A 57671-nucleotide genomic window follows, 5' to 3' on the forward strand; every position below is an offset into this window, starting at 1 on the left:
GCGCGATCTCTGGGCACGGGGTTGCGCGCGTCCTGGATCGGTTGGCACACAGTCGCGGCCTGCCGCAGGTGATCCGCACCGACAACGGCAAGGAGTTTTGCGGTAAGGCAATGGTCGCCTGGGCGCATGCCCGTGGCGTGCAGTTGCGGCTGATCCAACCAGGCAAACCGAACCAGAACGCCTACGTCGAATCCTTCAACGGCCGGCTACGCGATGAATGCCTCAACGAGCACTGGTTCCCGACGTTGCTGCACGCGCGCACCGAGATCGAACGCTGGCGACGCGAATACAACGAGGACCGACCCAAGAAAGCAATTGGCGGCATGACGCCGGCTGCGTATGCCCAACATCTGGCAAACACCGATATCATTAACCCGGGACTCTAAACCAAGCCGCTACTCAGGGCGGGGGGATGTCGGGGGGCCCATGCTGCCGAAGTCTCTACTTCACCGTGGCTCAGTTTTCAGGGGGTGGGTCAAAGCTCCAGCCCGTTTTGATACGCCAGCGAGTCATCAATTTATATTCGAGATGAATGCTGTTCGATTTAATGTCGGCTGTTCTCTCCAAGGCAAGGAATTTCGCGGTTGGAGCGAGTTCTGCAGATAGAAGGCAGACTATTTCCACACCGCATCATGTGGATATTTGGCTATGCGCATTCAACAGCATGCAAACAGCTCTGCCCGCTCGTTTGATTCGTCTACTCCCGACGCCCTTGCTTCAGCGAAGGATCTGCCAGCTGCCGGTGGCTGGCCCATGGGTTTGGAATCGTTAAAGCGAAAGGCTTCCCAACGAAAGCCCGTCTCCGGTCACGCTTCAAAACACAAAGCTGGCGAAAATGCCATGGCCGAAATTCAGGAAGCAGAGGCGGTCTATGATGCATTCGTGGTCGCCAAGTATCTTGCCGATCCACTGCATGGCACTGTAGACAATACGGCGGAACTGATCGCGGAAATGCCCAACTCGGGTGAACCGGAACATTCCCCGGAAGCCGACCAACCCGCGCATTCACACGAACACACGCCGATCGATCACACGCCAGTGTCGGCAGAGCATCAGACTCAGCATGGTATCGGCGCGGATCACTCTCTGGATCCGCATCCGATCGAGCCTGCAGCGCACGAGAGCCTCCTGCACACCCTGGCTGAGGAGGGGGCGCCGGAAGGCGTTGCCGATCTGGCAATGAGCTTGAGCATCAGTGGCGCCATGCTGCCGCTCTCTGGCCTTGCGATCTACGCCGCCTACAAAGAAACCCGCGAAGTGACCGAACAACGCGGCGCCCTGCGGCAACGCAAACGTCAACTGCAGTCGGAGAGGGCGTTGCTGCAAACTGCGCTGGAGAGCGGCCCATTTACTGCAGTTGCAGGCGCTCAGATCGATGCCTTGAGCGAGGCGATCGATACAGTCGCTTACCAACAACAGCGCAACGCACGTGATGGCGCCATCGCGGTGACCTCGATGGCGTCCGCAAGTGTGATCTTTACCAAGGCCACGACAGAGCTCGGCATCCAGGGCGGGTTGGCACTCGGCGCCAATAACGCAAATGCTGCTGGCTTGATCGGCCACAGCACCGCCGCCGCAGGCGTCGCGTCGGCGGCCGGTATTGCCGGCACATTTGTGTTGGCTCCGCTGGCAAGCGTCGCTGCCACCGCGCTTGGCGGTACGTTTCTGCACCAGTCACGCAAGGAGAAAACGCGCGTGGTTGCCGATGTGGCGCGTGTCGAAGACTTCATGCAACGCCTGGAACCGGGCGAGCTCAGCCCTGGCGCACAACGCTACCAGCACTTCTTGAGCACCAAGCTGACCCAGCGCAGCGGATTCGCCGGCAGCTTCAACAACTGGAACAAGGGCTTTGTCGTTGGCGGCGTCACCTACACGGCCAGCACTTTGACCAAAACCGGAGTCAGTGCTGCTGTTGTGCTGGGTGCAGCCACCGTGACCGGGCCGGTGGGCGCCGGTTTGGTGGTCGGTGCCGGTCTGCTGGGTGCGGTCACGATGGGTGTTGGTGGCCACCAGTTTTTGCTGGCGCATGGCAAGCAAAAACGGTATCGCAACTACGAGACTGCGGAGATGCCCAGCGTGGACCGGGCATTGCTTGCCATGGCCGACCTGCTGCCCACGCCCGAGGCGGGCGTCGCTGCCTCACCGGGGGAAGTGGATCCGCATGGCACACCACGCGTCAGTGACGGTGCCTCGGGAAAAGCGTCGGACACCGTCGTGACGACGGGCACTGGTGACCAGCTGGAGTCTGACCATGTCATGCCCGGCTCAACCGAACACACGGTGGCTGCCCAGTCGGTAGCGGCAAAACAGGCATCGCCTGCAGCCGACGACGCGTCAGCCGCGACGGAGGCGACTGCTGCCGTTGCGCAGCATGGATTCGAACTGCGCAGCGCCCTGTACGCCTGTATCGACGGTCAGGAAAAAGCACGGGACGCGCTCTTGCAGAGCTGCGCCAACGACATGAAGAAACGCTATCGGGCAGCGCCTCGCTCTACCGATCAGCGCCCAGCAACTGGTCAGGCGGCTCAACCGTCCTCGCTTGCGAAGCGAGCCAGGGCAGCGCTTTTTGCAGGGGCGACCTACGGGCGAGCAGTGCTCACCGGCAAACCCCGCGTCGCTGGCGAAAAAGCCGCGCGAAGCTATGCAAAACATACCGATACATTGACCGAAACAGCGTTGAACCAGTGGCTGCAAACGCCAGGCTCGGTCAAGTCGCAGGTTGCGTACATGCAAAGTTGCCTGGAGTTACAAAAGAAATATCTAGACTCGAAACTGCGCTTGCGGGTGGAGCTGCCGGCGGAGGATGCTGCCAGTGGTGCAATCCCAGACACAGAGGCCACAGCCACGACGGCTGCGCAGGCGCACGCACGCTTGACCACGCAACTGCATCAAGCGCGTGAGCGCGACGAGTTCCAACTGCGATCTATCAGCTTGATGTTGGAAGAACTGGGCATGGCAAACGAGGAGCTGGAAAGTTCAGACATGAGAAAAATCCAGCGCGCAGAAAACAGGATGCAGGGGCTGCAACAGCGCCTGATCGGTGCGTTGACCGCAAACGCGATCACGCCGCAGCCAGGAAGTGCGGGCTTTGCGCATTTCTGCATGAAGCAGGCCCGGCGGCACACTAGCGATGTGCGCGGCACGTTGCTGGCCACCGAAATGCAGGCCGCGCGCATCCGCGAAGGCGCTGCGGCTGCGGCAATGCCGTCATTCAGCCCGTGAGCGATCAGCAGCCGTGGCATCTTTTACCAGTGGGACGCACCTGCCGCCACGGCCTGGAGTGGCTGACAAAACGTGGCGAGCAGCCTTCAGCGTGTGCGGACGGCGCGCTCATAACCGCAGCGCACGAGTGGTACGTACCGATTCCGAGCGAACGCCGCGCCCGTCTGACGATGAGCGCGGTGGTTTCTTGGCCGCTGTTACTCCTTCGGCGTGATCCACACCTGCTGCTGCAGGCCGCGCACGCCGGGCTTGGCGGTGCTGTCCAGGTCGAACACCACCACGGCGTTGTCGCCCTTGCGCTGGAACGGGGCCGGGAAAAACAACGCCCGCTGCGGGCCGATGGCCCAGTGGCGGCCCAGGTTGACGCCGTTGGCCCAGGCCACGCCCTTGCCGAAGGCGCGCATGTCCAGATAGGTGTCGGTCGGTGTGCCGATGCGCAGCGTGCCGCGATGGAAGGCCGGGCCCGCGACGGGGGTGCGGGTCCAGCCGCGGATGCTGTCGGGCGAGCGCATCGGCAGCGGGAAGGCCTGCCAGCCGGTGAGCTGCTGGTTGTCCAGCAGCACCGGGTCGACCAGCCCGGCGCGGCCGTCGGCCATGCGCGGGCCGTAGTTGATGCGGCCGCTGTTTTCGACCAGCACATCCAGCGTGTGCTGGCCGGCCGGAATATCCACATCGGTGGAGACCTGCTGCAGCCGGCGCTCGACACTGCCGGCCGGCTTCTGATCGACATACACCCGCGCCACATCTCGCACTTCGCCCAGGTACAGCGGCCCCTTGCGCGGGCCGGTGACGGTGGTGCGGTAGAGGATGTAGCCGTAGTCCTGGCCGAAGTGTTCCATCGGCTGCGGCGTGTCGATGGCGATCGGGGCGGGCAGGTTGTCCCACAGCGAGGCGGATTCGCGCAGTTGGGTGTCTGGCAGCGCCGTGATCGCGATCGGCTTGGGCAGCGCGGGCGGTTGCACGCCGGTGACGCGGGCGATGGCGTCGCGCATCAGCGCGAACTTGGGGGTGGGGCGGCCGGCTTCGTCCAGGACGGCGTCGTAGTCGTAGCTGGTGGTCTGCGGGGCGTAATGGTCGCTGGGATTGCCCTGGAAGTTGGCACCATTCATGAAGCCGAAACTGGTGCCGCCGATGAACATGTAGAGGTTGGCCGAATGCCCCTGGCGCAGGATCCACTCCAGCTCTTCGGCCTGTTGTTTTGCATCGGTGCTGGCGTGCGGCTTGCCCCAGTGGTCGAACCAGCCGGCCCAGTATTCGCCGACCATGCGCGGTTGGTCGGGGCGGAACTTGATCAGTTTGTCGAACGCGCTTTTGGCCTCGCCGGGGGCGAAGTTCACCACCGCCAGGGTGTCCGGCAAGGTGCCGTTGGCGAGCATGTCGGCGCCGTCGGAGGTGAACAGCAAGGCGTCGTCGAAGCCGGCCTTGACGTACATGGCGCGGTTGTCGGCCATGTAGGCGTGGTCGTCGTCGTAGGAGCCGTATTCGTTCTCGACCTGCACGGCGATGATCGGCCCGCCGTTGTGATTGAGCAGCGGACGCACCTGGTGGGACACGGCATCCAGATAGGCCTGGCTGGCGGCGAGAAAGCGCGGGTCGCGGCTGCGCACGCGGATGTTGTCCTTGCCGAACAACCAGGCGGGGTAGCCGCCGGCTTCCCACTCGGCGCAGGTGTAGGGGCCGGGCCGCAGGATCACGTTGAGGCCTTGCGCGGCGGCCTCGCGTACGAACGCGGCCACGTCGTTGTTGCCGGTGAAGTCGAACCGGCCCTGCTGCGGCTCGACCAGGTTCCAGAACACGTAGGTCTCCACCGTGTTCAAGCCCAGTGCGCGCGCCTTCTGCAGGCGGTCTTTCCAGTAGTCACGCGGGATGCGCTGGAAATGGATGGCGCCGGAGAGCAGTTGATACGGCTTGCCGTCGCGCACGAACTGCGTGCCCTGGGTGCCGAAGCTGGGCCAGGTGTGGGTGTCGGCGGCACTGGCGGCGACGGGAAGTGCCAGCGCGAGGGCCAGGACGAGGGGGCTGAGGGTGCTGCGCAACATGGGCGATTCTCGGCGGTAACGAGTGACGAGTAAGGACAAACATCAAGCAAACGAAGGTGGCAGATCCTCCTTGTTCGCGCCGAACGCCGGATTCGGTTTGGCGCCCATGGTGAATTCCAGCGTGCCGCCAGCGGCCAGGTCGGCATGCCGCATCCAGCTGCGGTTGGTCGGTTTGCCGTTCCAGCTCAGCGCCTGCACATACACGTTCTGCGCGCTGCTGTTGTTGGCGACAATGCGCAGCGTGCGGCCGTTGCCGACATCGAGTTCTGCGCGCTTGAACAGCGGGCTGCCGAGGACGTAGTTGCCGCTGACCGGGTCCACCGCATACAGCCCGAGCGCGCTGAGCACGAACCAGGCACTCATCTGCCCGCAATCCTCGTTGCCGGACAGGCCGTTGCGCGCATCGTGGTACTGCTCGCGCAGCAGCCGGCGCACCATCGCCTGGGTCTTGTACGGCTGTCCGGCGTAAGCAAACAGATAGGCCACATGATGGCTGGGCTCGTTGCCGTGCGCGTACTGGCCGACCAGGCCGTCGATATCCGGTGGCGCATCGGCGGGCAGTTCGGAGCTGGTGGAAAACAGCTCGTCGAGCTTGGCGACGAAGCCGTCGCGGCCGCCGCACAGGTCCATGTAGCCGTACAGGTCATGCTGGTTGAGGAAGCTGGCCTGCCAGGCGTTGGATTCGGTGAAGTCGCGCCATTTGCTGATATGGCCCATGCCGCGCGGGTCGAACGGCGTGGCCCAGCTACCGTCTTCCAGACGCGCCTGCACGAAGCCGCTGTCGCGATTAAACACGTTGCGGTAATTGCGCGAGCGCTCGCGCAGTGCGCGTGCATCGTCGGTGGCACCGGCGGCCTGCGCCAGATGTGCGCAGGCCCAGTCGTCGTAAGCGTATTCCAGCGTGCGGCTGACCGCTTCGTCGACCTTGTCGGCCGGGATGTAGCCGAGCTTGCGGTAGTACGCCAGGCCATGGGTGGTGTCGTCCATGGCGCGCTTGCGGTAGGCCGGCCAGGCGGCGGTGTAGTCGATGCCGGTGAAGCCCTTGGCATGCGCTTCGGCCAGCACCACCGCCGAGTGGTAGCCGATCATGCAGCCGGTTTCCACGCCTTGCAGCGGCCAGATGCCCACGCCGTCCGGGCATTCGTTGGCGCCGCGCACCAGGCATTGCAGCAGGTCCGGTACGCGCTCGGGCTGCACCAGGGTGAGCAGCGGATGCGCGGCACGGTAGGTGTCCCACAGCGAGTAGGTGCTGTAGTTGTGATAGCCCTTGGGGGCGGTGTGGATCTGCAGGTCCATGCCGCGGTAGCGGCCATCCACATCGCTGAAAAGGGTGGGCGCGAGCAGGCTGTGATACAGGCCGGTGTAGAAGATGCGGCGTTGCGCGTCGTCATCGCTGTCGATGCGTACGCGTGCCAGTTCCTTTTCCCAGGCGGCCACGGCTTGCGCATGCACGCGGGCGAAGTCGAAGTCCGGCAGTTCCGCATCCAGGTTGGCCAGCGCATTGTCGGCGCTGACGGCGGAGATGCCGACCTTGACCAGCAGCGGTGCGTCTGAGGCATCTGGGTAGTGCAGGGCGGCCTTGAGGTGCACGCCGTCCACGCTGCGCGTGCCTGCGGCCAGCGGCTGGTCTTCGTTGTACAGCTGCACCTGCTTGAACGGCCGCGACAGCCGCATCGCGAAATAGATGTAGCGCCCCTGCGCCCATTGGTAGACGCGCCGGCCACCGGTGAGGGTGCGGTCGTCGACCACGCGCAGTTGCGCGTCGGTGATGCGGGTGGGGATGCCGGGTTTGTCCTGCATGCCGTGGCACAGGTCCAGCAGCACATGCGCCGGCTTGCCCTTGGGAAAGTGGTAGCGGTGCAGGCCGGCGCGCGCGGTGGCAGTGAGTTCGGCATGTACGCCGCTGTCCTTGAGCCGCACGCGGTAGTAACCGGGCGAGGCGGCTTCGTCGGCATGGTCGTAGCGCGAGCGGTAACCGCTGTCCGGTGCGTCGAGTGCGCCGGGCACCAGCTTCACTTCGCCGGTGGCGGGCACCAGCAGAAAATCCAGCATGTCGCCGATGCCGGTGCCGGACAGGTGCGTGTGCGAAAAGCCCATGATCGAGCCGTCGGACTCGTGATAACCGGAGCACGAATCCCACACCGCGTTGTAGGTGTCCGGGCTCAGCTGCACCATGCCGAACGGCAGGGTCGCACCGGGGAAGGTGTGGCCATGGCCGCCGGTGCCGATGAACACATCGACGTGGCGGGTGAGCTCGGCGCGGGTGCGCGCATCGGCCGGCAGTGCGTAGTTGCCGGCGCGTGCGCGTGCAAGCCCGGAGAGGCCTGCGCTGCCGAACAGTGCCGCTGCGATGGCGCCTTGGAGAAAACCGCGTCGTGTTGCCATGGTGATGTGCTCTTGGATGTCACGAAGTGGGGCGGGCCGTACCCTCATCCGCCCTTCGGGCACCTTCTCCCGGCGGGAGAAGGGAAGATCAAGCGCTCTGCAGGTCCGCGTTGGAAGGGCGGGCCCTTCGCAAACTCAGGCGCTGCGCAGCAGCTGGGGTTTGCGTTGGTGCAGGTCGATGATCAGTTCGCCGAACAAGGTGTTGGCCCAGGCGAACCAGTCGCGGGTGAAGCTGCTCGGGTTGTCCTTGTCGAAGGCCTCGTGCATGAAGCCGGTGCCGGCATGGGTGGTCTTGAGCCACTGCAGGCATTGGCGCAGCTGCGCGTCGTCGTCGCTGACCAGCGCGTACTGGATGATCGACATCGGCCAGATCGTGCCCATGCCGCTGTGCGGGCTGCCGACGCCTTCGGCCGCGCTGCCGCGCGAGAAATACGGGTTGCGTTCGCTCCAGGCCAGCTGGCGCGTGCGCAGGAATACCGGGTCGGCGCGGTCGCAGCAGCCCAGGTAGGCCAGGCTGAGCAGGCCCGGGGCGTTGGCGTCGTCGATGAACAACTGGTTGCCGTAACCGTCCACTTCGAATGCCCAGTAGGCCTGTCCATCGGCGTCGCGCTGCTGGCCAAACTTGCGTGTCGCCGCTTCCACTTCGTCGGCCAGCGCTGTGCAGTCGGCGGCGAACGCGGCATCGCGATGCAGGGCCGTGCTCATCGTCGCCAGCTGGCGCAGCGAGGCCACCGCGAACAGGTTGGCCGGCACGAACAACGGATACACGCAGGCATCGTCGGAGGGGCGGAACATCGAGTGGATCATGCCGTTGGGCCGGGTCGGCTGGCCGTAGCCTTCCAGCACCAGGGTCTCGGTCGCCAGCGGCGAGGGGCGCTGGAACACGTAGGGGCCGCGGTTGTCCTTGCGCTGCTGCTCGCGGAAGGTCCTGACCACCACCTGCATCGCCGCGCGCCAGTCGTCGTCGAACGGGGCGGCATCGCCGGTGGCGCGCCAGTATTCGTGCGCGATGCGGATCGGGTAGCACAGCGAATCGATCTCCCACTTGCGCTCGCCCACGCCGGGCTTCATCTCGGTGATGTCGTTGAGCGACCACTTCAGGCGCTGGGTCTGGCCATCGGGCAGGAAGGCGTTGGCGTACGGGTCCAGCCGGATGCAGGCGGCCTGGCGCTGGATCAGGCCATGGAACATGTGCCGCAAGGCAGGGTCGCGCCTGGCCAGCGGCACATACGGGTGCACCTGGGCGGAGGAGTCGCGCAGCCACATCGCGTGGATGTCGCCGGTGATGACGAAGGTGTCCGGCTTGCCGTTGCGGGTGCCGGTTTCCACCGTGGTGTCCAGCGTGTTGGGGTAGCAGTTCTCGAACAGCCAGGCCAGCTCGGGATCGGCGATGCGCGACTTGATCTGCACGATCTGCTGCTCGACCGCCTTGCTGACGAAGCGGCGCTGCGCCTTGGCCGGGCGCTTGCTGACGAAGTTGCCGGCAGCCGTGGAGGTGCCGGCAACGGGGGCGGCGAAGGCGGGCAGTGCGCCGGCGAGCAGGCCGGCGCCCGCGCTGGCGCCCAGCAACTGAAGGATGTCGCGGCGGGTGTGCATGACCTGGAGCTCCCTGGGATTTTCAGCAAGCGGTCGACGCAGCGGACATCCTTGCAGCGGCGGCAGCACGTGCCGGGCCGATGATGAGACCTATGCATGACCAATTCCCGATGACCATACAACGTGTGCGCCGAATGTGCATAGTGCGCCCGCACAATTCGGCGCCGTACGCGTGGCCTGCGGCCATGGCGGCAGTGGCTGGTCCGCGTCCTCCGCGGTCGCGCAGCACCGGCTTTCAACCGGCCGCATGCCCGCGCCAGTGCGCCGGTCCCGCGCAGTGGCCATCGTCGTGTGCATGCCCGAACAGTTCGTCCAGCATGCGCCGCGACGGGCTCCACTCGCCGATCGCCGGGTGGATCAGCATCGCCTTGCAGGCGTCCAGGTGGCTGCCGCTGAGCGCGGCCTCGATTGCGGCGTGTTCGTAGGCCTTGAATGAGCGCACCAGCCCTTGCACCGCGGCCGGCAGCGGCGCGGCCTGGATCGGCACGATGCGGTCGCGATCGATGTCGGAGGCGATTTCCACGATGTCGTCGTCGGCCAGCTCGGCCAGCGCGCCCTGGTTGCGCACGTTGACCACGTGCCGGCTGGGGCGTGCGCCGGTCAGCGCGCTCATCACGTCCACCGCGATGCGGTGATAGCCGGTGCTGGCGCGGAACGGGTCCGGCTGCGGCGCCAGGTCAGGCGCGAAGGCCGAGCCGGCCTCGGCCTCCAGCTTCATGTACGAGCCGGAGCGCTGCGCCAGATAGGCGGCATAGGTCTGCACCGCGCCGGTGGTGTCGCCGGCCTCCAGGCGGCTGCGCAGGTCGCCGATCAGGCTGCGGTTGAGCCGTTCGATCTCGCCACCGCGGCTGGCGCCGCTGGCGCGCTGGTTGTCCAGGGCGCGGCGGCGTTCGTAGAAGAAGTACAAGTACTCGGTGGGGATCAGCCGCAGCGCACGCAGCATGTCGAAGTCGAACAACGGCGCCAGGTACAGCTGCCGCAGGATGGCGTCGTCGGCGAGCACGCGGTCGATGATGTCCACGCCACGCAGCCGCACTGCGCGGATCCAGCCCAAGTGGTTGAGGCCGACGTAGTCGCATTCCACCTCTTCGGCCGGCTCGCCGAGCGCGCGCGCGATGTTGTGGAACAGCTCTACCGGCGTGTCGCAGATGCCGACCACGCGCGCGCGGGTGTGCGCGCTGATGGCCTGGGTGATCAGCCCGGCCGGGTTGGTGAAGCTGACCAGCCAGGCGTTCGGGCTCAGGCGCTCGATTAGGCGCGCCTGTTCGATCGCCACCGGCACCGTGCGCAAGGCCTTGGCCACGCCGCCGGGGCCGGTGGTTTCCTGGCCGGAATAGCCGTGGCGGATAATGGTCTGCTCGTCGGAGGCACGCTGGGCGATGCCACCGACGCGGATGCTGTTGAGCACGAAGTGCGCGCCCTCGATCGCCGCTTCCGGCGAAGGCGCGGCATGCACCTGCAGCGCGCCGCCGGACTCGGCGACGATGGCGCGGCCCATCGCCACCATCAGCGCCAGGCGCTCCTGGTCGGGGTCGTACAGCACGATCTCGCGCGCGCCCAGCGCTTCGGCGGCCTCGTTGACGCCGTACACCACCAACGGCGTGCGTACGCCGCCGCCGCCGATCAGGGTCAGCTTGCGATTGTCGACAGAACTGCTCATGGAACGTCCTCGTGTGTGGGGGGAGATAAAAGAAAAAGGCCGTCGAGCGCGCCGAGCGCGCTGCAACAGGCAGCGCCGGCGTGGCAGCCGTGCTGTGCGCTTTCGTCCAGCGGCAGGCCGCGCAGCTGGGCGGCCAGAAAGCCGGCATCGAAGGCATCGCCGGCACCGGTGGTGTCGCGCACCGGCACGATGGGCGCAGCGATCGGGCGTGCGCCGTTGTTGTCGATCACCATGGCGCCCGCAGCGCCGCGCTTGATCACCGCCTGCCGCAGGCCAAGTGCGCGTGTCCACGCCAGGCAGGCATTGGCGCCGCCGCCGCAGCCCATCAGCGCGGCTTCTTTCTGGTTGGGCAGGAACCAGGTCACCGCGCGGCAGGTGGCGTGGTTGGCCGGGTCGGTGAGCCAGGCCGGACTGAAGCCCACATCCAGCGAGGTTGTGCAGCCGGCGCGCGCCAGCAGCGGCAACACGACGGCGGCCAGCGCGGCTGGCAACGGCATTGCGAAATGCACATGCCGGGCCGCGCACATCGCGGCCATGGATTGCTCGCGCAGCAGCAGCGTGCCCAACTCGGCATTGGCGCCGACATAGGTGAAGAACGAGCGGTCTTCCTGCAGCGACACGCTGGTGGTCACGCCGGTGCCGGCTTCCGAATCGACCAGCCCGTCGGCCGAGACACCGAACTCGCCCAGACGCTGGGCGAACACCGCGCGGTCCTGCGCACCGATCGCACCGAGTACGCGCACGTTGCAGCCCAGGCGCGCCAGCGCGCAGGCGGTGATGACGGTGCCGCCGCCCAGCTCACGCGTGTAATGGCGCGCCAGCGCTTCTTCGCCCGGTGCCGGCCAGCGTGCGAAGCCGCTGAAGATGTGGTCCAGATAGACCTCGCCGACCACCACGAGTTGCGCGGTGTTCACTGCTGGAACGGCCATGCGCGCTGCCTCCGTGCCTGGATCAGATACAAGGCGCTGCCCACGCACAGCGCCACCACGGCAGCGAGCAGGCGGCGTCCCGGGCTGGTCGCCAGCAGATACAGCCAGCCGAACACGCTGATCAGCAACGGCCATGGATACAGCGGCATCGCAAAGGCACGCCGACGTCGCCTGCGTCGCAACAGCACCACCGCCAGGCATTGCGCCAGAAACTGGAACAGGATCTGGATGATCATCAAGGTGGCGATCAGGTCGTCCAGCGACAGCAGACAGGCCAGCGCCGAGGTCGCACCGACGAACAGCAGCGACACGGTCGGAAAGCCGCCGCGCGGATGCAGCCGCGCAAACATGCCGAAGAACTGCCCGGCCGCCGCGGCCGCATACGGCACCCGCGAATAGCCCAACTGCACAACCAGGGCCGAGCCCCAGCTGGCCAGCACGATCAGCGCCACCGCCACGGTGCTGCCGATGGGCCCGTAGATGGCCTGCATGAAGTCGGCCATCACCGCCTTGGAGTGCGCCGCCTGCTGCCAGGGCAGCACACCGAGCAAGGTGATGTTGAGGCCCAGGTAGAGCAGCGCCACCACCGGGATCGAGATCAGCACCGCGCGCGGAATCGTGCGGCGCGGCTTGCGGATTTCACCGCCCAGCATGCACACGTTGTTGTAGCCGCCGTAGTCGTAGACCGCGATCAAGGCCACTGCACCAAAGCCCAGCCAGAATCCGTGCGGCGATGCCGGGCGTGCGTGCAAGAACGCCGAGGCGATACCAACGTCGAAATGCAGCACGCCACTGACGATGATCCACACGCAGGCGCCGATCACCACCGCACTGACCAGCAGCGACAGCAGCTGCACCGAGCGCGCCTTGCGATACAGCAGCAGCGTGTTGAACGCGCACAGCGCCATCGCGACCGCAGTGAGCTGGGTATGGCTCAGCCCCGGCAGCAGGAACGCCAGGTACTGCACGCAACCGACCGCCGCCGAGCCCACCGACAACGGCGCGGTCAGCAGCGTCTGCCACAGATACAGAAAACCGAACAGCCGCCCCCAGCGTTCGCGGCCGTAGGCCTCGCGCAGATAGTGATACGGCCCACCCGAGCGCGGAATCGCCGCGCCCAATTCGGCCCACACCAACCCGTCGCATAGACACAACAGCGCGCCTGCGACCCAACCGGCCAGCACCGCCGGCCCGGCCAGTGCCGACAGCGCCAGCGGGATGGTGATGAACGGCCCGATGCCGATCATGTTGAGCAGGTTGGCCGACAGCGCGCTCCAGAAACCGAGCGTGCGCGGCGGTGCCGAGGCCTGTGGATTCGCCGGCACGACGCTGGGTGCGGTCAGCATGCGCTGGGCTCCGCCTGCGCGACTGCCGCTGTGGCGCGCGCGATGCGTGCGGAGGTCAGCCCGTCTGCGCAGTGAATCGCGGCCGGCTGCAGCTGATGCAGATCCAGCACCAGCACTGCGTTGTCGCCTTTCTTCAACCACGCGCCAGGGCAGAACAGGCACTGCTGCGGGCCGATGTCCCAGTAACGCCCGAGCAGACGGCCGTTGACCCACAGATAGCCTTTGCGCCACTGACTCATGTCGATGTAGACGTCGCCGACGGTTTCCAGCGCGATGGCGGCCGCGAAGTACAGGCCGGGCCGTGTGGGTGGGCCTTGCAGCGGGCGCAGCGTCGGCGCCTTGTCGTCATCCAGCGGCAAGCCGTAGACCTGCCAATCGCGCAGCTCCCTGCCATCCAGCAGCACCGGGCCGAGCAAGCCTTTTGCATCGCCCAAGGCCGGGCCGAAGTTGATGTGGCCGAAGCTGTCGACCAGGACGTCCAATCTGCGCTCATCGGATGTGGCCTGCGGGAGCGGAAGCTGCGGTGCGCTGTTCAGGTGCGCGTGCTGCATGCGCGAGACATGCCCGATCTCCTCGCCGCCCAGTTGCACCACCGCGTAGTCGTGCACCTTGCCAAGCTCCAGCTGCGTGCCGGCTGCAATACGGCGCCGGTACACCACCAGCCCCAGGTTCTGCTTGAGCAGGCGTTGGTTGTCGGTGGGCCGCTCGGTGTGCACCGGCGTGGGGCTCAGGGTGTCCCAGAGCGCGGCGACCGGGTGCGCTGTGACCGATGCAAAGCGTGCGCGCGGCGGTGCCTGCGGGATTGCCGGCAGCGCGGTGCTGCTGTGCCGGGCGATGATCCGGCGCAGCGCCATGTACGCGGGCGTGGCGCGGCCGCCTTCGTCGATCGGGGCGCCGTAGTCGTAGCTGGTCAGTGCAGGCTGGAACTGCGAGCCGTCGTCCTCGGCATTGGCACCGGCGCTCAGGCCGAAGTTGCTGCCGCCATGCACCACGTAGAGATTGAACGAGTAGCCGGCGGCCATCAGTTGCTGCAGGGTCGGTGCGTAATCGCGCTTTGCGAAGTCGTCTTCGCCCCAATGCGTCAGCCAACCCGGATAGCCTTCGGCCACCCATACCGGCGCGCTGCCTGCGATCTGCCTTGCTTCCTGCAGTTCAGCCAGATCGGCCCCATCCAGTCCCAGCGCGGCGCCTGGCAGATAGGCCTTGCGCCGGCGCAGATCCTTCATGCCCTCGGCCAATGAAAACGGACCATCGATGCCGTGCGCGCGCCACAGCGCAGCCAATGCCTGCAGGTAGCCCACGTCGCTGCCCTGCATGCTGTATTCGTTCTCGATCTGCAGCATCAGCACCGGTCCGCCGGCACTGGCCATCAACGGGGCGATGCGCGGTGCCACTGCGGCGACATAGCGCTGCACCGCCGCCATGTAGCGTGCGTCGCCGGCATCGCGCAAATGCATGCCCGGCTCGCGCAGCAGATACGGCGGCAGCCCGCCCAGCGTCCACTCGGCGCAGACGTACGGGCCGGGGCGCAGATACACCCATAGCCCTTCCTGTTGGCAGAGGCGGATGAAGGCAACGAAATCGCGTTCGCCGGTGTCGAAATCGAACTGCCCCGGTTCGCGTTCGTAGGCGTTCCACATTAGGTATAGCGCGATGGTGTTCAAGCCCAGCGCCTTGGCCATGCGGATGCGCTGCAGCCAGTCCGCACGGGCGATGCGCAGCGGATGCATCTCGCCGCTGCGGAGTTGCCACGGCTGCTGATCCAGCACGAACTGGCCGCGCTCGAAGCCGAACGCATGCGGCCGCCCATCCGGCAGCGGCGCATGCAGCGACGACAGCAGCGCCGGCGCGGCCGCCAGACCGAACGGTGCGAGCAGGCCAAACGTACACAGGCTTCTGCGTTTCATCGCTGCTCCGGAAGTGGAAGGAATCGCTGCGCCGCGCAGTGAGTGCGCCACGCGCCGCTAGAACGCGTACTTGACGGTGAACAAGGCGGTGCTGCCGGCATCGACGATGTCGGAGATCGCCAGGTTGTTGCGGCCCACATGTGCCCAGTAGCTGTATTCCTTGGTCAGGTTGGAGATCGACAGGTCCATGCTCACGCCGTTGTCGAAGCGGTAGCCGGTGTGCAGATCCACGCGGCGGGTCGGGCGTGCCCACAGGTCGTTCCACGGCGCGCCTTCGTGCAGGAAGTCGTAGCCCAGCAGGTAAGAACTGCTGAAGTGGTAGCTCAGGTTCAACGAGAACCCGTTGTGCTCGTAGAACAACTCCAGGTTGGCCATCGCCGACGGCGCCGATTGCATGTGTTCGTTGTCGAAGCCAGCCAAGCCCAGGTCGGCGCGCGCATGCTGGCGGGTGGCGTTGGCACTGATGCCCAGGCCGTCGAACGGGGCGGGCAGGTCCTGGAACTTCTGCCGCGCGCTGAGTTCCACGCCGTAGATCTTGCCGTCGCCGCCGTTGGTGGGCATGTGGTACAGCACCGTGCCGCTGCCGGTGGTGTTGCCATTGGCCTGGGCCGAGCCGGCATCGTAGATGTAGTTGCGCAGCTGCTTGTAGAAGCCGGCCAGCGAGAAGAAGCCGCCGCGCTCGGTGGACCACTCTCCGGACAGGTCCAGGTTGGTGGATTCGATCGGCTTCAGGTCGGGATTGCCCTGGGTGATGGTGGTGACGCCATTGGAGATGTCGATCTGGCTGCCGCCACCCAGCTGTACGAAGGCCGGCCGCGTATAGCTGGTCCACAGCGAGGCGCGATAGGCGGTGCGCAGGTCCGGCCGCCAGGTCAGGAACACGCTGGGTAGCGGCTCGTTGTAGGAGGTGTGGTTGTGGTCGAAGTAGCCGACGATTTCGTTGCCGTCCGCATCCACCGGGCTCACCCAGAAGGTGTTGTCGATCCCGGTGTGCTCGAAGCGCACGCCCGGCACGATATCCAGGTTGCCGACAGTGAAGGTGGCAGTGGCATAGGCGGCGCTGACCGCCTCGGTGCCGCGCATGGTGTTGCAGTTATAGTTGTTGACGTAGAACGCACTGCCGCAGGTGTCCAGGTCATCGTCGCTGAGGTGTTGTGCGATGACGCCGGCCACCGCCGCTTCGCTCACCCGTGGCGTATTCCAGTCGTATTTGCCGGGAAAGATCGAGGCATAGGTGCCGGTGAAGATGCCCAGATCGCCCAACGTGGTGGTGCCGTCCACGCCGCCGGTATACCAGTCGCGATTGGTGTAGCGGCGGCTGCTCTTGCTGTACTTCACTCCGAACTGCACTGACCGCAGCGCGCCATCTTCGAAGTCGTAGCGGGTGTCGAAACGCGCGCCGCCCTTCTTCTGGCCGGAGTAGATCTTGGTCTGCTCGCCATAGCTACTGGCGTACAACGCCGGGATGTTGTTGACCTGCGCCTGCAGCGCGGGCGTGAGCTGCGGGTACGGGAACGCGCTACCGCCATAGCGCACGAAGCTGTTGCCGGAGTAGGCGTAGTTGTCCTGGCTGAACTTGTCTTCGCGCCCGTCGATCTCGACATGGTCGGGTCGGTCGTTATTGCCGAAGCTGTAGAACAGGTTGGGCATGAAGGTCCAGCCGCCGGCGGTCTTTTTGGCGCCGATCTGGAAGGTGGCCAGGTCGGCGACTTCCGGGTTGGTCTCGTACCAGAAGCGCGAGGCGATGCGGCCGATGTTCGGGGTGAACACGCCCGGCGTGCCGGTCGGCAGGTAGCTCACATCCTGCGGCAGCAACTGCACGAAGGTGGTGCCTTGCTCGGTCTTGGCATAGGCGTAGGTCATGCGCGCATACAGCGATAGGCTGTCGTCCACATGCCAGTCGAACGAGGCGTTGCCGCCATAGCGGCGCTCCCAGCCGGCGGCGATGCCGACGTTCATTCCGGTGCTGGTGAGGTTGTGTTGCGGATCGAAACCGGCCGCGTTGCGACCTTCGGCATCGGTGTTCAGGTACTCCCAGGAGCCATCGTTGAGTGCGCTGGTGGCCGCGGCCACCTCGCTGTTGGTGGTGGTGCGGTAGTCGTAGTACGCGCTGGCATAGACGCCAAACTGTTGCGCCTCACCGAACTTGTGCTGGAACTCGCCGCCGAAGCCACCGCCCAGGCCATCGCCACCGTAATCGCGCGCACGGCTTTCCACCCGGCCGCTGCCGGTGACGCTACCGCTGGTGATGTCCTTGGAGTCGTAGGCGGTGGGCGTGCGGAAATCCAGCGTGCCGCCGATCGCATCACCGTCCATGTCCGCGGTGGATGTCTTGTTGGCGACGATGGTCTGCAGGCCGCTCGGCGGCAACAGGCTGAGCTGCACGCTGCGGCTGTACGGCATGCCTTGCGCCACGGTGACGCCGTCGATCATGTTGACGTTATATTCGGACGGCAGCCCGCGCACCGAGGCGAACATGCCTTCGCCACGCGCGGCACCATCGATGCCGCCGAAGTACCCCGAGCCGGTGCTGGTGATGTTGATGCCGGCGATCAGGCCGAGCGCTTCGGCCACGTTGTGCACGGCGGTGCGTTGCAGGTCGTTGGCCGACAGCACGTCCACCGTGTTGGCGGCGTTGATCTTCAGGTCGCTGGCGTCGTAGCGGTTGCTCACCACGCTGACCGCCTTCAGTTGCTTGACCTCCTCCAGCGCAATGGCCACCGAGGCCGTGCCGCTGTCGCCGACCTGCACGCTGGTCTCGGCCGCGCTGAAGCCGGGGTAGTCCAGAGCTAGCGCGTACTGCCCGGCAGGCACATCGCGGATGACGAAGTGCCCGCGCGCATCGGCCACCGCGCTGTAGGACGTGCCGGCAATGCGTACCTTCGCATTGGCGGCGGGCTTGCCGCTGCTGCCTTCCTTGAGGTCTCCCTCCACGGTGCCGGCCACTGCGGCTGCGGCAGACGCCATGCCGGTCACGGTCAGGATTGCCACGACCCACTGCTTGCCGTTCGAACGCTCACGCTTTGTCACGTGCCACCTCGCCAGATGCTGGGCAGCGTTGCCGACGGCAACGCCTTGCCGATGCCTTGCTCTTGGGCAGACGGGTGCACGGCGATGCGCGCGCACGGCATGGCACAGCACGCGATCAACGCGTGTGCGAATTACCGAACGGGAGGGGCGCCGGAGCGTCTGCCAGCTGGGACAGCCATGCAGGCGTCAGTGGCGGGGCGGGGAGTACCCGGCAATGCACTTGGAGCGCGAGCGCATTGCGCTCAACTTGTAATGCTTGGTCATGACGGCTGCACCAGCGTGACGACAGCACCGCAGGCGCCGATGCGATGCACTGCATGAGCGGCGACAGATACGCGCTGGTCGGTACGACGATGCTGCATCCAACCATCTCCCAGTGCAGGTGCTACGTGGAAACGCTGTTGCCGTCATGTGCGTCGGGCGCAGCGCCGATGGCGCGTGTTGCCGACTGTGGCTAGTGATAGACCGCGTTTTGCGCTCTGTCAAGTAGGTGTGAAGTGTGTGCGGAGATCCTCGTATTGCCTGCGGATAGATCACCAATTCCGTCTCGCGCAGTCGCGGTGCTTGCATCCTGCGATGCAACGCAGCATGCGCAGATCATGCAACAGGCGCCGGCCATGACAGCCGACGCCTGTTGTGTGTCACCCAGATGCCCCGCTTATTTCGGCAACGGCGAACGCCCCGAGATCGAGAACGCTGCGGCCTCGCCAGTCGCGCCGGTGCCGGGCTGGCCACCGCCGACAAACAGCGTGTAATCGCCGGCTTCCACCGCACGCTGCCCGGCGCGATCCACATCGCTCAACGCGCGCGCATCCAGGGTGAAGCGCAGCGTGCGCTGCTCGCCGGGCTTCAGATGCACACGCTGAAAGCCGACCAGGCTGCGCAAGGGAGACTGCGGGCGATCCGGATACTGCAGATACACCTGCGCCACTTCGTCGCCGGCACGCGTGCCGGTATTGCGCACGGTGGTGGTCACCTGCAACGGACTGCCGGCTTGCAGGGTTGCAGTGGACAGCTGCGGCGCGGCGTAGGCAAAGCTGGTGTAGCTCAAGCCGTAGCCGAACGGAAACAGCGGCTCGCCCTTGAAGTAGCGGTAGGTGCGGCCCTTCATGTCGTAGCTGACGTAGGGCGGCAGGTCCTTGGTGGAGCGATAGAACGTGACCGGCAGGCGCCCGCCGGGGTTGTCGTCGCCGGCCAGCATGCGCGCCATCGCGGTGCCGCCGGACTGGCCCGGATACCACGCCGCCACGATCGCATCGGCATGCGTCTTGGCCCAGTTCAAGGCCACCGCGCTGCCGCTCATCAGCACCACCACCAGCGGCTTGCCGGAGGCCTTGGCGCGTTCCAGCAGCGCCTGCTGCGGGGCGGGCAGGGCGATGTCGTTGCGGTCGCCGCCGTCGAAGCCGGGCACATCGATGCGCAGTTCCTCGCCTTCCACATCCGGCGACAGGCCGACGAAGGCCACCACCGCATCGGCCTGCGCCACCGCCTGCTCGGCCTCGGCCAGTTGCGCGGCCGCCGGTGCCAGCCACTCCAGGCGCACGCCCTGGTCCTGGCCGCGGTGTTCCATCTCCAGGCGAATCTTGCGCGGGCGGGTGTCGTCGAAGTGCAGCACGGTTTCCACGCTGCGGCCGTCGGCGTTGTGCATGCCGGCCGGCACGTGCTTGTCTTCGGCATTGCCGGCGACCACCAGCTTGTCGTCGATGTACAGCCGCACCGGGTCGTGGCCGGCGCAGTCGAAGCAGCGCGCCACCCGCACCGCCAGCGTGTAGTCGCCCGCGCTCGGCGGCAGCAGTTCGCCGCTCCAGCGCACCGCGTAGCGATCGGCCGGCACGCCCTTTGCGGGGGCGACCTGATCCCAGTTGAAACTCACCGTGCGGTCCTGCCGCACCACGCGCGGCGCACCGTCCAGATCGACAGTGTCGAAATATTCGCCACGCAAGCCCGGCTTGCCGTCGCTGCGCAGCGCGGTTTCCGGAATCATGCCGGGTACGCCCGCGGCCAGCGGCGCACCTTGCGCATAGCTGACCTGCTGCGCGCCGAAGCGCTCGCGCAGGCCGAGCAGCGGGGTGACCGGCGTGGACGAGGTGCCCTGGTAGTTGGCTTCCAACGCTGCCAGCGCATCGGCATTCGGCCCGATCACTGCCAGCCGCGTCCCGGCCTTCAACGGTAGTGTGCCGGCCTCGTTCTTGAGCAATACGATCGATTCGGCAGCGGCCTTCAGCGCCAGCGCACGGTTGGCGGCGTTATCGATATCCTTGGCACCGAGCTTTGCATACGGATCCTTGCGCGGCGCCTCCAGTTCGCCCAGGCGATAGCGCGCGGCGAACAGGCGCACCAGCGACTGGTCGAGCAGGGCTTCGTCCACTTCGCCACGTTCGATCGCCGTACCGAGTTCGCGATAGGCATGCCCGCAATTGAGATCGTGCCCCGCCTTGAGCGCTGCAGCCGACGAGCCTGCATTGTCCGGGCGGAAGTAATGGAACTGGGTCATGTCGTCCACCGCATCGCAGTCGGACACCACAAAGCCCTTGAAGCCCCAGTCGCCACGCACGCGGCCGTTGAGCAACCAGTCGGCCGCGCAGGCCGGCGTGCCGTGCAGCGAGTTGTACGCGCACATCACCGAGCCGGCCTGGCCGTCGATCAGGGCGGCGCGGAAGGCGGGCGTATAGGTCGCCTCCACATCGCGCGGCGACACGTCCACATCGAAGCTGTGCCGGCCCGGCTCCGGACCGCTGTGCACGGCGATGTGCTTGGGCGTGGCGATGGTGCGCGGGTGATCCAGATCGTCGCCCTGCAAGCCGCGGATGAAGCCGACTGCGAGCTGCCCGGTGAGGAAGGGATCCTCGCCGTAGGTTTCCATGCCACGGCCCCAGCGCGGGTCGCGGAAGATATTGATGTTGGGCGACCAGATGGTCAGGCCCGCATAGCGCTTGTGATCCTTTCCCGGGGCGCCGGCCTGATTGAACTTGGCACGCGCTTCGGTCGACACCACCGTGCCCACCTGCTGCATCAACGCGGTATTCCAGCTGGCCGCAAGACCGATCGACTGCGGAAACACCGTGGCGTAGCCATTGCGTGCGATGCCGTGCAGGCCTTCGCTCCACCACTCGTAGGCGGGGATGCGCAGGCGTGGAATCGCCGGTGCATCGTTCATCGCCTGCGCGACTTTCTCCTCGCGGCTCATCTGCGCGACGAGCGCGGCGGCGCGTTGCTCCGGCGTCGCATCGGGTTGTGTTGCGGCCAACGCCGGCGCGCCGACCAGCGGCAGGCCCAGACCCAGACTCAGCGCGACCGCCAGGCGGCATGGAAACACGGACAACGACATCTGCTCACTCCTGCGGGACGGCGACTGGCCGTCACGCGTTGTTCTTGGATTGCCCGCAGCGAGACCGCGGGCAGCGGTTGGTGACACTCGGGTTGGTGATTGCCGCCGATCAGGCGCGGATCAGATACGAGACCTGCGCCCGGCACTGCCGTCACTGCGCCACGCGCAGTCTTAGCGGATGGCGCAGCGCCCTGAGACGAGCGCTGCGCCATCGGCCGACGTCTGTTCCCGGCGCGGCTTACTTCGTCTCGGCCGGCTCCGGCGGTGCACCGGCCAGCGTGCTCGCCAGATCGCGCACCTGCAGCGTGGACTGCAACTGTGCCAGCGCGGCCTTGCTGCTCACATGCACGGTCAACGGCTCGCCCGGCAACAGGTCGAACGCGTTGTCCGACAGCGTGGCATCCACGTCGCCGAACGACAGCCAGACCTCGCGTGCCAGCGTGTTGCTGGACAGCGTCAGCGCATAGCCATCGCCATCGGCGCGCCACTGGCTGTCGATCTTGGCGGCCGGCAACGCCAGCTGCTTGGCCGGCGCGAAGAACACCACCTCGCGCGACAGCAGCTTGTCGCCGTCGAACAACTCGAACACCGCGTAGCTGCGCTTGGGGTCGGCGCTGCCCAGCAACTGCTTGTCGCTGAAGTTGCCCACCTGCAGGCTGCTGATCGGTTTGACGGTGGCCTTTTCCTCGCGCTTGCTCAGCAGCTTGCCGTCCATGCTCATCACCCGCATGCGCCAACGCGCGGCCAGCGGGGTGGTGCGGTCGGAGACCAGCGACACCTCGGTCTGGCCCTTGTCGTTACGCAGTGCGGCGATCAGCTCCGGCGCGTAGAAGCGGCGTGCGTGGTAGTGCAGCGCCTTCCAGCGGCCGTAGTAGTCCACGCTGGACCACGACGCACCCGGCCACACATCGTTGAGCTGCCAGTACAACGAGCCCATCGATTGCGGGCGCGATGCACGCAGATGCGAGGCGGCCAGGTTGATGCCTTCGGCCTGCATCAGCTGGCTCAAATAGACGAAGCTCTCGAAGTCCTTGGGCTCGCCGAATTCGCGCCGGATGTACAGCATCAGCCGCTTGTTGCCGTTGCCCTTGTCGAACTTCTGATGCACGCGCATCACCGGCGATTCCGGATCCATGTCGCCGGGTTCGGCGAAGGCACGCACGGTGCGCATGTCCGGGAACGACTGCAGGCCGTATTCGGACATGAAGCGCGGGGTGACGTTGAGGTATTCGGTCACCGGCAGCGCGGGGCCGCCCCAGACCTTCCAGTAATGCATGTCGCCATCGTTGGCCTGGTCGGCGGCGCCGTCGAAGTTGGTGCCCGGCGAGGTGGACCAGTACGGCACGTCGCTGTCGTAGGTGGCCACCACTTCGCGGAACACGGTGCCGAACAAGGTGGTCATGCCGCGCTCGATGCGGCTGCGTTCCTCCGGGTCCACCGACTGCTTGAACTTGACCCGGTCGCCCCAGTTTTCCCAGCCGGTCTGCACTTCGTTGTTGCCGCACCACAGCACGATGCTGGGATGGTCGCGCAGGCGCTTGACCTGTTCGATCGCCTCCTGCCGGGTGTTCTCGCGGAACTCCACGTCGTACGGCGGCACCGCGCCGCCGAACATGAAGTCCTGCCAGATCATGATGCCCAGCTCGTCGGCCACCTCGTAGAAGCGGTCGTCCTGATAATGCCCGCCGCCCCACATGCGCAGCATGTTCATGTTGGCATCGCGCGCATCCTGCAAGGTGCTGCGCATGCGCTCGGGGCTCACACGTGCGGGGAACGCATCCAGCGGGATCAGGTTGGCCCCCTTGGCGAAGATCGGGATGCCGTTGATCACGATCTCCATGCTCTTGCCGTACTTATCTTTCTCGCGCCGCAGCTCCACCGAGCGCAGGCCGGTCACCCGCTTGATCTGCTGGCTGTCGCCATCGGCATCGCGCACGCTGGCCACGAAGGTGTAGCGGTCCTGCGCGCCGTAGCCGGCCGGGAACCAGCGCTTGGGCTTGGCGATGCGCACCGGCACATCGATGCGGTTCTGCCCCGGGTCGACCACCGCCTGCTGGGTGAATTGCCCGACTTTCTGCCCATCCGGGCCCAGCACGTCCAGCGTCACCTGCACCGGGCCGCTGCGGCCGGCCTGCAGTTCCAGCTGCGCCTGCAATTGCGCGCTGTCGGCATCCACGCGTTGCTGGGCGATATGCAGCCCGTCTACGCGCACCGCATCCCAGGCTTCCAGGCGCACGTCTTTCCAGATGCCGGCGTTGACCATGCGCGGGCCCCAATCCCAACCGAAGTTGTACGGCGCCTTGCGCACGTAGGTGGAGCTGTGGCGCGATTCGGGTTCGTCGCCGAAGGCGGAATCGTAGGCGCCCGGCAGCGCGTACGGCTGCTTGGCCAGCCACGGCTGGATCTTCTTGATCGGCGAGAACAGCTTGACCTCGAGCACGTTGTCGCCGCGCTTGAGCAGGGGTTTGGCATCCACGCGCCACTGCCGGAACATGTTGTCGGCGCTGAGCAGCGGCTTGCCGTTGAGGGTGACCTCGGCAAACGTATCCAGGCCGTCGAATACCAGCTCGACGTGCTCGCGCTTGAGCGTGGCCGCATCCACGTTGAAGCGGGTCTGGTATTGCCAGTCGCTCAGGCCCGCCCACTGGATCTTGCCTTCGTTGTCGCGATAGAACGGGTCCGGCACGATCTTGGCGGCGATCAGATCGGTCTGCACCGCGCCCGGCACCTGCGCCGGCAACCACGCCGCCGCTTTCGGATAGGTCTTGGCCTGTTCCTGGCCCGGCACCAGCCGCACCTGCCAGCCGCTGTCCAGGGGCGTTGCCGTGGGCGGCGCGGCCCAGGCCTGCGAGATGGCAACGGCCAGGGCAAGCCCTAGGCGGGCGGGGGCGGGAACGCAACGATGACGGGATAGGGGCATGGATGACTCTCCTTGGATGGATCAGCGCGTGGCGGCGGGGGGCGCCTGCGCGGTGGTTTCAATCAACTGGACGGCGCCGATGGCATACAGCGGGCCGCGAATCGGCGCGGTGAAGCGCAGGCATAGATCGTGGATGCCGGTGCGTGCAGGCAGTGCGGTTTCCAGCGTGAATTGTTCGCCCAGCGTGGCGCTGTTGGGCAATTGCACGCTGGCGATCAGCTCGCCCTCGCAGCCCAGGCGCACTTCCAGCTCGCCGCGGCGCGTCTTGGCGGGGTACTGCACCACCTTGGATTGTTCGTGGGCCAGGCCGAAGTTGTTCGGCAGGCGTGCGGACTCGATCCGGATCGCGCCGACGCCATCCAGGCGCGCCTGCGGATACAGCCGGCAGGCATGGAACAGGTCGACGTTGTAGACCGGCGTGTCGGCAGCGGTCAGTTCCGGCAGCAGCGGCAGGCGCAGGCCGAGCGCACCGGTGTCCACGCAATCGCGCAGGCCCTGGGTGTCCACGCGCAACAAGCCGGCACGATCGAAAGTACGGCTGCGCGTGGCCGCCAGCGCGCTGCCGCCGGCATCGAAGGCGGTGGCCTTGACCGTGGTCGGCAGCTGGATCGTAAACGGCGCCGCATAACGTGGCGATGCCGGTGTGGGATCGCTGCCGTCGATGGTGTAGTGCAGCGTGCCCGCACCGGCCTGGGTGCCGAGTACCACCTTGGCCGGGCCGCCAGCGAGCACCGGGTTGGGGCCGCCTTCCAGTGCGATATCGGCGGCGAAGGCGCCGTCGCTGTAGTCGATGCCCAGCGCCTTGTAGCGCTGCAGCTGCGCCGGCAGGCGCGCCAGGAAATCCTTCCAGTTGCGAGCAGCCACCGGCGACCAGGTCACTTCGGCGATGGCGGACAGCCGCGGGAACAGCGCGTGATCCACATGCCAGCGCGAAGGAATGTATTCAGACCACAACGCGCCTTGCGCGCCGAGTACATGCGTGGACTGCGCGGCGCTGAGTTCACCAGGTACCGGGTCGAAAGCGTAGACCTTGGACAACGGCAGTACGGTCAGGCGGCCGTTGGGTTCGTCGCTGCGGGTGGTCTGCAGGTTGTCCAGGTACAGCCAGTCGCCTGGCGCCAGCACCACATCGTGGCCCTGCCTGGCGGCGGTCACCGCACCGTCGGTGCCGCGCCACGACATCACCGAGGCACTGGCCGGCACGCCGCCTTCGAGGATTTCGTCCCAGCCGATCATGCGCCGGCCGTGCTGGGTGAGGTAGGCCGCAAGCTGTTCGTTGAACCAGCCTTGCATCGCGTGCGCATCCTTGACGCCCAACTTGCGCATCTGCGCGCGCACCGCGGGCGAGGCTTCCCACTGATCCTTGACCGCCTCGTCGCCACCGATATGGATATATGCCGACGGGAACAAGGTCAGCACCTCGTCCAGCACGTTGGTGATGAAGCTCAGGCTGCGTTCGCTGGTGTTGAACAGGTACGGGTTGACGCCCCAGTCCACGCCCACTTGCGTGCGCTGGCCGGGCACGCCGACTTCTTCCGGATACGCGGCCACCGCGGCCTGCGCATGCCCGGGCATGTCCAGCTCGGGCAGCACGGTGATGTGCAGGCGCGCCGCATAGGCGACGATCTCGCTGATCTGCTGCTGCGTATAGAAACCGCCATAGCGCTCGGGCGTGCCGTGCTGGCCGGCGCCGGGCGGGGTGCGCCAGGCACCGACCTCGGTGAGTTTGGGGTAACGCTTGATCTCGATGCGCCAGCCTTGGTCGTCGGTGAGATGCCAATGCAGCACATTGAGCTTGTGCGCGGCCATCGCGTCCAGCACATGCTTGACGGTGTCGACGTCGTGGAAGTGGCGGGCCACATCCAGATGCTGGCCGCGCCAGCCAAAGCGCGGCCAGTCGCGGATCGCCACCGCCGGTACGGTGACATCGCCCTTGCGCGCATCCGGCGTCATCAATTGCCAGGCGCTGATCGCGCCATAGAACAGGCCAGCGCCATCGCGCGCGGTGATGCGGATGCCATTGTCGTCCACATCCAGGCTATAGCCTTCCTTGTGTGCCACCGGCGCCTGCGGGGTGCGCTCCAGGCGGATGCTGTGCGGCGAGGCGCTGGTTTCGGTGCGCACTTCCAGGGTCAGGCCGCGGGTGCGTTGCAACAGGCTGGCCAGCGACTCGGCGCTGCGACGCACCTCGGCATTGCCGGTGGGGATGGAGATCACCGTGCCGGTGCCGACGCGGAAACTGCCGGTGCCGCGCCTGGCTTCGGCCGGGGCAGGAATCAGGGGCAGCGGTGCGGTGGTCGCAGGCAGTGTTGCGGTGTTGCCGGGATTGGCCGCAGGTGCGGTCGCTGCATCGCGTTGGCCGCAGCCCGCCAGCACCATCGCCGTCAGCGCCATCGCAAGCAGGCGCGAGGAACGTCCGTGCGATGACAGCAGGCGCGACGGCAGGCTGCGCGGCGACGGTGGCCCGGATAACGGTGAGCGCAGGCTCGGTGCGGAGTTCGACATCATGCAATCACATCCCGGTATGGCGGGGGAGATACGGCAGCCACGCACAGTAGCAAAGCCGTGCCGGATGGCGCAGGGACTGGCGCACGCTTCGTCGGGGTGCGCGGTGTGTGGTGTCGCGCAGCGACCGCGCTCCGCATGGCGTGGTGCAGAACGGGCGCGGGCAGTGCACGCATCGGCTTGCAGTGGATGCATTCCGATGCGAACACCGACCGCGCCCGTCATGTCGTGCAGCAGTGCGATGACGCGGTCAGCGCTGCGCGGTCGGCAACTCGTCCCACACCTTCGGGTCCTCGGCGCCCAGCACCCAGCAGCTGAAGCCTTCCAGGCCGTACTGCTTCACCAGGTCGTAGCGTGCCTTGAAGCTGCGCGCATCCGGGCGGAACACCCACTCGCGCATGTCGTCGCGGTAGAAGTAGAACCACGATTCCTGCTCGACCGGATCCCATTGCACGGTAGCGTTCTGCTCGATCGCCAGCGGGAACGATTCGTCGGCATCGATGTAGGTGGCGGAGATGTTCGACGCCTCGGTGCCGTCTTCCTTGACCGGATTACCGGTGTACCAGCGGTAGCCGTAGGTGGCGATGCCGAGCGAGAGCTTGTCCTTCGGCACCTGGGTGATCGCGTAATCCAGGTGCTTCTTCATCCACACCATGCCGTCGACCGGGCCCGGCGTGGTCCAGCGGGTGTGCTGGTCGTAGGTCATGATGCTGACCAGATCCACGGCCTGGCCAAGCGCCTTGAGGTCGTACGCGCCGCGCCAGTATTCCCACATCCACTTGGAGAACTGGCCGCCTTCGGCATGGCCCGGGGCATTGGGCACCACCGCCACCGACATCTTGAAGCCGGCCTTGTGCAGCGCATCGGCGGTCTGCTTGACCATCAGCGTGTAGGCATCGCGGTCGGTCCAGGCGATGTTCTCGAAATCGAACTGGAAGCCGTAGTACTTGTGCTGCTTGCCGTGGATCAGCAGCGATTCGATCATGCGCTTCTTGGCGGCCTCGTCGTGCATCAGCTTGTGGAAGCCGTCGCGCCCGGTGGTCATCGACAGGATCGGCATCACCCGCAGGTTCTTCTGCTTGGCGATGTCGTACAGGTACATGTTGGGTGTGCCGTTGACCAGGCCGTTTTGGTCGACGCCATACCAGGTCGGCACCACCACGTCGATCTTGTCGACATTGGCCAGGAACGAGTTGGTCGATTTCTGCGTGTTCATCAGATAGAACAACGCCGTGGGGGTTTTGGCCAGGGCCGGCGCGCATACCAGCGCCAGCGCCAGCAGGATCCAGGTCAATCGCTTGCTCATGAAAACAGCATCCGTCAGGGAGTGGAGGAAGAAGAAAGATCGATGCGCAGCACGTAGGCGTGCTCGCCGACCGGCTTGGCCGGCAGGCTCAGATGCAGGCCGTCGGCCTGCTGCTCGAACGGCACCTTCTTGCCGTTGGCCAGCAGCGTCACGCCGCGCACGCCGTCGGCCGGTGTGAGCGAGCGGATCACCGCCTTGCCGCCGGCCGGCCAGCCGAGTTCGATCGCATACAGCGCGCCATCGCGCGTGGTAAAGCGGAAATCCTCGGCGGTGTAGGGCTTGGTCTTGACGTCCTGGAAGGTGCCGCCGACCACCTCGGTGGGGCCTTCGCCATACACGCGCCACGGCTTGCTGTCGTAGATCGCGCCGCCGTTGGTCTTGAGCCACTTGCCGATCGCCAGCAGGATGCCGCGCTCGGTATCCGGGATCGAGCCATCGGCACGCGGGCCGATGTTGAGCATCAGGTTGCCGTTCTTGGCCACCACATCGGCCAGCATGTGGATGATGAAGGTCGGCGACTTGTAGGTGTCGTTTTCGATATAACCCCACGACGCATTGCTCACCGAAGTGTCGGTCTGCCAATGGGTGGGATGGATGCCGGTGAGCTGGCCGCGCTCGATGTCCAGCGTGCCGGCCCCTTCCGGAAACGCGCCCAGCTTGTAGTTCACCACCACGCCGCGATCGGCTTCGGTGCGCGCCGCGCCCTGGTTGTAGTAGTAGGCCAGCATGGTCGGCAGGCTGCTGCGGAAGGTGGGGTGGGCAATCCACCAATCGAAATAGATCAGGTCCGGCTGATAGGTGTCGATCAGCTCGGTGGTACGCGCCAGCCAGTCGTCCAGCCATGCCTGCGACACCGGCGTCCAGTCGTTGGCCACATCGGCATCGTCCTTGCCCGGCAGGCGGACCTGCGCCGGGCCGTACAGCGCGGCATAGCGCGGGTCGTTGACGTCCGAATCGAACTTGCGCCCGCCGTCGAAGAACCAGTTGTGTTCGGCGCGATGCGAGGACAGCCCAAAGTGCAATCCCTGCGCGCGGATCGACTTGGACAACTCGCCCAGCAGATCGCGTCTGGGTCCCATCTTCACCGCGGTCCAGTCGGAGAGCTTGGAGTCGTACAGCGCGAAGCCGTCATGGTGCTCGGCCACCGGCACCACATAGCGCGCGCCGGAGTCGCGGAACAGCTTGGCCCAGCCATTCGGATCGAACTTGGGCGCGGTGAACTTGGGAATCAGATCCTTGTAGCCGGAGCTTGCCTGCGGCCCGTAGCTCGCCACGTGATGGGCGAATTCCTTGGATCCCTCCAGGTACATGTTGCGCGAATACCACTCGCTGCCGAACGCCGGCACCGAGAACACGCCCCAATGGATGAAGATGCCGAACTTGGCATTGTCGTACCACGCCGGCGATTGATAGGCCTTGAGTGCAGCCCAGTCGGGGCGGAACGGACCCTTGCGTGCGCCGGCCTCGGCTTCGCGCACCAGGCGCTCGCGCTCGGGGGCGTACTTGGCGGTGGCGCTGAGCCACTGCTGGTCGATCTGTTCCGGGCTGAGTGTGGTGGCGGTAGGCGCGCTGGGCGATTGCGCGCTGAGCGTGGCAGCAGGCAACGCGAGCAGCAGACCGAGCGCGAGCATTCGCGTTCTGGGTGCAGCTCCGGCGTGGCGGCGGGATGGAGCCGCGGGGCGGCTATCGGTCGTCATGGGAACTGCACTCCTTCAAGCGAGACATGTCGGTTGCAGCGCAGCCGGCACGTGGATGGCAAAAGCGGGCCTGGCCATGCTCCCTCAACCGCGAAGGGGCGTGGCCAGTACCACTCCTTGGTACAACATCGAGCTGTGCGCTGCATGCAACGCACAGCTCAAAAAAAACGCGCCACCGTGGAGGGTCGGTGGCGCGCCGGGACTACATCAGAACTTGAAGTTCAACTGGGCCTGATAACCGCGGCCGTTCTTGTACATGCCGATCGGCGCGTACTTGACCTCGTTGTACCAGTAGTAGGTCGAATCCAGCAGATTGGTTGCGCTCACGCTGATGCCCATCCAGTCGTTGATCTGATAGGAAGCGGTCAGGTCTAGCTGCTTGTATTCGTCGGTAAAGACGTTCGAGTTCAAGCGGCCGATCTGAGTGAAGTACTTAGAGCGATAGCTGTAATTCACACGTACCATCCAGTCGCCTTGTTCCCAGTACGGGATCACGTTGTAAGTGTTGCGCGACAGGTATGGAAGATTGAGCCCGCCATCGGAATCTGCTTCGGCGTACGTATAGTTTGCCTGGAGTCCGAAACCATAACCGAAGGCCTGTTGATAGTTCAGCGAGGCACCGGTCACCTTCGCGCCGGTTGCATTGACTGGAGAGCTGATCTGATAGGTGCCGCTGACTCCATTGATCGGATCGGTCAACTGTTGCGCATTGGTGACGGTGACAATGTAAGAGCCGATGTCACGATAAAACACTTCAGCAGACAGCATGCTCGACGGAGCAAAATACCACTCGGCCGCCAGGTCGTAATTGGTTGATTCATATGGCTTTAGGTTGGGGTTGCCGCCGCTGCCCGTCAGGTTGCAGGAGTTCGCATCGGTACAGACGGTGCCATCGCTACTGGTGCTGTTGAGAGAGACCGAGCCTGCCAGATCCTGATAGCGGGGGCGGGCGATGACCTTTGCTGCCGAAAAGCGCAATACCTTGTCGTCGTCGATGTCGTAGGCGATGTTGAAGCTCGGCAAAGGCTTGTAGTAGTTCGTTTTGGACTGAACCTGCGTGAACGTACCCCCATTGGAACTAAGCCAGTACAGCGACTTGTCCATGGTGTCGACGTAACGCACACCCAGGTTGCCGCGCCAGTTGCCGGACTCGAAGTTGAGTTGGGCATAGAGATTGCTGGTGATCTCTTTGACATCGAACATCTGGCCATACTTGTTCTCCAGTGCGCCCTGTGGCAACGACTTTAGATACGAAAGTACAGAGTTGAGATTTGCAGTGGGCCAGTTGACCAGATCGGAGCTGGCATTTAATCCATCGTAAAGGCCGCTAGGGGTAGTTCCTGGATTAAATGACGTCAGCAGCACATCCTGATTGGCGAAGATCGCATTGCCACGCGAGTCTTGGCCATTCTGGTGGTTGATGTACTTGTAGCCCAGCTGCAGCTTGTTGAGCGGACCCCAGTCGAGGTCACGTGCCGCATCGAACTGAAAATACTTTTCCTGATCCTTGCTGGTGGTGTATTCAATGCCGCCAGCCTGCTGCCCGGATTTGAGGCCCCAGTTCGATGCGCCATTGTTGCCATACGTGACGCCTGTGCTGGTGCCGTCATAGTTGAAGTTATAGCCGCCGTCCTGCAGCAGAAACTTCATCAGGTATTCGGGATTCTTGCCGCCGGTAGCCTTGGTATCGCCAATCTGCGTGGTGAAAACCCACTTCTCGCCTAGCCAGTCGTGGCGCAGGTTCAAGCTCTTGGTGGTGACTTCGCTCTCGCGATAGTTGGTGTCCAGCTGCGCGTAGGGCTGGTTGCCGTTACCGGCACCGTCGGTCACGGTTGCCTGGGTGATGTAGCCGTTCTGGACGGTTGCGCTGGTGATCTTGTCCTGATCGCCGCAGCCGGGGCAGACGTAGCGCGATTCACTGAAGTTGTTGTACTTGCCCTTGATGTAGACGCCGGTCAGATTGAATTCGTTCTGCTCGTTCGGCTTCCATTGCAATGCACCCTGCAGGCCATCGCGCTGGCGGGTCTGCTGGAAAAAGGCGCTGTTGATACCTACCGGAATGCGGGCAGTGGCAACGTCGCCGCCGTCGCCCGAGATCGCGGCAGTCGGCGCAATGCCGGCGCCGGTGTTGTAACCGAAGAATTCGATACCAGCACGTGCAATATCCTGCTTGTCATGCGTGGCGGAGATCAACGCACCGAAGGTTTCGTCGTCGTTCTTCCAGCTCCACAGCGCCGAGCCGCGCGGATTGCCTTCTTCCGAACGGTCATTGTAGTTGTAGCCGACCGAGCCGCGGATGGTGTTCTTGGGCAGGTCCAGCGGCTTGCGGGTGTGCACGATCACGGTGCCGCCGATCGAGCCTTCGTCGATGCGCGCTTCCGGGGTCTTGTAGACCTCCATCAGGCCGATGATTTCCGGCGACAGCAGGGTGTAGTTGAAGGTACGGCCGCTGGTGTCGGTCGGGTTGCCGCCCCAATCGCCCGAGGCGATGGTCTGGCCGTTGAGCAGCACGCGGTTCAAGGCCGGGTCGGTGCCGTTGATGCTGACCTTTTCGCCTTCGCCGAACTGGCGGTCGACGCTGATGCCCGGCAGGTGCGACAGCGATTCGGCGGCATTGATGTCCGGGAACTTGCCGATGTCTTCGGCGCTGATCGCATCGACGATCGAGTTGGCCGAGCGCTTGACTGACTGGCTCTTCTCCAGCGATGCGCGATAACCGGTGACGGTGATGGTATCCAGCTCGGTGGTCGCCGACGGCGTGGCGGCAGGAGCCTGTTGTTCTTGTCCGGCAGCCATTGCAGAGCCGGAGCAGTACAGAGCGGCGGTAATACAGAGTGCTAACGTCGTGGTGCGGCTGTGCATGGCTAAACCTCGTTGGTTAGTGCTGTGAGCGCGCCGCCTCTGGAAGGCGTCACGCGCTCGGCGTGGCCGGCAAAACAACACGCCCTGACCGATCGCGGTGATCGCACTGGCACGCGTCGCTAGAGGCGGGCCCGGGTGATTCGCGTGGTAGAGGAGGTGTCCCCCGTGTGGTGAAGCGGTAGAGCGAATGCGACTTCAGTGAGTCGAACATCGGGTGATGTCCCGCTCACGAATCTGGAATGCACCGGCGAGGGAGTAGCCCGTTCCTGAGTACCGAACAGTCCATGGCCCCTCCTGCCAGAACCCCGATTTGGATCGAGTCTCGCGTAGCGTTGACAGCGTTGTCAACACATCGTCACAGATCTCTGAAGCGGCTGCGATTGCGCTGCAATGCAGCATTTGTTGGTGATGCCGCGCACTGCGCCGACGCGGCTGCGCAACGCATCAAGAGTGGCGCCGTGTCGCGATCAGCTGTTTCTATGGTGAATTACGCATATGCAGATGGCGGACCCTGATTTGTGCTGAAATCACTGTCATGGATGCGGATTTTTAGTGGATGATGAAATTGGCGGCATCCTGTTTAAATCGTGATCGCCACGGTTGCGTTACAAAGCGATTACTGACAACGTTGTCTACCCGTTACCGTTCGTCGGACAACGGGCATGACGCCAGCCCGCGGCCACTTATCAGGAGAATGCGTGAGCGCAAGCAGTCCAATGGAAGCGGTGGCCTTTCCGCGCCCCGACACCTTCGTTGCCGCAGACGTGGGGGGGACGCATGTGCGTCTGGCGCTGGTGTGCGAAAGCCCCGATCCACGCCAACCGGTCACGGTGCTGGACTACCGTAAGTACCGGTGCGCCGACTACCCGGGCCTGGCCGAGATCATGGCCGCGTTCTTTGCGGAGCTGGGCTGCGCACCGGTGCAGCGTGGCGTCATCGCCAGCGCCGGGTATGCGCTGGAAGACGGCAGCGTGATCACCGCAAACTTGCCGTGGGTGCTGGCGCCGGAGCAGATCCGCCGCCAGCTCGGCATGCAGGCATTGCATCTGGTCAACGATTTCGAGGCTGTGGCGCATGCGGCCAATTACATGGCCGGCAATCAGGTCCTGCAGTTGTCCGGCCCGCCGCAGGGCGCGCCGGGTCCGGCGCTGATACTGGGTCCCGGCACCGGCCTGGGCGCGGCGTTGTGGATTCCCAACGGTGCCAGCCCGGTGGTGTTGCCGACCGAGGCCGGCCACGCCGCGCTTGCCGCAGCCAGCGATCTGGAGGTGGCCTTGCTGCAGGAGCTACGCCGCACGCGCACGCACGTGGCCACCGAGCACCTGCTCTCCGGCCCGGGTCTGTTGAATCTCTACACCGCGCTGGCCGCGCTGCGTGGCGCGCCGGTGCTGCATGCCAGCCCGGCCGATGTCACTACTGCCGCACTGGCTGGGGATGACGGACTGGCGCGCGATGCGCTACAGGCGTTCTGCGGTTTCATGGGCAGCGTGGTCGGCGACATGATGCTGCTCTACGGCGTGCGCAGCGGCGTCTATCTGGCGGGTGGGTTCCTGCCGCAGATTGCCGCATTCGTGGCCGCAAGTGATTTCGTCGCACGTCTGCTCGACAAGGGCGCATTGCGTCCGGCGCTGGAACAGGTGCCGGTCAGTATCGTCGAGCACGGCCAGCTCGGTGTGATCGGCGCGGCCAGCTGGTTCCTGCAGCACGGCCGCTGAGCGCGTGCGCATCGCCCGGTGCAGCTGTCTGCACCCACCAATCAACTCCGCATCCCCGTAGGAGCGCACCAGGGCGCGACGAGGCATTACCGATAATGCCCAATCGCGCCCAGGTGCGCTCCTACGAGCCAGCGTGGGTGTCAGGCCGGGATGCAGTGGACGGTGCAGTCAATGCAACACGCAACGGCCGCATTTCCCCGTAGGAGCGCACCCGGGCGCGACGAAGCGTTACCGATAAACGCCCGGTCGCGCCCAGGTGCGCTCCTACGACGACATGGCGCTATAGATCCCCGAGCCGCGACTGCAGCGCCGCAATCGCGGCCAGCCCCGCGGTTTCGGTGCGCAAAATGCGCGGCCCCAATTGCAGGCCGCTGAAGCCGGCCTCGGCGAGGGTGGCGCGATCGCGTGGCGACCAGCCGCCTTCCGGGCCGATCGCCACGACCACATGCGGTTGTGCGCCCAGCGTCAGGCTGCCCAGGCGATGCTCGCCGTACGGGTCCAGCGTCAGCCGTAGCGCCTGCCGGTCGCTGGCCTGCGCTGCGTCCTGCAGGCCGTGCGGCGCAGCGACCGTGGGAATGCGCGCACGCCCGGACTGCTCGCAGGCCGACACCACCACGCTGCGCCAATGCGCCAGGCGTTTTTCCAGGCGCGCCGGATCCAGCTTGACCTCGGTGCGCTCGGCGTTGACCGGCACGACCGCCGTCACCCCCAGCTCGGTGGCCTTCTGCAGGATCAGATCCATCTTCTCGCCGCGCGCGATGCCCTGGATCAGGGTGATCGACAACGGCGACTCGTTGCGCAGCGGCTCGGCACGTTCCACCAGTGCGCGCGCCTCGCGTTTGCCGGCCAGGGTGATGCGCGCGTGGTAGTCGCTGCCGTCGCCGTTGAACAGCACGCAGGCATCGCCCTCGCGCAGTCGCAGCACACGCAGCAGGTGATTGGCCGACTCTTCCGGCAGCGTCACCTCCTGGTCGCAGTGCAGCGGCAGTGCGACATGGGAGCGGGTCAGGCGCATGCAACGGCCTCCTCGATGGCGTGGCGGGTGGTCGCAGCCAGCAGCGCAAGTTGCGCGTCGTCCACGCAGTACGGCGGCATCCAGTACAGCACGTCGCCGAGCGGGCGCAGCACCACGCCCTTGTCGAGTGCGGCGCGATAGGCCTTCAGACCCACCCTCGCCGCAGACGGAAATGGCGTGCGCTTGTCGCCGCCCTGCGTGAGTTCGAACGCCACGATCATGCCGGCCTGGCGCACGTCGGCCACCGCGCGGTGTTCGCCGATCTGCGCAGCCAGCGTGGTCATGTGCGTGGCGGTACGCTGGTTGCGCGCAATGACATCGTCGTCTGCAAAGATCTGCAGGGTTGCCAGCGCGGCGGCGCATGCCAGCGGATTGCCGGTGTAGCTATGCGAATGCAGGAACGCGCGTTCGCGCGAGTCGTCCAGGAACGCGTCGTACAACTGCTGCGTGGCCAGCACCGCCGACAGCGGCAGGAATCCGCCGGTCAGCCCCTTGGACAGGCACAACAGGTCGGGCATGATCCCGGCCTGTTCGCAGGCGAACAGGCTGCCGGTGCGACCGAAGCCGGTGGCGATCTCGTCGGCGATCAGGAACGCGCCATGCGCGTCGCACAGTTCGCGTGCGCGGCGCAGATAGGCCGGGTGATACATGCGCATGCCGCCTGCGCACTGCACGCGCGGCTCCAGGATCAGCGCGCAGATTTCGCCGGGCGATTGTTCGAACACCGCCTGCAGCGCATCGGCCGCCTGTAATGCGTAGTCTTCCGCGCTCTGTCCGGGCTCGGCCAGGTAGGCATCGGGCGAGGGCGCAAAGATCGACTCCAGCAGCAACGGCGCATACACGCGCCGATACAGCGGGATGTCGCCGACCGACAGCGCGCCGATGGTCTCGCCGTGGTAGCCGTTTTCCAGCGCGACGAAACGCGTGCGGCGGTGCTCGCCGCGGTTATGGAAATAGTGGAAGGCCATCTTCAAGGCCACTTCCACGCCGGCCGAGCCATTGTCGGCATAGAACACCTTGGACAACGGCGCGCGGCCGGCCTGGCGCGGCGCGATTGCCAGCAGGCGCTCGGCCAGCTGCACGGCGGGCGCATGGGTGAAGCCGGCCAGCATCACCTGCTCCAGTTCGCCAGCCTGGCGCGCGATGGCCGCGCCGATGCGCGGTTCGCTATGGCCGAACAGGTTGGTCCACCAACTGCTGACCGCGTCCAGGTAGTGGCGACCGTCGTGGCCGATCAGCCACGCACCGTCGCCACGCGCGATCGGTACCAGCGGAAGTGTGTGCGGGTGCTCGCGCATCTGCGTGCAGGGGTGCCACAGCACCTCAAGATCGCGTTGCCGCCAATGTTCGTCAGCTTGAGAGGCTGCCGGGTCTGCTAGGATTTCGGGCTCATGAACATGTCGATGCATACGCCTATTCTATCGGTCGGCTCCGCCGCTGCGTGCTGCGCATGAGCCCGCGCCTGCCAACCATCCACAAGATCACCGATTTGGGTGACGGGCCGTTCCGCCGCCAGCAGCTGGATCTGGAATTTTCCAACGGCGAGCGTCGCCTTTACGAGCGCCAGCTCAGCCAGGGCCACGGCGCGGTGGTGGTGGTGCCGATGCTCGACGCGCAGACCGTGCTGCTGGTGCGCGAGTACGCCGCCGGCGTGCATCGCTACGAGCTGGGTCTGGTCAAGGGCCGCATCGATGCCGGCGAAACGCCGGAGCAGGCCGCCGACCGCGAGCTCAAGGAAGAAGCCGGTTACGGCGCGCGCCAGGTGCAGGTGCTGCGTGCGATGACGCTCGCTCCTACTTATATGAGTCACCAATCCTGGTTGGTGCTGGCACGCGACCTCTATCCCGAGCGCTTGGTGGGTGACGAGCCGGAAGAGATGGAGGTGGTGCCCTGGCCGATCGCCCGTCTGGACGAATTGATGCTGCGCGAAGATTTTTCCGAAGGCCGTTCGCTGGCCGCCTTGTTCATTGCGCGCGAGTGGCTGGAGCGCAACCCATGATCCGCATCCCGATGGAACTGCGCGAAACCGTGATCGCCATCGCCCGCGAGGCGGGGGCGGCGATCATGGATGTCTATGCGCAGGATTTTGCGGTCGAAATCAAGGACGACGCCAGCCCGCTGACCCAGGCCGACCTTGCCGCCAACCGTGTCATCGTCGAGGGCTTGCGCCGGGTCACCCCGGACGTGCCGGTGCTGTCGGAAGAATCCGCGCACGTGGCCTGGGAAGACCGTCAGTTCTGGACCAGCTACTGGCTGGTCGACCCGCTCGACGGCACCCGCGAATTCGTCAAGCGCAACGGCGAGTTCAGCGTCAACATCGCGCTGATCCATATGGGCGCACCGGTGCTCGGTGTGGTGCAGGCGCCGGTCGATGGCCGGGTCTGGTACGCCGCACGGGGCGAGAACGCCTACCGTCGCGATGGCGACCGCGACGAGATGCTGCACACGCGCACGCCGGCGGCCACGCCGCTGCGGGTCGCCGCCAGTCGCTCGCATCGCGACGCGCGCACCGCCGCCGCGCTGGAGCGCATGGGCGAGATCGATGTGGTTGCGCAAGGCTCGTCGTTGAAGTTCTGCCGCATCGCCGAAGGCGACCTGGACGTGTATCCGCGCTTCGGTCCCACCTCCGAGTGGGACACCGCAGCCGGCCAGTGCGTGCTGCACGCCGCCGGCGGTGTGCTGCTGGCCGGCGGCACCGGCAAACCGTTCCGTTACAACCGCCGCGACACCTTGCTCAATGGCGATTTCATCGCGCTGGGCGATCCCAATCTGCCGTGGCGCAGCTGGCTGGTGTGAGTACCGCCGACCGCCGCTTGCGCGCTCGCCGGTTGGATCCGGCGGCTGCGCGCACTCCCGATGCAGTCATGTCCAATGCGGTCCCTGCCCATCGCCTGCCGCCAGGTGACGCGGCACGTGCCTGCGGCATCGCCCGGGCACGCCACTCCACTGCACCACACCTGCCAGGAACACACCATGTCTCAGTCCCCGCCGACCGGCGACCTCCAGCGCCTGCTGCAGCTGATGGCGCGCCTGCGCGATCGTGAGCACGGCTGTCCGTGGGATGTGGAGCAGACCTTCGCCAGCATCGCGCCGTACACCATCGAAGAAGCCTACGAAGTCGCCGACGCCATCGATCGCAATGACCTGCCGGCTCTGCGCGACGAGCTGGGCGACCTTCTCCTGCAGGTGGTCTTCCACGCGCAGATGGCCGCCGAGCAGGGCGCGTTCGGATTCGCCGACGTGGTCGCCACGCTCAGCGACAAGCTGGTGCGTCGCCACCCGCACGTGTTTGCCGAGCAACGTGCCGAGGATGCGCAGGCGGTGAGCGCCAACTGGGAGCAGATCAAGCGCGACGAACGTCGCGCGGCCGGCCATCAGGATGACTCCGCACTTGCCGGCATCGCACGCGGCCTGCCGGAATGGCAGCGCTCCACCAAGCTGCAGGCGCGTGCGGCGCGGGTCGGCTTCGATTGGCCCGGCCCGGCGCCGGTGCTGGAAAAGTTGCAGGAAGAAATCGAGGAGCTGCGCGTGGAGTTCGCGCGTGGCCCGGTCGCCGACAACCAGGCGCGGCTGGAAGACGAACTCGGCGATGTGTTGTTCGTCTGCGCCAACCTGGCGCGCCACGCCAGGGTCGACGTGGGTGCGGCGCTGCGCCATGCCAATCTCAAGTTCGAGCGCCGCTTTCGCGCGATGGAGGCGCAGGCGCAGGCGGACGGCACCTCCCTGGACGCGCTGTCGCTGCAGCAGCAGGAGGCGCTGTGGCAGCAGGTCAAGCGCGGCGAATGCGGCGGTGATCCTGCTGCTCCCGATCAAGCTGCCGCGACGCCTGTCACTGACGCGCCCGCGGCCGGTGAGCAGGCGCGCGACATTCCGGAGCTGCAGCACGCTGACATTGGCAAGCCAGGCGTCGACAAGCCAGGCCGCGCATGAATGCTGCACCGACCACGCTGTTGCTGTTCGCGGCCACTGCCGTTGCCGAGCTGGTCGGTTGCTACCTGCCTTATCTGTGGCTGCGTAAGGGCGGCAGCATCTGGTTGCTGCTGCCGACGGCGCTGAGCCTGGCCGTCTTCGTCTGGTTGTTGAGCCTGCATCCCGATGCCAGCGGCCGCGTGTATGCCGCCTATGGGGGGGTCTATATCGCCAGTGCGCTGGTGTGGCTGTGGTGGGTGGACGGGGTGACGCCGACGCGTTGGGATCTGCTTGGCGCAGCGTGCTGCCTGCTCGGCATGGCGATCATCATGTTCTCGCCGCGCGGCGTCTGAGCGCGCCTTCGCAGCAACGTCGGCGTTTCGCAACGCGCGGCTGCCTGCTCCGTTGCGGCGAGATGCGCAACGCCGACACCTTGCAGGTGCAGGCGTCCGGTTGATCGGGCCAGGCACGCGCGTCGCGCCGAGGCAGCGATGCTGCAGTGCGGCGCGATATGGCGCGGCCAGGTCCGGCTGGCGCAGCGCGCTGCTGCGTGGCCTGCGCCGTTCCCCCAAGCGCGGCCGGGCGGCGATAATGGTCCTCTTTCCCTTGGACCGGCGCGCATGACCCAGAAGACCATCCTCAACGACACCCATCGTGCGCTCGGCGCCAAGATGGTCGACTTCGGCGGTTGGGACATGCCGATCCATTACGGCTCCCAGCTGGACGAGCACCACCAGGTGCGTCGCGACGCCGGCATGTTCGATGTCAGCCACATGACTGTGGTCGACCTGCACGGTCCGCGCGTGCGCGAGTTCCTGCGCTACCTGCTGGCCAACTCGGTGGACAAGCTCAAGGTCTCCGGCAAGGCGCTGTACACCTGCATGCTCAACCCGCAGGGCGGGGTGATCGACGATCTGATCGTCTACTTCCTGCGCGAGGACTTCTTCCGCCTGGTGGTCAACGCCGCCACCCGCAAAAAGGACCTGCAGTGGATCGGCGAACAGGCCGCAGCTTTCCAGGTGCGTGTGGAAGAGCGCAGCGACTTTGCGATGATCGCCGTGCAAGGCCCCAACGCGCGCGCCAAGGTGATCGAACTGGTGGATCCGGCCGATACCGCAGCGGCGAGCAAGCTCGGCCGTTTCGCTGCGCTGCAGACGCGTTTGCGCGATGGCGTGGAGCTGTTCCTTGCGCGCACCGGCTACACCGGCGAAGACGGTTTCGAAATCGTGTTGCCGCAGGAGGCAGCAGTGGCGTTCTGGAACGCGCTGCTCGCGCAGGGCGTCAAGCCGGCCGGCCTGGGCGCACGCGACACCTTGCGCCTGGAGGCCGGCATGAATCTCTACGGCCAGGACATGGACGACACGGTCAGTCCGTACGAGGCCGCGCTGGCCTGGACGATCGCCCTGGACGATGGCCGCGACTTCATCGGTCGCGCCGTGCTCGAGTCGCAAAAGGCGCAGGGCGCACCGCGTCAGCTGATCGGTGTGGTGATGGACGAGAAGGGCGTGCTGCGGCATGGCCAGACCGTGCTCAGCGCCAGCGGCGAAGGCGAGATCCTGTCCGGCACCTTCTCGCCCACGCTCGGCAAGGCGATCGCATTTGCGCGCGTGCCGGCCGGCAGCATCGACGCGTTGCGCGTGGACATCCGTGGCAAGCAGGTGCCGTTGCGCGCGGTGAAGTTTCCGTTCGTGCGCGACGGCCAGGCGCAGCCCGGCGTCCTTGGCGAATGAGTCAGACCTCTGCCGGGCGTGCAAACGTCCGGCAGCGTGCAACATCCATCGCCACCCACCGGCCGACACGCACGTGCACCTGTCTTGTCGTGCGGTCTAAACTAGCCACCTGTCCCCAACCCATCAGTTTCCCCGGAGCACACCCATGAGCGAGATCCCTGGCGACCTCAAGTTCCTCAAATCCCACGAGTGGGCCCGCGTCGAAAGCAGCGGCCGCGTGACCGTCGGCATCTCCGACCACGCGCAGGGCTTGCTGGGCGACTTGGTCTACGTCGAACTGCCCGGCGTCGGCGACACCGTGCAGGTCGGCAACGGCGCGGCGGTGGTGGAGTCGGTCAAGGCCGCCTCCGACGTCTACAGCCCGGTCAGCGGCACCGTCGTCGAGGTCAACAGCGCACTCAGCGACAAGCCGGAGACCATCAACGAAGACGCCTACGGCGAAGGCTGGATCTTCGTGGTCGAACTCGACGACAAGGAAGAGCTCAACGACCTGCTGTCGCCGGACGACTATGCAGAGCTGCTGGAAGACGAAGCGCACTGAGCGCGCCTCGCCCGTCGCACACCCGGATGGCCGCTCGTTGGAGCGGCCATTTTTTTGCCTGCGTGGCGGTGGCCGCGCGTCGATCCCGCCCGGCAATGGCGTGCGTGCTGCCGATCTGCGCGCGCCCGACCGGTGCCGGCTGTCGCTCGCAGTCCAAGCCTTTGCCGATGTTCGACGACCATGCACTCGCCAGCGGCATGCGCGCGCGACATCGTCGAACGCGACGCGACTGTCGCGGTGTCGGATTTCTGGCGTGAGCCGGTCGTGAGGAGATGGCGTGCAGCCGGTGAAAAATATTTGCAGCGTCGCCTGCATCCAACCTCGCACACGGTGCGCAACGCATGCCGTTGGCAGCGCATGCGGATGCACGCATGGGTCGAAAACCGCGCAATAAGTTTGCGCATTTTTGCTTGTGCGAGGCCTCAGGCAAGCTTGGTCGATAAAAAATTTTCAGCTGGCGGACAGGCGGCGCGCACTGCGGCGACCAGGCGTGCGCTGCTACGTCGGTGCAGTGGGCAACAGCGCGCATGTCTGCATCGCAAAAAAAAAACAGCACAAAAGAAGTGCTTTTTTGAAAACGTCGTTGCGCCGCTGCATGCCAAGGGCAGCGACGCGCGCCATCGCACGGCGTCTTTGGGCCGGCTCGACGGGACGCATCGCGACGAGGCGTTGAAAAAAAAATGCAAAAGAGTGTTGACAGTAAAAAAAAGCGTGATTAGGTTTCGCCCAGCAGACGTTGCTGCGAAAGAGAGTGAGCAGAATCGACATCAAGCCGACACGCTTGTTCCCGATGTCCACCGAAGCGCTATCCACGGTGGAGTTGGGTCCGCTTCTCTCCAAAAAAGCAGCAGTCGCTCCGATCACGCACCCGCGTCGCTGTTCGATGCGGGTGTTTCTGTATCCGTCCCGTCGCGCATTACCTGCGGACGGTTCCCGACGACGGCATGCCGTTGCGGGGTTGCTTCAACTGGGCGTTTCACCTCCATAGTTCACTGACGAGGAGCCAATTACATGGCCACTGCAAAAGCTGCGAAAAAGAAACCCACTGCCAAGAAGGCAGTGAAGAAGACTGCCGCCAAGAAGGCAGTCAAGAAGGTCGCCAAAAAGGCAACCGCCAAGAAGGCAGTGAAGAAGACTGCTGCCAAGAAGGCCGTCAAGAAGACTGCAAAGAAGGCAACCGCCAAGAAGGCAGTGAAGAAGACTGCAAAGAAGGCAACCAAGAAGACTGCCGCCAAGAAGGCAGTGAAGAAGACTGCAAAGAAGGCGACCAAGAAGACTGCCGCCAAGAAGGCCGTCAAGAAGACCGCCAAGAAGGCAGTAAAGAAGACCGCGAAGAAGGCAGTTGCCAAGAAGGCGACCAAGAAGTCCGCCACCAAGAAGACTGCCGCCAAGAAGCCTGCTGTGAAGAAGGTCGCCAAGAAGAAGCCGGCCGTTCGCAAGAAGAAGGCCGCTCCGGTCGCGCTGCCCGCAACCCCGGCGCCGCTGATCTGATCTGCACTACCCGATCGCCGTAAACATCGAGCTCTCTCCCCGACGCCCAGCGGGGAGGGAGCTTTTTTATTGGCGGGCCCAGGGCGTCGGTGATCGAGGAAGTCCCGGTCGCACGCAGGCAGCCGAAGCTATCGCCGCCGGATGCGTTGCACTGTGCGTGACGGGATGTCAGGCCGGGACGTTGTGGCTATCGCCGCACTATCGTCGCTTGCCACCCGCCACTCGTTTTCGCCGGTCCAACCCTGTTGGTGGGCTGGGCCGCTCCTCCGCCCGCCCAAACTGGCCATCCTTTGTCCCGATCGGTAGTGCCGCCATCGATTGGCGTAGCGGTGCAATGTGTTGGTCGTGCCAGGGAGGGAATGCATTGGGCCGCATCATGGGGCGGGCCACCCGTCCGCTGTTCGGTCAGGTCTTACGCACGCACTCTGCAAGCTGACTCAGACCTGCGCCTGCCATGATCGTCATCGCATGGCCATGGAGCGATGCCCGGCTTCCGGCCACCGATGTCGACACGCCCGACTCGATCCTATAGGCCAGAAACGACACAGGCGGCCGAAGCCGCCTGTGTGCGAGGTCGCCGCAACGCCAACTCAGCGCGGCGATGCCACCGACTTGCCCGACGAGGCACCCTTACCGGCAGGGTCGGGGCGCTCGGCCATCATGTTCTCGCTGCCGAAGTCGCCATCCACATCGATATCCAGCCAACGCTTGGCGGGCAGGCCCAGCGCACGATCCAGAATGGTGGGCAGCATGCCGGAGGGCAGGCCGCTCTCGCCGTTCCACATGATCGCGATGCCGAGGTCGCGCTCGGGCAGCAGCGCGACCAGGCCGCGATAACCCTGCACCGCGCCGGCATGGAAGACGACCTGATGGCCGGCGTAGTCGAACACGCGCCAGCCCAGCGCATAGCTGGCAGCGTCCACACGCTCGTGGCGCCAGCCCGAGCGCATCTCCCCAGGCGTGGAGATCAGCGGCGCGTGCAGCGTCGCCAGCAGCGGTGCAGGCAGCACGTCGGTGCGGTGGCCGGTGTGCGCGAGCAGCCACTGCGCCATGTCGCTGGCGCTGGCATTGACGCCAGCAGCGGGGGCCAGACGGTAGTAGGTCGGCTTGGGCGTCAGCGACACCCAGCCATTGCGGCTGCGCACGTGCGGGCGCGCCCAGCGCGGGCTGGCCTGGATACCGGCCAGACCCATGCTCGCATCGTTCATGCCCAGCGGCTTGAAGATGCGGCGCTCCACCGACTGCTCGTAGAAGCTGCCCGACGCAGCAAACACCACATCGCCGACCAGGCTGAAGGCGACGTTCTGGTACGCATAGCAATCGCCGGGCGCGCAGCGCAGTGGCGCGGCGGCGAGCTTGTGGCTGAGCGAGTAGTAGTCGACGTTGGATTCGATATCGTTGTCGTAGGCATTGCGGGTCAGCCCGACGCGGTGGCTGAGCACCTCGGCGACGGTGAGCTGCCGGGTGGCGACGTTATTGCTGAGCTGGAAGCCGGGCACGTAGTCCACCACCTTGCTGTCCCAACGCAACACGCCATCGTTGACCAACAACCCGGCCATGGTGCCGGCGAAAGCCTTGGACAGCGATGCCAGACGGAACACGGTATGCGCGTCGACCGGCTGCGGGTGATTGACGTCGGTGACGCCATAGCCGCGCGCGCTCAGGACCTTGCCGCCCTGCACGATCGCCATCGCCATGCCGGGCAGGCGATTGCCGTAGGTCAACTGGTTGGCCATCGATTCGAACGCGGCCACATCGAACCCGGCCGCCGGAGCAAGCACCTGGCTGGCTGGGAGCGACGCACGGTACTGCAGCGGAGCGGTGGGCGACTGCACGACCGTGGCCGGCTGCAGCGCATAAGCAGCCGGCGCAGGTGTCTGCGCGGTGGAAGAGAGGGCCAGAGGCAATAACGCCCCGAGCAGCCCGATGGCCAACGGTCGGAACCGTCGGCGCCTGCGCATTTGAGTCATGGTTGTCCCGCCTGTTCCACTGCCTCCGGCGATTCTAGCGCCGCGCTTCGCAATAGCACAAACTGCCGGAAGATGAATGGGCATCATATTGATCCTATTGATGATTTTAGGTTCATAAATCGACCTGCGCGGGGCCTTTACAGCGCCACCCGGAGCCTGTGCGGAGACAGCTGCAAGCAGCGTGCCGTAGCCGCACGCCATCGATATGGTGCGTGCCGCCCGCTGCTGCTGGTGATGCAGCGCGGCATCGGCTAACTTGCGCGCTTGTTTCGCGGGTGTTGCCGCTGCCATGTCCCTGCTGTCGCGCCCGTTGATGCGAGCGAGCCTTACCTGATGACCAGCCCCTCTCCGCCGCGCTCTGCGGCTGGCCGTCTGAGCGTGGCATTGCGCAGCTCGCCGCCGCTGGCGTGGTCGTTCCTGTATTTCTTCTGCTTGCTCAGCGGCTACTACGTGCTGCGCCCGGTGCGCGAGGCGATGAGTGCGTCGGCGGATGTGGAAGCGATCTTCCCCACCGGCATGATCGCCTTCTTTGCCACGCACGGCATACCGCTCAAGGACTTCACCCTGCAGGTGCTGTTTACCTGCACCTTCCTGATCATGGTGTTGCTGCAGCCGGTCTACGGCGCGCTGGTCAGCCGCTACCCGCGCCGGGTGTTCCTGCCGGCGGTGTATGGCTTCTTCATCGCGACCCTGTTGCTGTTCTACGTGTTGTTCGACAGCGGCGTGCCCGGGCGCGGCCTGGCGTTCTTCCTGTGGGTGACCGTCTTCAACCTGTTTGCGGTGGCGGTGTTCTGGAGCTTCATGGCCGACGTCTTCGGCAATGCCGAAGCGCGCAGCTACTACGGTTACATCGGTGCGGCCGGCACGCTGGGCGCGTTTCTCGGTCCGATCCTCACCCGCACGCTGGTCGAGCGCATCGGCATCGCGCATCTGATGCTGGTGTCGGCCGGGTTTCTGACCGTGTGCGTGGTGTGCGTGCTGCGTCTGCGCCTGTGGGCGGTTGCGCGCGAGCAGGAGCGACAGCTGGGCTCCGGCGAGGTGCCGATGGGCGGCGATGTGCTGGGCGGGCTCAAGCTGATCGTGCGCGAGCCGTTGCTGCGCTGGCTGGCCTTCATGGTGCTGTTCGGCGTGGGCGTCGGCACCTTGCTCTACAACGAGCAGGCAGCGCTGGTACGTCGTCTCTACACGGACGCAGCGGCGGCTACCGCCTATTACGCCAGCATCGACCTGGCGATCAACGCGCTGACCCTGGTGTTGCAGCTGCTGGTGACGCGCGCGCTGCTGTCGCGTTTCGGTATCGCACCGGCGCTGTTGATTCCGGGCGTGGCGATCACGCTGGGCTATGCGGTGCTGACGGCCTCGCCGCTGCCGATGATGCTTGCGATCGTGCAGGTGATCACCCGCTCCAGCGAGTTCGCACTGGCCAAGCCGGCGCGCGAGACCTTGTACACGCGGGTGGATCGGGAATGGCGTTACAAGGCCGGCGCGGCGATCGACACCGTGATCTACCGCGGTGGCGATCTCACCTTCGTCTGGGTGCACAAGCTGGTGTCGGCACTTGGCTCCAGCGCGGTGTTCAGCGTCGGTCTGCTGGTGGCATCGGGCATGACCCTGGGCGCGTTCGGCCTGCTGCGCGAGGCGCGCAAACTGCCCGCAGAGCGCGATGCGGAGACTGGCAATCAGGTCTCCGAATAGGAGCGATAAACAAGTGGCCTGGCTGCAGGATCCTTGCCTGCCCACCCTCGCAGGACACGCCGCAAGTACGTCCGTGTAGGCTCTTACGCGGCATCCATGCCGCGTAAGGTCCCGCAACGGTGGGCGGGCAAGGACCTGTCGAGCTAGTCGGTGTGCATGGTTCAACAAAACAGCCGCAGCCGGTGCGTTGTGCTCGCCGCGCGCCTTCTAAGCTGTGAGCTTGCTGCGGGGCCCTTGCCCGCCCACCATCGCAGGACACGCCGCCGATGTTCGCAATCGCGACGCTCCGATCGTGCCTGCAGGTCCTGCACATCTCCCATGTCTCGCCGGCGCGTCGGGTTCCATCGTCTGCTCTGAACAGCAGGGCAGCAATCACCGCTATGCTGGCCGCCACATTCATCACGCCGATCTGCCATGTCCCTGTTCGCCATCTTTGCCGGCCTGTGCGTCGCTCTGTTGCACGTCTACATCCTGGTCTTGGAGATGGTGCTATGGACGCGGCCGCTGGGCCTGAAGACCTTCCGCAATACCCTCGAGAAGGCGCATGCCACGCGCGTGCTGGCGGCCAATCAGGGCCTGTACAACGGCTTCCTGGCGGCAGGCCTGCTCTGGGGCGCGCTGCAGGCACGCGCGGATGTGCTGAGCTTTTTTCTGGGCTGTGTCGTCGTGGCAGGTTGCTACGGCGCCTACAGCGTCAACCGCCGCATTTTTTTCGTGCAGGCCTTGCCCGCGTTGATTGCCCTGGCGTTGCTGTGGTTGCCACGCTGAGGCGGTGTGCTTGCTGTCTGTAGGAGCGGGCCTGCCCGCGATGAAGCGTTACCGGTGGAGCCTCATCGCGGGCAAGCCCGCTCCTACCAAGCGGCTCGCTGGAATTGCAATTGTCGCGAACTCGTCGAAGGTGACGGCGGCAGGCAATGCAACTGCGAGATGGTCGGTTTCCACAGTAGCCAATCTCCACAAACGACAACGGCGGGCCGAAGCCCGCCGTTGTCTGCTGTCACCTCGGCCTGAGCCTTACGCCGCTTCGCGCGGTTGCTGGGCCTGCGGCCTGTCGTAGTAGCTGGCTGCGCGCAGCTCGTGCGGATCGAAGTCGTCGACGGCGATGGTGTCCATCATGATCTCGCGCAACTCTTCCAACTGCCTGCGCTCGTCGATGGTGATTACGCCCTCTGCCACGGCTTCGTCCAGCTGGGCGGTGAAGTCCAGCGCTTCGATGCCCTTGGTCTTGAGCGCCTTGAGGAACTTGCGCTCCACCGGCTCGGCCAGCACGGCCTTGGCCAGATAGCTGGCGATACGTCCGCCCGGATTGTTGGCGCACGGGGTCAGGAACACGCCCTGGCCCAGACGGTCGCGCGCTTCGTTCGGCGTCATCAGGATCGATGCCACGCGATGTCCCAGGCGGTCGCCAGGTGCCTCGGCACGACGGCCCAGCGGGAAGATCAGCACCCACATCAACCAGCCCACCGGACGGATCGGGAAGTTGCGCAGCGCTGCGGACAGCGCGGTTTCGATCTTGTGCACGCTGTCATGGAACGCCCAGGCCAACAGCGGCTGATCGGTCGCCGGCGCGCCTTCGTCGTGATAGCGCTTGAGCATCGCGCTGGTCAGGTAGATGTGGCTCAGCACGTCGCCCAGACGGCCGGACAGCGATTCCTTGAACTTGAGCTTGCCGCCGAGCATCAGCATCGACACGTCGGCCATCAGCGCCAGGTTGGCGGAATAACGATCCAGCTTGCGGAAGAAACGCCGCGTATACGCATCGCCCGGCGCTGCACCGATGCGCGCACCGGTCAGCCCGAACCAGAACGAACGCACCGCGTTGGAGATGCCGAAGCGGATATGCCCGAACAGGCTCTGGTCGAACTCTTCCAGACCACGACGCGTATCCGGATCCTGCGCCGCCTGCATTTCCTTCATCACCCACGGATGGCACAGGATCGCGCCCTGCCCGAAGATCAGCAGGCTGCGGGTCATGATGTTGGCGCCTTCCACGGTCACGCCGATCGGCGCAGCCTGCCAGGCACGGCCGGCAAAGTTGCGCGGCCCCAGGATGATGCCCTTGCCACCGATCACATCCATCATGTCGCTGACCACTTCGCGGCCCATGGTGGTGCAGTGATACTTGGCGATCGCCGACGGCACCGACGGCACATCGCCACGGTCCACCGCCGCAGCGGTGGCCTGCGACAACGCACTGATCGCATACGCCTTGCCGCCGATCCGCGCGAGCGCTTCTTCCACGCCCTCGAAGCGGCCGATCGACAGGCCGAACTGCTTGCGAATACGCGCATATGCGCCGGTGACCACGGCGGCGTACTTGCCGCCGCCGCTGGCCGTGGAGGGCAGGGTGATCGAGCGGCCCACCGCCAGGCACTCGTTGAGCATGTTCCAGCCCTTGCCGACCATCTCCACGCCACCGATCAGCTGGCTCAGCGGGATGAACACTTCCTCGCCATGAATCGGGCCATTCTGGAATGGCGAATTGAGCGGGAAATGGCGACGGCCGATTTCCACGCCCGGGGTCTCGCGCGGCAACAGCGCCAGGGTGATGCCGATGTCCTTCTTGTCGCCGATCAGCCCATCCGGATCGTAGGCGCGGAACGCCAGGCCGATCAGCGAGGCCACCGGTGCCAAGGTGATGTAGCGCTTGTCGAAGGTGAGCTTGACGCCGAGCACGTTGGCGCCATTCCACTCGCCCTTGCAGACGATGCCGTAGTCGGGGATCGAGGTGGCATCGGAGCCAGCAAACGGGCCGGTCAGACCGAAACATGGCACCTCGGCGCCGACCGCCAAGCGCGGCAGGTAATAGTCTTTCTGTTCCGGCGTACCGTAATGCAGCAGCAGCTCGCCCGGCCCGAGCGAGTTGGGCACGCCGACGGTGGAGCTGACCACGCTGGAGATCGAGGACAGCTTCTGGATCACCTTGTGATGCGCCAGCGCGCTGAAGCCCAGGCCGCCGTACTGCTTGGGAATGATCATGCCGAAGAACTTGTTCTTCTTGATGTATTCCCACAGCTCCGGCGGCAGGTCGGCGTGGACATGGGTGATCTCCCAGTCGTTGACCATCCTGCACAGCTCTTCGACCGGGCCGTCCAGGAAGGCCTGTTCTTCGGCACTCAGTTGCGGCTTGGGATAGTTGAGCAGCTTCTGCCAATCCGGGTCGCCGGTGAACAGTTCGCCTTCAAAGCCCACCGAGCCGGTTTCCAGCGCGATGCGTTCGGTCTGCGACAGCGGCGGCAGCACCTTGCGGAAAAAGCCCATCAGCGGCGTGGTCAGCAACGGCTTGCGCAGGAACGGCAACAGCACCGGCGCGGAAACCAGCACCACCAGCACGGCAGCGACGATGGTTGCGGTGAGATTGGCACCCAGCAACCAGCAGGCCACCAGCACACAGGCGCTCAGCGCGACCCAGGTGGCAAGGCGCATGCGGTGATAGGCAGCGATGCCCGCCGCCAGGATGACGAGGAGGAACGGTGCAACGATGCTCATGGTCTTGCTCCAGTGACATGCTCGGTAATGTTGGACGCTGCGATGGTGCCAACCGGGGGCAGTGCGTCCAGATAATGCAACACGGTTGCGGTAAACGTGGTGTTGTCGTCGCCGGCCAGCATGTGCGTGGCATCGGGCAGATGCACATGCTGCGCATGCGGGGCGATCGACAGGAATTCGTTGATATTGTCCGGCGTGACCAGATCGCTACGCCCGCCGCTGATCAGCAACATCGGGCAACGTACCCGCGCGGCGGCGTCCAGCAAGGTCTGCTGCTGTGCGTGCGGATCCTGTCCTGCCAGTTCATCGACCAGCCGCGGATCCCAGTGCCAGCGCCCGTCTGCGCGCTGCCTCAGCAAGGCCTGCAACTGCTCGGCCGTCTTGCGCGGGCGCTGCGGCAAATAGGCGGCAATCGCATCGGCGGCGGCATCCAGCGATGCGAAGCCATCCGGATGCGCGGTCATGAAACGCAGAATGCGCTCCACACCCGCGGTATCCCAGCGCGGCGTGATGTCGACCAGCACGATCGCGCGAAACAAGCCTGGCCAGCGCGCCTCGGCAAGCAGGCCGAACAAGCCGCCCATCGATGCGGCAACCAGCACCGGCGGCTCGGCCTGCTCGCCTGCCAGCACGATCAGGTCATCGGTGAACTGCGTGGCCGAGTAGGGCAGGTCTGCGTCGTTGAAACCGGAATCGCCATGACCGCGGGCATCGTAGGCCAGCGTCCGGTAGCCGGCGTCGGCCAGTCGTGCCGCAGTGCTTTCCCATGCATGTCGGGTTTGTCCAAACCCGTGCGCCAGCAGCACCGTCGGCGCGTGGTCCGTGCCCCGCACCGACACCGCAAGCGATGTCTCGCCAGCGTCGATGCGCGTGGTGGACGCACGATGGGCGAGGCTAGGAGAAGAGGTGACCATACCTCATAGTATGGACCTGCCTGGGTCGCTGTCAATACTCCTTGGTATGGACGGTTAAGCCATTGAATCGTGGCAGTTGTGTGTCCTTTTTGTGATGCATACTGCAACTGACTCAAGCGTATGGTTAAATCGCGGCAATGAATGACATCACCGACCCAAGCCTCACCACGCCCCGCGCCACGTCCGGTCGCGGCAACCGCCTCAGCGCGGACGATTGGGCGCAGGCCGCACTGGACCTGATCGCAGAACAAGGGGTGGGCGCCGTTGCGGTGGAGCCACTGGCACGCCGTCTCGGCGTGACCAAGGGCAGCTTCTACTGGCATTTCCCCTCGCGCGATGCCTTGCTGCAGGCAGCCCTGGAACGCTGGGAAATCTTTGAACAGAAGGAAGTATTCGGCAGCCTGGAAGACGTCCCGGACCCCAGCGCACGCCTGCGCGCGCTGTTCCAACTGGTCGCCCACGAAGTCAAACCGCACGTCATCTACAGCGAACTGCTCAAGGCACTCGACCACCCGGCCGTGCGCCCGGTCATCGACCGCGTCTCGCAGCGCCGTCTCGACTACCTGATCGCCTCGTTCCGTCAGGCCGGCCTGAGCCGCACCGACGCCCAACACCGCGCCCGCCTGGCCTACGCCGCCTACGTTGGCTTCCTGCAGCTCTCGCTGCAACTGCAGCAACCCAAGCAAGCCCGCGAAGACTTCGAAGCTTACGTCGAGCATGTGATTCAGACGTTGATTCCGGGATAGGCTTCAGTCGTCCGGCATAAGCTGATGTTCGATCGTTGAGAAAAAAAAACCGCGACTCTTCCGAGTCGCGGTTTTTAATTTTACGTATTACTTAAGCGGACGAATATCAGAACTTCTGGGTGTAACGCATGTAGTAGAAGCGACCCGGGATTTCGTACTGCGGGTCAAAGCTATTGGCAAACGCCGTGGCAGCCTGCGGCGGATCGCGGTCAAAGGCATTATTCACGCCGACGGTCACCCGGGCGTTCCACGGGGCCTTCCAGTACGCGGCCAGATCGGTGTAGGTCACGCTGGGAACATGATTGCGCGGCGCCGCACCTGCAGCGGTCACACGATCCGGATCCGAGCACAGCAGTGCCACGTTTGCAGGAGTCGCCACGTTGGCGCCGGTGCAGTTTTCGACCTGCGAGCTGTAGTAGCGCATGGATGCCGAGCCGCCGACATCGCCCAATTCCCAATTGAGCATCAGGTTGGAGCGGATGCGCCAGTTGTTGTCCTGTGCCGAGCCGCCACGATACAAACCAACGCGGTTTTCGGGATCCTGCAGCGGCTTCTCGACCACGAACTTGCTCATATAGGTCGAGTCCCACACCAGGCTGAAGCTGCCCCATGCGGTGTCCGGCAAACGATAGCCTACGGTCAAGTCGTAACCTTCAGCCTCGATTTTCGCAATGTTGTTCGGCACTGCTAGCAGATTCGACACTTCGCCAGTAGGTTCGCGCTGAATCAGCGAGCAAGCATTGGCGATGCCTGCCAGATAGCAGCTGTCCAGGGTTTCCTGCACGGTCTGCGTGTCGATCGCATCTTCGATCTCGATGTTCCACCAGTCCAGCGAGATATCCAGGCCAGTGACCCAGCTCGGGCTGAACACAAAGCCCAAGGTCTTGGACGTCGACGTTTCCGGCTGCAGGTTGGGGTTGCCGCCAGTAGCGGTACGCACCTGCGGGTTGGCCTGAGCGTAAGCTGGCACTGCGCCGCACGAACCCGGACGCGTTCCGTTGACGGAACCATCGCTGAAGGAGCCTGCGCAAGGATCACGCACGTCTTCGAAGGTATCGCTTACGCCCTGGAACAGCTCGTTGATCGATGGTGCGCGGAAGCCTTGCGACCAGTTACCACGGATCATCAAGTCGGTGATCGGCTTCCAGCGGAAACCAAACTTGCTGTTGGTGGTGTCGCCGAAGTTGCTGTAGTCCGAATAACGCGTGGCCAGACTGAAGTCCAGCAACTGTGCGCCCGGCAGGTCAGCCAGCAGCGGCACGGCGAGTTCGAGGTAGGCTTCGTCCAGCTTGTAGCCGCCATTGGTCGCGGTACGTGCGTTGCCGGTGGTGTCACCGGAGTTGATCAGCGCGTCCGGATCGTCAAAGCCCGACTCTTCACGGTGTTCAGCACCAAAGGAGAATGCAAATGCACCTCCCTGCAGGTCGAACAGCTCGCCGCCGATGTTGCCGAAATAGGTCTTCTGCTCGTACCCATAGAGGTCATGTGCATTGAAGCCAGCGTAACCCAGCATTTCCGGAGTCAACGAGCCCGGGCCGCTCAACATGTTCATCGGCACGCAGCCGTCGATCGTGCTGGCAGCGGTACCGCAGCGTGCTACACCGCCAGCGTCGACAAACGACGGGCCAAGCGCGTTACGCAGTGCAGAAATATTGAACAGGCCGGTGGTGCGATCGGTCTGGTCATTCTTGCCGTAGAACATCCCGGCTTCCCAGCTGAAGAAACGCTGGCCAACTTCGAAATCGCCCTCGAATGCGCCGCTAAACCCGAACGTCTTGACGTTCTGGGTGAAGATGCGACCGCCGGTCTCTTCGGCGCGGTACTGGATGTAGTCGATATCGCGGCCGGTGTTGTTGTAGATGTTGTTTGCCGAAATAACGATATCTGCGCCGTTGGTGCCGGGCGCGGAGCGACCAAGAACGACCGGCATCGGTGCCAGGATCTGGCTCGACTCGCGCTCGTTGTAGGTCACCGTGGTCTTGAAGCGCACATTGTCCGTGATCGACAGGCCAGCGTCGGCGAATACCGACTTGCGCTCCTGCGGGGTCACCAGATAGTTAGCCGGAGCAAAGTTGTAGCTGTCGGCTGCAGTGTAGTTGCGCGAGGTCGTACCACCGTTATTGGTGATGGAGAACCCAGGCGTTCCGTTGAAGCGCGTTGCGCCAAAGGTGGGTGTGCCAGTGGCGCTGGTGCCGGTCGGCCCGAAGATGCCGAAGCGACCGCCAGGAATCGTGGTGCTGTTGCCGGTGCCGGCAACGGCGCCGAACACCGGGACCGACGAGATTTCGCGATCACCTGCCCAGACTGGCTCTTCTTTGACGTAGCCAACGCCCAACGTGGCGTGCCAACGATCGCCAGTGGAGCCGATGGTGAAGTCGTAGGACTCACGGCTGCCGTCGCCCTTGTCGTACTGACCGAAATAAGCATTCGCTTCGGCGCCATCGAAATTCTGGCGCAGAATGATGTTGACCACGCCGGAGATAGCGTCGGAGCCGTAAATCGTGGAGGCGCCGTCCTTCAGGACTTCGATGCGCTCGACGGCAGCAGTCGGAATCGTGTTGAGGTCGACTGCGCCGCCCAGGCCGGTGCCGCCGACCCAACGACGACCGTTAACCAGCACCAGGGTGCGGTTGGAACCGAGGTTACGGAGGTTGACGCGGGTTTCGCCGTTGCCGCCATTGTTGACGTTGCTGTTAAGCGCCGAACCACCCGAGCTGATGTTCTGGATCACGTCGCCGATCGAGGTCAGACCCTGCGATTCGATCTGCTGGCGGCTCATGGTGAAGACTGGCTGCGACGTTTCAACGTCGGCGCGCTTGATGCGCGAGCCGGTCACTTCGATCTTGTCGAGGTTGGTGGTGCCGGCTTCCTGCGCGACGGCGGTACCGGTACCGGCCACGCCCACGACAAGCGCGAGGACAACTGCATCGCGCAGCTTGTTGGACTTGCAATTCATTAGCTCTCTCTCCAAGTGATCTTGGGTACTGCCAAGGGTTGTTTGCCTGTCGGCGGTTCCGAAAAGAAGGGGATCCAAAACGTCAGGGTGAACCGATGGTATATGCGTTGTGAGAGAAATTAAAGTCCCGTTAACGAAAAAGAAGAAAGACGTGAAAGACGGCCTCGGGCGCGGGCCCGGAACGAAAAACGCCACCGGCTGCGAACCGGTGGCGTCCTATCAAATTATTACCGAATCAATGACTTAGAGGTCTTGCTCGTACCGAACGTAGGGAATCGTACCGTCGCTGTTGCTCTCGTTGCTCGGCGCAAATGGATTCTTGCCGCGGGAGATGACGTTCTCTGCGCCGACCGTCAGCTGGCCGCTCCAGGGGGTGCGCCAGGTCAGGCCCAGGCCCAGGCCTTCCCACTTTTCCGGCTGGCCGGGGACGTCGACGACGCGGCCGATGACGTTGGCGCTGAAGGCCCCATAGCCGCCGCCGACGCTCAAGGTCTTGCTGTCCCACTGGTCGGCGATCGCTGGCGAAACGTCGGCAAGCGGCACCAGGCGGGCGCGCGCATAGGTGCCACCGATCGAAACGAAGCCTTCGCGGCCGATGTTCTTCTGCCCGAACACGGTCAGGTCGTTCTGTTCGACGCGGGTCAGCGGTGCCTTGCCGGCGCCGATCAACCAGGCCGGCAGGGTGTCGCGGCCGGTGCCGGCAGTGACGCCAGCGCGGGCGCCAGCGCGGTTGAAGCCCAGGGTCGCCGAGACGCGGCGCGACGCAGCGGCGCTGTCTTCTTCGTCATCGCCGATGCCTGCGAGCAGGCAGTGGCTGGCGAGTCCGTTGATGTTGGTGCCGCGGCTGCTGTTGCAGATCAGGCCGAGCGAATCACCGGACGTCAGGCCGAAGGCTGCGTCCAGCGAGTTGCGACCGAAGTGCCAGCGTGCGCCGGCCTTCTGCTCGCCGGTGGGCTCCAGGTACAGAAAGGCTTCGACCTTGCCGCTGCCCTTGTTCCACACGGGCAGGATGGTGCTCTCACGCGACTGCTGGGACGCCGACTGCGCATGCACACCCGTGGCTGCCGCGAGGGCAACCAGCAAAGCGAGCGGGAGGCGAAGAAGGTGGCGCATACCAGAGTTCAGACCCAGGGGCAGTTGTTAAGTTCCCGAGAGCGGGCAATGAGAATGCTAGGGCGTTTATGATTATTTAACAAGTGGCCGCGTTCCCCAGAACGCGGCGTCAACGCTATCTATTGCAACCTTTCCGGCGCGTCCAGGGACGGCTGCGCGTCGCCAAAAAGTACGTCCAGCGCGGTCAACGGAAAGTGATACTCACGCCCGCAGAACTCGCAGCGGACCTCGACCTCGCCGGTTGCCTCGGCAGCGGCGCGTGCCTCTTCTTCGCCCAGGGACTGCAGCATCGAGGCGACCCGCTCGCGCGAGCAGGAGCAGCCGAAGCTGAGCGGCTTGCTGCCCAGCAATTGGGTGTCTTCCTCGTGGAACAACCGGTGCAGCAGGTCCTCGCTGGCGACCGAGAGCAATTCCGGTGCGCCCAGAGTGTCGAACAGCGCGCCGATGCGGGTCCAGCCATCGGTGTCGCCCTCGTCGCCGGGCAGCTTTTGCAGCAACAGGCCGGCGGCCTGGTCCGGGCCCGCGGCCAGCAGCAGGCGGGTCGGCAGCTGCTCGGACTGGTGGAAATAGGTCTCGAAGGCCTCGGCCAGATCCGGCGCCTGCATGCCGACCAGGCTCTGGTAGCGCTGCGGTTCGCGCGGGTCCAGGCCGGGGTTCTCGATGGTGATCGCCAGCAGCGCGGCCTCGCCCAGCTCGCGCAGGTCGGTGGGTGCGTCGGCGCCGTCGGCCAGCTGCACGATGCCACGCAAGGTGCCGGCCGCGGTGCATTCGGCAAACAGGGTGCGCAGCGTCTGGTTGCCGCGCAGCTGCACCGACAGACGCCCGTCGACCTTGGTGTGGCCGGTGAACAGGGCGGCGGCCACCGCTGCCTCGCCAAGCAACTGGCGCGCGGCGGGCGGGTAGTCGGCGGCTCCCTGGATGTCGTGCCAGGCCTGGGTCAGGCGGACATGGACGCCGCGCACGCCGGCAGCAGGCAGCAGGAAACGGGAAAGCTGATCGTGATCGGTCATGGGAACATCGGACGTAAGGGACGCCGGTTGCCGGATAATGCAACGAGCATCGGGATGAAAGGTCGTAGCGAACAATGGGGACGGATGCATTGGATGGCAAGCAGGTGGCGCCACCGCGGCGCTCGGGTCGCTGGCTGCGTTGGCTGTTGGCAGCGCCGCTGCTGTTTGCCGCCGCGAGCGTGCTGCAGGTGCTGGTGCTGCGGGTGGTCGATCCGCCGATCAGCAGCATGATGGTGGGGCGCTATCTGGAAGCCTGGGGCGAGGGCGACTGGGATTTTTCGCTGCACCAGCAATGGCGCGACTACGACAGCATCGCCGCCAGCCTGCCGATTTCGGTGGTGGCTGCGGAGGATCAGCAGTTTCCGGTGCATCACGGCTTCGACCTGCAGGCGATCGAAAACGCGCGCGATCACAATGCGCGCGGTGGACGCGTGCGCGGGGCCAGCACGATCAGTCAGCAGGTCGCCAAGAACGTGTTCCTGTGGCAGGGCCGCAGTTGGGTACGCAAGGGCCTGGAGGCCTGGTACACGGTGCTGATCGAGTTGCTGTGGCCGAAGCAGCGCATTCTGGAGATGTATCTCAACGTGGCCGAGTTCGGTGACGGGGTGTATGGCGCGCAGGCCGCTGCCCGGCAGTTCTGGGGCA

37 protein-coding genes and 1 other RNA gene (1 of these 38 cut by a window edge) are annotated in these 57671 nt (G+C 65.2%); 15 read left to right on the top strand and 23 right to left on the bottom strand.

Features of this window, described 5'->3' with window-relative positions; all coding sequences use genetic code 11:
* Positions 1 to 386, top strand: a 386-nt coding sequence (locus XARJCFBP2528_RS13305) for an integrase core domain-containing protein (RefSeq protein WP_047124496.1), incomplete at its 5' end; no start/stop codon positions are given.
* Positions 387 to 648: 262 nt separating this feature from the next.
* A complete protein-coding gene (xopK, locus tag XARJCFBP2528_RS13310; RefSeq protein WP_268808233.1) occupies positions 649 to 3222 on the top strand; it encodes a type III secretion system effector XopK in 2574 nt (857 codons plus the stop codon).
* Positions 3223 to 3282: 60 nt separating this feature from the next.
* On the opposite strand, the gene XARJCFBP2528_RS22585 is transcribed toward xopK, so the two are convergent.
* The 15 genes from XARJCFBP2528_RS22585 to XARJCFBP2528_RS13380 all read right to left on the bottom strand — a co-directional run bounded on the left by XARJCFBP2528_RS22585 (position 3283) and on the right by XARJCFBP2528_RS13380 (position 32732).
* Positions 3283 to 3358: non-coding RNA, sX9 sRNA (locus tag XARJCFBP2528_RS22585), on the bottom strand.
* Between the two features lie 61 nt (positions 3359 to 3419).
* Positions 3420 to 5261 (bottom strand): glycoside hydrolase family 35 protein, encoded by a 1842-nt coding sequence (locus XARJCFBP2528_RS13315; RefSeq protein ID WP_047124777.1) that lies wholly within the window; start codon positions 5259 to 5261, stop codon positions 3420 to 3422.
* 42 nt (positions 5262 to 5303) lie between these two features.
* Positions 5304 to 7646 (bottom strand): GH92 family glycosyl hydrolase, encoded by a 2343-nt coding sequence (locus XARJCFBP2528_RS13320; RefSeq protein ID WP_047124778.1) that lies wholly within the window; start codon positions 7644 to 7646, stop codon positions 5304 to 5306.
* Between the two features lie 135 nt (positions 7647 to 7781).
* Complete coding sequence (locus XARJCFBP2528_RS13325; RefSeq protein WP_047124779.1) at positions 7782 to 9242, bottom strand: glycoside hydrolase family 125 protein; 1461 nt, start codon at positions 9240 to 9242, stop codon at positions 7782 to 7784.
* Between the two features lie 235 nt (positions 9243 to 9477).
* Positions 9478 to 10902 (bottom strand): 6-phospho-beta-glucosidase, encoded by a 1425-nt coding sequence (locus XARJCFBP2528_RS13330; RefSeq protein ID WP_047124780.1) that lies wholly within the window; start codon positions 10900 to 10902, stop codon positions 9478 to 9480.
* The gene (locus tag XARJCFBP2528_RS13335) at positions 10899 to 11831 is read right to left on the bottom strand and encodes a carbohydrate kinase family protein (protein WP_047124781.1); all 933 of its coding nucleotides are present in this window, start codon (positions 11829 to 11831) and stop codon (positions 10899 to 10901) included. The genes XARJCFBP2528_RS13330 and XARJCFBP2528_RS13335 overlap by 4 nt, the downstream gene beginning before the upstream one ends.
* Positions 11813 to 13177 (bottom strand): APC family permease, encoded by a 1365-nt coding sequence (locus XARJCFBP2528_RS13340; RefSeq protein ID WP_016904499.1) that lies wholly within the window; start codon positions 13175 to 13177, stop codon positions 11813 to 11815. The genes XARJCFBP2528_RS13335 and XARJCFBP2528_RS13340 overlap by 19 nt, the downstream gene beginning before the upstream one ends.
* Complete coding sequence (locus XARJCFBP2528_RS13345) at positions 13171 to 15084, bottom strand: beta-galactosidase (protein ID WP_016904500.1); 1914 nt, start codon at positions 15082 to 15084, stop codon at positions 13171 to 13173. Before XARJCFBP2528_RS13345 ends, XARJCFBP2528_RS13340 begins: the two co-directional genes overlap by 7 nt.
* Positions 15085 to 15141: 57 nt before the next feature.
* Positions 15142 to 18051 (bottom strand): TonB-dependent receptor, encoded by a 2910-nt coding sequence (locus tag XARJCFBP2528_RS13350; protein ID WP_231103903.1) that lies wholly within the window; start codon positions 18049 to 18051, stop codon positions 15142 to 15144.
* A gap of 721 nt (positions 18052 to 18772) precedes the next feature.
* A complete protein-coding gene (locus XARJCFBP2528_RS13355) occupies positions 18773 to 21442 on the bottom strand; it encodes a glycoside hydrolase family 3 C-terminal domain-containing protein (RefSeq protein ID WP_047124782.1) in 2670 nt (889 codons plus the stop codon).
* A 238-nt stretch (positions 21443 to 21680) separates the two neighbouring features.
* Positions 21681 to 24362, bottom strand: a complete 2682-nt coding sequence (locus XARJCFBP2528_RS13360) for a beta-mannosidase (RefSeq protein WP_047124783.1) — start codon at positions 24360 to 24362, stop codon at positions 21681 to 21683.
* A gap of 21 nt (positions 24363 to 24383) precedes the next feature.
* Positions 24384 to 26807 (bottom strand): family 20 glycosylhydrolase, encoded by a 2424-nt coding sequence (locus XARJCFBP2528_RS13365; RefSeq protein WP_047124842.1) that lies wholly within the window; start codon positions 26805 to 26807, stop codon positions 24384 to 24386.
* 310 nt (positions 26808 to 27117) lie between these two features.
* Positions 27118 to 28173 carry a glycosyl hydrolase family 18 protein gene (locus tag XARJCFBP2528_RS13370; RefSeq protein ID WP_016903894.1) on the bottom strand — a complete coding sequence of 352 codons (1056 nt, stop codon included), beginning with the start codon at positions 28171 to 28173 and terminating at the stop codon, positions 27118 to 27120.
* Between the two features lie 14 nt (positions 28174 to 28187).
* Positions 28188 to 29870, bottom strand: a complete 1683-nt coding sequence (locus tag XARJCFBP2528_RS13375; protein WP_026064671.1) for an alpha-L-fucosidase — start codon at positions 29868 to 29870, stop codon at positions 28188 to 28190.
* A 207-nt stretch (positions 29871 to 30077) separates the two neighbouring features.
* On the bottom strand, positions 30078 to 32732 hold the full coding sequence (locus XARJCFBP2528_RS13380) for a TonB-dependent receptor (RefSeq protein ID WP_026064672.1): 2655 nt from the start codon (positions 32730 to 32732) through the stop codon (positions 30078 to 30080).
* Between the two features lie 716 nt (positions 32733 to 33448).
* On the opposite strand from XARJCFBP2528_RS13380, the gene XARJCFBP2528_RS13385 reads away from it, so the two are divergent.
* The gene (locus XARJCFBP2528_RS13385; protein WP_180973942.1) at positions 33449 to 34447 is read left to right on the top strand and encodes a glucokinase family protein; all 999 of its coding nucleotides are present in this window, start codon (positions 33449 to 33451) and stop codon (positions 34445 to 34447) included.
* Between the two features lie 280 nt (positions 34448 to 34727).
* On the opposite strand, the gene XARJCFBP2528_RS13390 is transcribed toward XARJCFBP2528_RS13385, so the two are convergent.
* Together XARJCFBP2528_RS13390 and bioA are read right to left on the bottom strand one after the other, a co-directional pair.
* Positions 34728 to 35462 carry a 16S rRNA (uracil(1498)-N(3))-methyltransferase gene (locus tag XARJCFBP2528_RS13390; protein ID WP_047124785.1) on the bottom strand — a complete coding sequence of 245 codons (735 nt, stop codon included), beginning with the start codon at positions 35460 to 35462 and terminating at the stop codon, positions 34728 to 34730.
* Complete coding sequence (gene bioA, locus XARJCFBP2528_RS13395) at positions 35453 to 36871, bottom strand: adenosylmethionine--8-amino-7-oxononanoate transaminase (RefSeq protein WP_047124786.1); 1419 nt, start codon at positions 36869 to 36871, stop codon at positions 35453 to 35455. Before bioA ends, XARJCFBP2528_RS13390 begins: the two co-directional genes overlap by 10 nt.
* Positions 36872 to 36912: 41 nt before the next feature.
* On the opposite strand from bioA, the gene nudE reads away from it, so the two are divergent.
* From nudE to XARJCFBP2528_RS22590, 8 genes are all read left to right on the top strand, one after another.
* Entirely contained in the window at positions 36913 to 37461 is a 549-nt protein-coding gene (gene nudE, locus XARJCFBP2528_RS13400) for an ADP compounds hydrolase NudE (protein WP_016905001.1), read from the top strand.
* Positions 37458 to 38258 carry a 3'(2'),5'-bisphosphate nucleotidase CysQ gene (gene cysQ, locus XARJCFBP2528_RS13405; RefSeq protein ID WP_016905000.1) on the top strand — a complete coding sequence of 267 codons (801 nt, stop codon included), beginning with the start codon at positions 37458 to 37460 and terminating at the stop codon, positions 38256 to 38258. The genes nudE and cysQ overlap by 4 nt, the downstream gene beginning before the upstream one ends.
* A 177-nt stretch (positions 38259 to 38435) precedes the next feature.
* The gene (gene mazG / locus XARJCFBP2528_RS13410) at positions 38436 to 39392 is read left to right on the top strand and encodes a nucleoside triphosphate pyrophosphohydrolase (protein ID WP_047124843.1); all 957 of its coding nucleotides are present in this window, start codon (positions 38436 to 38438) and stop codon (positions 39390 to 39392) included.
* Complete coding sequence (locus XARJCFBP2528_RS13415) at positions 39389 to 39724, top strand: YnfA family protein (RefSeq protein ID WP_016902773.1); 336 nt, start codon at positions 39389 to 39391, stop codon at positions 39722 to 39724. Before mazG ends, XARJCFBP2528_RS13415 begins: the two co-directional genes overlap by 4 nt.
* A 267-nt stretch (positions 39725 to 39991) precedes the next feature.
* Positions 39992 to 41101 carry a glycine cleavage system aminomethyltransferase GcvT gene (gcvT, locus tag XARJCFBP2528_RS13420; RefSeq protein ID WP_047124787.1) on the top strand — a complete coding sequence of 370 codons (1110 nt, stop codon included), beginning with the start codon at positions 39992 to 39994 and terminating at the stop codon, positions 41099 to 41101.
* Between the two features lie 145 nt (positions 41102 to 41246).
* Positions 41247 to 41642 carry a glycine cleavage system protein GcvH gene (gene gcvH / locus XARJCFBP2528_RS13425; RefSeq protein ID WP_016902771.1) on the top strand — a complete coding sequence of 132 codons (396 nt, stop codon included), beginning with the start codon at positions 41247 to 41249 and terminating at the stop codon, positions 41640 to 41642.
* Positions 41643 to 41822: 180 nt separating this feature from the next.
* Positions 41823 to 42638, top strand: a complete 816-nt coding sequence (locus tag XARJCFBP2528_RS23480) for a hypothetical protein (RefSeq protein ID WP_155410728.1) — start codon at positions 41823 to 41825, stop codon at positions 42636 to 42638.
* A 15-nt stretch (positions 42639 to 42653) separates the two neighbouring features.
* On the top strand, positions 42654 to 43133 hold the full coding sequence (locus XARJCFBP2528_RS22590) for a hypothetical protein (protein WP_039519650.1): 480 nt from the start codon (positions 42654 to 42656) through the stop codon (positions 43131 to 43133).
* Positions 43134 to 43723: 590 nt separating this feature from the next.
* Here XARJCFBP2528_RS22590 and XARJCFBP2528_RS13435 read toward each other — a convergent pair.
* Positions 43724 to 45103 (bottom strand): serine hydrolase domain-containing protein, encoded by a 1380-nt coding sequence (locus XARJCFBP2528_RS13435; RefSeq protein WP_047124844.1) that lies wholly within the window; start codon positions 45101 to 45103, stop codon positions 43724 to 43726.
* A 333-nt stretch (positions 45104 to 45436) separates the two neighbouring features.
* Here XARJCFBP2528_RS13435 and XARJCFBP2528_RS13440 point away from each other — a divergent pair, with 333 nt between their 5' ends.
* Together XARJCFBP2528_RS13440 and XARJCFBP2528_RS13445 are read left to right on the top strand one after the other, a co-directional pair.
* Entirely contained in the window at positions 45437 to 46798 is a 1362-nt protein-coding gene (locus tag XARJCFBP2528_RS13440; protein ID WP_016902768.1) for an NTP/NDP exchange transporter, read from the top strand.
* Between the two features lie 414 nt (positions 46799 to 47212).
* Positions 47213 to 47566, top strand: a complete 354-nt coding sequence (locus XARJCFBP2528_RS13445) for a DUF1304 domain-containing protein (RefSeq protein ID WP_016902767.1) — start codon at positions 47213 to 47215, stop codon at positions 47564 to 47566.
* A 246-nt stretch (positions 47567 to 47812) separates the two neighbouring features.
* Here the strand turns inward: XARJCFBP2528_RS13445 and XARJCFBP2528_RS13450 are convergent, their stop codons facing one another.
* Both XARJCFBP2528_RS13450 and XARJCFBP2528_RS13455 read right to left on the bottom strand, forming a co-directional pair.
* Entirely contained in the window at positions 47813 to 50287 is a 2475-nt protein-coding gene (locus XARJCFBP2528_RS13450; protein ID WP_016902766.1) for an acyl-CoA dehydrogenase, read from the bottom strand.
* Positions 50284 to 51201, bottom strand: a complete 918-nt coding sequence (locus XARJCFBP2528_RS13455; protein WP_026064387.1) for an alpha/beta fold hydrolase — start codon at positions 51199 to 51201, stop codon at positions 50284 to 50286. Before XARJCFBP2528_RS13455 ends, XARJCFBP2528_RS13450 begins: the two co-directional genes overlap by 4 nt.
* Before the next feature lie 137 nt (positions 51202 to 51338).
* On the opposite strand from XARJCFBP2528_RS13455, the gene XARJCFBP2528_RS13460 reads away from it, so the two are divergent.
* The gene (locus tag XARJCFBP2528_RS13460; RefSeq protein ID WP_016902764.1) at positions 51339 to 51947 is read left to right on the top strand and encodes a TetR/AcrR family transcriptional regulator; all 609 of its coding nucleotides are present in this window, start codon (positions 51339 to 51341) and stop codon (positions 51945 to 51947) included.
* A gap of 106 nt (positions 51948 to 52053) precedes the next feature.
* Here the strand turns inward: XARJCFBP2528_RS13460 and XARJCFBP2528_RS13465 are convergent, their stop codons facing one another.
* From XARJCFBP2528_RS13465 to hslO, 3 genes are all read right to left on the bottom strand, one after another.
* Positions 52054 to 54903 (bottom strand): TonB-dependent receptor domain-containing protein, encoded by a 2850-nt coding sequence (locus tag XARJCFBP2528_RS13465; RefSeq protein ID WP_016902763.1) that lies wholly within the window; start codon positions 54901 to 54903, stop codon positions 52054 to 52056.
* A 243-nt stretch (positions 54904 to 55146) separates the two neighbouring features.
* Positions 55147 to 55983 (bottom strand): XOO1806 family protein, encoded by an 837-nt coding sequence (locus tag XARJCFBP2528_RS13470; protein ID WP_026064386.1) that lies wholly within the window; start codon positions 55981 to 55983, stop codon positions 55147 to 55149.
* A gap of 152 nt (positions 55984 to 56135) precedes the next feature.
* Positions 56136 to 57026, bottom strand: a complete 891-nt coding sequence (gene hslO / locus XARJCFBP2528_RS13475; protein WP_039512284.1) for an Hsp33 family molecular chaperone HslO — start codon at positions 57024 to 57026, stop codon at positions 56136 to 56138.
* A 74-nt stretch (positions 57027 to 57100) separates the two neighbouring features.
* On the opposite strand from hslO, the gene mtgA reads away from it, so the two are divergent.
* Positions 57101 to 57671, top strand: the 5' portion of a protein-coding gene (gene mtgA / locus XARJCFBP2528_RS13480) for a monofunctional biosynthetic peptidoglycan transglycosylase (RefSeq protein ID WP_016902760.1). It continues 170 nt past the right edge of the window; 571 of the gene's 741 nt are visible here — the first part of the coding sequence; the start codon lies at positions 57101 to 57103; its stop codon lies off the right edge, out of view.

The organism is Xanthomonas arboricola pv. juglandis, from assembly GCF_001013475.1.
Lineage (GTDB): Bacteria > Pseudomonadota > Gammaproteobacteria > Xanthomonadales > Xanthomonadaceae > Xanthomonas > Xanthomonas arboricola.

What these genes read in the sequence shown, in the direction of transcription:
- XARJCFBP2528_RS13340 (WP_016904499.1), bottom strand. Translation starts at nt 13,177, where the DNA reads ATGCTGACCGCACCCAGCGTCGTGCCGGCGAATCCACAGGCCTCGGCA.
- mazG (WP_047124843.1), top strand. Translation starts at nt 38,436, where the DNA reads ATGTCTCAGTCCCCGCCGACCGGCGACCTCCAGCGCCTGCTGCAGCTG.
- XARJCFBP2528_RS13375 (WP_026064671.1), bottom strand. Translation starts at nt 29,870, where the DNA reads ATGACGACCGATAGCCGCCCCGCGGCTCCATCCCGCCGCCACGCCGGA.
- XARJCFBP2528_RS13325 (WP_047124779.1), bottom strand. Translation starts at nt 9,242, where the DNA reads ATGCACACCCGCCGCGACATCCTTCAGTTGCTGGGCGCCAGCGCGGGC.
- XARJCFBP2528_RS13360 (WP_047124783.1), bottom strand. Translation starts at nt 24,362, where the DNA reads ATGCCCCTATCCCGTCATCGTTGCGTTCCCGCCCCCGCCCGCCTAGGG.
- XARJCFBP2528_RS13355 (WP_047124782.1), bottom strand. Translation starts at nt 21,442, where the DNA reads ATGTCGTTGTCCGTGTTTCCATGCCGCCTGGCGGTCGCGCTGAGTCTG.
- XARJCFBP2528_RS13335 (WP_047124781.1), bottom strand. Translation starts at nt 11,831, where the DNA reads ATGGCCGTTCCAGCAGTGAACACCGCGCAACTCGTGGTGGTCGGCGAG.
- XARJCFBP2528_RS13455 (WP_026064387.1), bottom strand. Translation starts at nt 51,201, where the DNA reads ATGGTCACCTCTTCTCCTAGCCTCGCCCATCGTGCGTCCACCACGCGC.
- XARJCFBP2528_RS13450 (WP_016902766.1), bottom strand. Translation starts at nt 50,287, where the DNA reads ATGAGCATCGTTGCACCGTTCCTCCTCGTCATCCTGGCGGCGGGCATC.
- XARJCFBP2528_RS13345 (WP_016904500.1), bottom strand. Translation starts at nt 15,084, where the DNA reads ATGAAACGCAGAAGCCTGTGTACGTTTGGCCTGCTCGCACCGTTCGGT.
- XARJCFBP2528_RS13370 (WP_016903894.1), bottom strand. Translation starts at nt 28,173, where the DNA reads ATGAGCAAGCGATTGACCTGGATCCTGCTGGCGCTGGCGCTGGTATGC.
- XARJCFBP2528_RS13390 (WP_047124785.1), bottom strand. Translation starts at nt 35,462, where the DNA reads ATGCGCCTGACCCGCTCCCATGTCGCACTGCCGCTGCACTGCGACCAG.
- gcvH (WP_016902771.1), top strand. Translation starts at nt 41,247, where the DNA reads ATGAGCGAGATCCCTGGCGACCTCAAGTTCCTCAAATCCCACGAGTGG.
- XARJCFBP2528_RS13330 (WP_047124780.1), bottom strand. Translation starts at nt 10,902, where the DNA reads ATGAGCAGTTCTGTCGACAATCGCAAGCTGACCCTGATCGGCGGCGGC.
- XARJCFBP2528_RS13385 (WP_180973942.1), top strand. Translation starts at nt 33,449, where the DNA reads ATGGAAGCGGTGGCCTTTCCGCGCCCCGACACCTTCGTTGCCGCAGAC.
- XARJCFBP2528_RS13460 (WP_016902764.1), top strand. Translation starts at nt 51,339, where the DNA reads ATGAATGACATCACCGACCCAAGCCTCACCACGCCCCGCGCCACGTCC.
- gcvT (WP_047124787.1), top strand. Translation starts at nt 39,992, where the DNA reads ATGACCCAGAAGACCATCCTCAACGACACCCATCGTGCGCTCGGCGCC.
- XARJCFBP2528_RS13380 (WP_026064672.1), bottom strand. Translation starts at nt 32,732, where the DNA reads ATGCACAGCCGCACCACGACGTTAGCACTCTGTATTACCGCCGCTCTG.
- XARJCFBP2528_RS13445 (WP_016902767.1), top strand. Translation starts at nt 47,213, where the DNA reads ATGTCCCTGTTCGCCATCTTTGCCGGCCTGTGCGTCGCTCTGTTGCAC.
- hslO (WP_039512284.1), bottom strand. Translation starts at nt 57,026, where the DNA reads ATGACCGATCACGATCAGCTTTCCCGTTTCCTGCTGCCTGCTGCCGGC.
- XARJCFBP2528_RS13320 (WP_047124778.1), bottom strand. Translation starts at nt 7,646, where the DNA reads ATGGCAACACGACGCGGTTTTCTCCAAGGCGCCATCGCAGCGGCACTG.
- XARJCFBP2528_RS13435 (WP_047124844.1), bottom strand. Translation starts at nt 45,103, where the DNA reads ATGACTCAAATGCGCAGGCGCCGACGGTTCCGACCGTTGGCCATCGGG.
- nudE (WP_016905001.1), top strand. Translation starts at nt 36,913, where the DNA reads ATGAGCCCGCGCCTGCCAACCATCCACAAGATCACCGATTTGGGTGAC.
- XARJCFBP2528_RS13415 (WP_016902773.1), top strand. Translation starts at nt 39,389, where the DNA reads ATGAATGCTGCACCGACCACGCTGTTGCTGTTCGCGGCCACTGCCGTT.
- cysQ (WP_016905000.1), top strand. Translation starts at nt 37,458, where the DNA reads ATGATCCGCATCCCGATGGAACTGCGCGAAACCGTGATCGCCATCGCC.
- XARJCFBP2528_RS13465 (WP_016902763.1), bottom strand. Translation starts at nt 54,903, where the DNA reads ATGAATTGCAAGTCCAACAAGCTGCGCGATGCAGTTGTCCTCGCGCTT.
- xopK (WP_268808233.1), top strand. Translation starts at nt 649, where the DNA reads ATGCGCATTCAACAGCATGCAAACAGCTCTGCCCGCTCGTTTGATTCG.
- XARJCFBP2528_RS23480 (WP_155410728.1), top strand. Translation starts at nt 41,823, where the DNA reads ATGCACTCGCCAGCGGCATGCGCGCGCGACATCGTCGAACGCGACGCG.
- XARJCFBP2528_RS13350 (WP_231103903.1), bottom strand. Translation starts at nt 18,051, where the DNA reads ATGGCGTCTGCCGCAGCCGCAGTGGCCGGCACCGTGGAGGGAGACCTC.
- XARJCFBP2528_RS13315 (WP_047124777.1), bottom strand. Translation starts at nt 5,261, where the DNA reads ATGTTGCGCAGCACCCTCAGCCCCCTCGTCCTGGCCCTCGCGCTGGCA.
- XARJCFBP2528_RS13440 (WP_016902768.1), top strand. Translation starts at nt 45,437, where the DNA reads ATGACCAGCCCCTCTCCGCCGCGCTCTGCGGCTGGCCGTCTGAGCGTG.
- XARJCFBP2528_RS22590 (WP_039519650.1), top strand. Translation starts at nt 42,654, where the DNA reads ATGGCCACTGCAAAAGCTGCGAAAAAGAAACCCACTGCCAAGAAGGCA.
- bioA (WP_047124786.1), bottom strand. Translation starts at nt 36,871, where the DNA reads ATGCATCGACATGTTCATGAGCCCGAAATCCTAGCAGACCCGGCAGCC.